Annotated in this window: 58 protein-coding genes and 1 tRNA gene (2 of these 59 running past the window's edge); 27 read left to right on the forward strand and 32 right to left on the reverse strand. The window is 65.5% G+C overall.

From position 1 onward, the window contains the following. The 3 genes in view from proS to rnr are tightly spaced (at most 47 nt apart) and all read left to right on the forward strand, a layout consistent with a single transcriptional unit that may run on beyond the window. Positions 1-528, forward strand: the 3' portion of a protein-coding gene (proS, locus tag GR702_RS08990; protein ID WP_160985554.1) for a proline--tRNA ligase. It extends 1032 nt beyond the left edge of the window; only the last 528 of its 1560 coding nucleotides appear in the window; its start codon lies off the left edge, out of view; the stop codon is at positions 526-528. Between the two features lie 40 nt (positions 529-568). Continuing rightward, the gene (locus GR702_RS08995) at positions 569-1897 is read left to right on the forward strand and encodes a M28 family metallopeptidase (RefSeq protein ID WP_202408159.1); all 1329 of its coding nucleotides are present in this window, start codon (positions 569-571) and stop codon (positions 1895-1897) included. A gap of 47 nt (positions 1898-1944) precedes the next feature. Then, complete coding sequence (gene rnr, locus GR702_RS09000) at positions 1945-4206, forward strand: ribonuclease R (RefSeq protein ID WP_202408160.1); 2262 nt, start codon at positions 1945-1947, stop codon at positions 4204-4206. A gap of 21 nt (positions 4207-4227) precedes the next feature. Here rnr and GR702_RS09005 read toward each other — a convergent pair whose 3' ends face one another. After that, entirely contained in the window at positions 4228-4683 is a 456-nt protein-coding gene (locus GR702_RS09005; protein WP_160985557.1) for a universal stress protein, read from the reverse strand. A gap of 170 nt (positions 4684-4853) precedes the next feature. On the opposite strand from GR702_RS09005, the gene GR702_RS09010 reads away from it, so the two are divergent. From GR702_RS09010 to lpdA, 4 genes are read left to right on the forward strand one after another with little or no spacing between them, the layout of a single operon-like run. Then, positions 4854-6194 carry a pyruvate dehydrogenase complex dihydrolipoamide acetyltransferase gene (locus GR702_RS09010; RefSeq protein WP_160985558.1) on the forward strand — a complete coding sequence of 447 codons (1341 nt, stop codon included), beginning with the start codon at positions 4854-4856 and terminating at the stop codon, positions 6192-6194. A gap of 1 nt (position 6195) precedes the next feature. Next, complete coding sequence (locus GR702_RS09015; protein WP_160985559.1) at positions 6196-6582, forward strand: acyl-CoA thioesterase; 387 nt, start codon at positions 6196-6198, stop codon at positions 6580-6582. A 5-nt stretch (positions 6583-6587) separates the two neighbouring features. Then, positions 6588-6965: an acyl-CoA thioesterase gene (locus GR702_RS09020; protein WP_160985560.1), complete on the forward strand. Its 378-nt coding sequence runs from the start codon at positions 6588-6590 to the stop codon at positions 6963-6965. Between the two features lie 4 nt (positions 6966-6969). After that, entirely contained in the window at positions 6970-8385 is a 1416-nt protein-coding gene (gene lpdA / locus GR702_RS09025; RefSeq protein WP_160985561.1) for a dihydrolipoyl dehydrogenase, read from the forward strand. Positions 8386-8469: 84 nt separating this feature from the next. On the opposite strand, the gene GR702_RS09030 is transcribed toward lpdA, so the two are convergent. Further along, positions 8470-8787 (reverse strand): PilZ domain-containing protein, encoded by a 318-nt coding sequence (locus GR702_RS09030; RefSeq protein ID WP_202408162.1) that lies wholly within the window; start codon positions 8785-8787, stop codon positions 8470-8472. A 329-nt stretch (positions 8788-9116) separates the two neighbouring features. Here GR702_RS09030 and acs point away from each other — a divergent pair, with 329 nt between their 5' ends. Next, a complete protein-coding gene (gene acs, locus GR702_RS09035; protein ID WP_160985562.1) occupies positions 9117-11066 on the forward strand; it encodes an acetate--CoA ligase in 1950 nt (649 codons plus the stop codon). A 61-nt stretch (positions 11067-11127) separates the two neighbouring features. Here the strand turns inward: acs and GR702_RS09040 are convergent, their stop codons facing one another. The 13 genes from GR702_RS09040 to GR702_RS09100 all read right to left on the reverse strand — a co-directional run bounded on the left by GR702_RS09040 (position 11128) and on the right by GR702_RS09100 (position 17604). Further along, positions 11128-11670, reverse strand: coding sequence for a hypothetical protein (locus GR702_RS09040; protein WP_160985563.1), 543 nt, complete (start codon positions 11668-11670; stop codon positions 11128-11130). 314 nt (positions 11671-11984) lie between these two features. Further along, entirely contained in the window at positions 11985-12188 is a 204-nt protein-coding gene (locus GR702_RS09045; protein ID WP_160985564.1) for a helix-turn-helix transcriptional regulator, read from the reverse strand. Then, positions 12181-13167: a hypothetical protein gene (locus tag GR702_RS09050; protein WP_160985565.1), complete on the reverse strand. Its 987-nt coding sequence runs from the start codon at positions 13165-13167 to the stop codon at positions 12181-12183. The genes GR702_RS09045 and GR702_RS09050 overlap by 8 nt, the downstream gene beginning before the upstream one ends. Beyond that, complete coding sequence (locus tag GR702_RS09055; protein ID WP_160985566.1) at positions 13164-13394, reverse strand: hypothetical protein; 231 nt, start codon at positions 13392-13394, stop codon at positions 13164-13166. Before GR702_RS09055 ends, GR702_RS09050 begins: the two co-directional genes overlap by 4 nt. After that, the gene (locus GR702_RS09060) at positions 13391-13708 is read right to left on the reverse strand and encodes a hypothetical protein (protein ID WP_160985567.1); all 318 of its coding nucleotides are present in this window, start codon (positions 13706-13708) and stop codon (positions 13391-13393) included. The genes GR702_RS09055 and GR702_RS09060 overlap by 4 nt, the downstream gene beginning before the upstream one ends. After that, on the reverse strand, positions 13705-14220 hold the full coding sequence (locus tag GR702_RS09065) for a hypothetical protein (protein ID WP_160985568.1): 516 nt from the start codon (positions 14218-14220) through the stop codon (positions 13705-13707). The genes GR702_RS09060 and GR702_RS09065 overlap by 4 nt, the downstream gene beginning before the upstream one ends. Before the next feature lie 112 nt (positions 14221-14332). Next, the gene (locus tag GR702_RS09070) at positions 14333-15490 is read right to left on the reverse strand and encodes a DUF6551 family protein (protein ID WP_160985569.1); all 1158 of its coding nucleotides are present in this window, start codon (positions 15488-15490) and stop codon (positions 14333-14335) included. Then, the gene (locus tag GR702_RS09075) at positions 15487-15735 is read right to left on the reverse strand and encodes a hypothetical protein (protein WP_160985570.1); all 249 of its coding nucleotides are present in this window, start codon (positions 15733-15735) and stop codon (positions 15487-15489) included. The genes GR702_RS09070 and GR702_RS09075 overlap by 4 nt, the downstream gene beginning before the upstream one ends. Then, the gene (locus tag GR702_RS09080; RefSeq protein WP_160985571.1) at positions 15735-15986 is read right to left on the reverse strand and encodes a hypothetical protein; all 252 of its coding nucleotides are present in this window, start codon (positions 15984-15986) and stop codon (positions 15735-15737) included. The genes GR702_RS09075 and GR702_RS09080 overlap by 1 nt, the downstream gene beginning before the upstream one ends. Further along, positions 15986-16297 carry a hypothetical protein gene (locus GR702_RS09085; protein ID WP_160985572.1) on the reverse strand — a complete coding sequence of 104 codons (312 nt, stop codon included), beginning with the start codon at positions 16295-16297 and terminating at the stop codon, positions 15986-15988. The genes GR702_RS09080 and GR702_RS09085 overlap by 1 nt, the downstream gene beginning before the upstream one ends. Further along, positions 16294-16824: a hypothetical protein gene (locus GR702_RS09090; RefSeq protein ID WP_160985573.1), complete on the reverse strand. Its 531-nt coding sequence runs from the start codon at positions 16822-16824 to the stop codon at positions 16294-16296. Before GR702_RS09090 ends, GR702_RS09085 begins: the two co-directional genes overlap by 4 nt. An 8-nt stretch (positions 16825-16832) precedes the next feature. Further along, positions 16833-17357 (reverse strand): integrase arm-type DNA-binding domain-containing protein, encoded by a 525-nt coding sequence (locus GR702_RS09095; protein WP_160985574.1) that lies wholly within the window; start codon positions 17355-17357, stop codon positions 16833-16835. A gap of 157 nt (positions 17358-17514) precedes the next feature. Continuing rightward, a tRNA-Ser gene (locus GR702_RS09100) sits at positions 17515-17604 on the reverse strand. 158 nt (positions 17605-17762) lie between these two features. On the opposite strand from GR702_RS09100, the gene GR702_RS09105 reads away from it, so the two are divergent. From GR702_RS09105 to mazG, 10 genes are all read left to right on the forward strand, one after another. Then, positions 17763-18797: a lytic murein transglycosylase gene (locus GR702_RS09105; RefSeq protein WP_160985575.1), complete on the forward strand. Its 1035-nt coding sequence runs from the start codon at positions 17763-17765 to the stop codon at positions 18795-18797. Next, on the forward strand, positions 18781-19704 hold the full coding sequence (locus tag GR702_RS09110; RefSeq protein ID WP_160985576.1) for an SPOR domain-containing protein: 924 nt from the start codon (positions 18781-18783) through the stop codon (positions 19702-19704). Before GR702_RS09105 ends, GR702_RS09110 begins: the two co-directional genes overlap by 17 nt. Positions 19705-19762: 58 nt before the next feature. Next, the gene (locus GR702_RS09115; RefSeq protein ID WP_160985577.1) at positions 19763-20926 is read left to right on the forward strand and encodes a D-alanyl-D-alanine carboxypeptidase family protein; all 1164 of its coding nucleotides are present in this window, start codon (positions 19763-19765) and stop codon (positions 20924-20926) included. Continuing rightward, positions 20923-21564, forward strand: a complete 642-nt coding sequence (gene tmk / locus GR702_RS09120) for a dTMP kinase (RefSeq protein WP_160985578.1) — start codon at positions 20923-20925, stop codon at positions 21562-21564. Before GR702_RS09115 ends, tmk begins: the two co-directional genes overlap by 4 nt. Beyond that, positions 21561-22535, forward strand: a complete 975-nt coding sequence (locus GR702_RS09125; protein ID WP_160985579.1) for an AAA family ATPase — start codon at positions 21561-21563, stop codon at positions 22533-22535. The genes tmk and GR702_RS09125 overlap by 4 nt, the downstream gene beginning before the upstream one ends. 88 nt (positions 22536-22623) lie before the next feature. Further along, the gene (gene metG, locus GR702_RS09130) at positions 22624-24183 is read left to right on the forward strand and encodes a methionine--tRNA ligase (protein WP_160985580.1); all 1560 of its coding nucleotides are present in this window, start codon (positions 22624-22626) and stop codon (positions 24181-24183) included. Continuing rightward, positions 24183-24974, forward strand: a complete 792-nt coding sequence (locus GR702_RS09135; RefSeq protein ID WP_160985581.1) for a TatD family hydrolase — start codon at positions 24183-24185, stop codon at positions 24972-24974. The genes metG and GR702_RS09135 overlap by 1 nt, the downstream gene beginning before the upstream one ends. Then, on the forward strand, positions 24971-25753 hold the full coding sequence (locus GR702_RS09140; protein WP_160985582.1) for an MBL fold metallo-hydrolase: 783 nt from the start codon (positions 24971-24973) through the stop codon (positions 25751-25753). Before GR702_RS09135 ends, GR702_RS09140 begins: the two co-directional genes overlap by 4 nt. Continuing rightward, positions 25750-25935, forward strand: coding sequence for a hypothetical protein (locus tag GR702_RS09145; protein ID WP_160985583.1), 186 nt, complete (start codon positions 25750-25752; stop codon positions 25933-25935). Before GR702_RS09140 ends, GR702_RS09145 begins: the two co-directional genes overlap by 4 nt. A 54-nt stretch (positions 25936-25989) precedes the next feature. After that, the gene (mazG, locus tag GR702_RS09150; protein ID WP_160985665.1) at positions 25990-26766 is read left to right on the forward strand and encodes a nucleoside triphosphate pyrophosphohydrolase; all 777 of its coding nucleotides are present in this window, start codon (positions 25990-25992) and stop codon (positions 26764-26766) included. Between the two features lie 7 nt (positions 26767-26773). Here the strand turns inward: mazG and hflX are convergent, their stop codons facing one another. From hflX to dusB, 7 genes are all read right to left on the reverse strand, one after another. Next, positions 26774-28207 carry a GTPase HflX gene (gene hflX / locus GR702_RS09155; protein ID WP_202408164.1) on the reverse strand — a complete coding sequence of 478 codons (1434 nt, stop codon included), beginning with the start codon at positions 28205-28207 and terminating at the stop codon, positions 26774-26776. Positions 28208-28238: 31 nt separating this feature from the next. Then, on the reverse strand, positions 28239-28820 hold the full coding sequence (gene hfq, locus GR702_RS09160; RefSeq protein WP_160985584.1) for an RNA chaperone Hfq: 582 nt from the start codon (positions 28818-28820) through the stop codon (positions 28239-28241). Positions 28821-28963: 143 nt separating this feature from the next. Then, positions 28964-30379, reverse strand: a complete 1416-nt coding sequence (gene ntrX / locus GR702_RS09165) for a nitrogen assimilation response regulator NtrX (protein ID WP_160985585.1) — start codon at positions 30377-30379, stop codon at positions 28964-28966. A 59-nt stretch (positions 30380-30438) separates the two neighbouring features. Next, on the reverse strand, positions 30439-32613 hold the full coding sequence (locus GR702_RS09170) for a sensor histidine kinase (protein ID WP_160985667.1): 2175 nt from the start codon (positions 32611-32613) through the stop codon (positions 30439-30441). Between the two features lie 123 nt (positions 32614-32736). Beyond that, positions 32737-34170 carry a sigma-54-dependent transcriptional regulator gene (locus GR702_RS09175; protein WP_160985586.1) on the reverse strand — a complete coding sequence of 478 codons (1434 nt, stop codon included), beginning with the start codon at positions 34168-34170 and terminating at the stop codon, positions 32737-32739. After that, the gene (locus GR702_RS09180; protein ID WP_160985587.1) at positions 34167-35288 is read right to left on the reverse strand and encodes a two-component system sensor histidine kinase NtrB; all 1122 of its coding nucleotides are present in this window, start codon (positions 35286-35288) and stop codon (positions 34167-34169) included. The genes GR702_RS09175 and GR702_RS09180 overlap by 4 nt, the downstream gene beginning before the upstream one ends. Then, positions 35285-36337, reverse strand: coding sequence for a tRNA dihydrouridine synthase DusB (dusB, locus tag GR702_RS09185; RefSeq protein ID WP_160985588.1), 1053 nt, complete (start codon positions 36335-36337; stop codon positions 35285-35287). Before dusB ends, GR702_RS09180 begins: the two co-directional genes overlap by 4 nt. An 80-nt stretch (positions 36338-36417) precedes the next feature. Here dusB and GR702_RS09190 point away from each other — a divergent pair, with 80 nt between their 5' ends. The 3 genes from GR702_RS09190 to GR702_RS09200 are packed head-to-tail and all read left to right on the forward strand — an operon-like array spanning position 36418 to position 38691. Next, positions 36418-37596: a bifunctional 2-C-methyl-D-erythritol 4-phosphate cytidylyltransferase/2-C-methyl-D-erythritol 2,4-cyclodiphosphate synthase gene (locus tag GR702_RS09190; RefSeq protein ID WP_160985589.1), complete on the forward strand. Its 1179-nt coding sequence runs from the start codon at positions 36418-36420 to the stop codon at positions 37594-37596. A 25-nt stretch (positions 37597-37621) separates the two neighbouring features. Further along, positions 37622-38164, forward strand: coding sequence for a hypothetical protein (locus GR702_RS09195; RefSeq protein ID WP_160985590.1), 543 nt, complete (start codon positions 37622-37624; stop codon positions 38162-38164). 17 nt (positions 38165-38181) lie between these two features. Then, the gene (locus tag GR702_RS09200) at positions 38182-38691 is read left to right on the forward strand and encodes a CinA family protein (protein WP_160985591.1); all 510 of its coding nucleotides are present in this window, start codon (positions 38182-38184) and stop codon (positions 38689-38691) included. Positions 38692-38788: 97 nt separating this feature from the next. Here GR702_RS09200 and GR702_RS09205 read toward each other — a convergent pair whose 3' ends face one another. Both GR702_RS09205 and lipA read right to left on the reverse strand, forming a co-directional pair. After that, the gene (locus GR702_RS09205) at positions 38789-39235 is read right to left on the reverse strand and encodes a type II toxin-antitoxin system RatA family toxin (protein WP_160985592.1); all 447 of its coding nucleotides are present in this window, start codon (positions 39233-39235) and stop codon (positions 38789-38791) included. Between the two features lie 3 nt (positions 39236-39238). Beyond that, a complete protein-coding gene (gene lipA / locus GR702_RS09210; protein WP_160985593.1) occupies positions 39239-40195 on the reverse strand; it encodes a lipoyl synthase in 957 nt (318 codons plus the stop codon). A 95-nt stretch (positions 40196-40290) separates the two neighbouring features. On the opposite strand from lipA, the gene GR702_RS09215 reads away from it, so the two are divergent. After that, on the forward strand, positions 40291-40944 hold the full coding sequence (locus tag GR702_RS09215; RefSeq protein WP_160985594.1) for a carbonic anhydrase: 654 nt from the start codon (positions 40291-40293) through the stop codon (positions 40942-40944). 110 nt (positions 40945-41054) lie between these two features. Here GR702_RS09215 and GR702_RS09220 read toward each other — a convergent pair whose 3' ends face one another. Then, complete coding sequence (locus GR702_RS09220) at positions 41055-42416, reverse strand: hypothetical protein (RefSeq protein WP_160985595.1); 1362 nt, start codon at positions 42414-42416, stop codon at positions 41055-41057. 307 nt (positions 42417-42723) lie between these two features. Here GR702_RS09220 and gyrA point away from each other — a divergent pair, with 307 nt between their 5' ends. Both gyrA and GR702_RS09230 read left to right on the forward strand, forming a co-directional pair. Then, positions 42724-45561: a DNA gyrase subunit A gene (gene gyrA, locus GR702_RS09225; RefSeq protein WP_337192559.1), complete on the forward strand. Its 2838-nt coding sequence runs from the start codon at positions 42724-42726 to the stop codon at positions 45559-45561. After that, positions 45558-45899: a DUF952 domain-containing protein gene (locus GR702_RS09230; RefSeq protein ID WP_160985596.1), complete on the forward strand. Its 342-nt coding sequence runs from the start codon at positions 45558-45560 to the stop codon at positions 45897-45899. Before gyrA ends, GR702_RS09230 begins: the two co-directional genes overlap by 4 nt. 462 nt (positions 45900-46361) lie before the next feature. On the opposite strand, the gene GR702_RS09235 is transcribed toward GR702_RS09230, so the two are convergent. Next, the gene (locus GR702_RS09235) at positions 46362-47027 is read right to left on the reverse strand and encodes a hypothetical protein (RefSeq protein WP_160985597.1); all 666 of its coding nucleotides are present in this window, start codon (positions 47025-47027) and stop codon (positions 46362-46364) included. Between the two features lie 122 nt (positions 47028-47149). Here GR702_RS09235 and trmFO point away from each other — a divergent pair, with 122 nt between their 5' ends. Beyond that, positions 47150-48490 (forward strand): methylenetetrahydrofolate--tRNA-(uracil(54)-C(5))-methyltransferase (FADH(2)-oxidizing) TrmFO, encoded by a 1341-nt coding sequence (trmFO, locus tag GR702_RS09240; RefSeq protein WP_160985598.1) that lies wholly within the window; start codon positions 47150-47152, stop codon positions 48488-48490. 31 nt (positions 48491-48521) lie between these two features. Here the strand turns inward: trmFO and GR702_RS09245 are convergent, their stop codons facing one another. From GR702_RS09245 to GR702_RS09265, 5 genes are all read right to left on the reverse strand, one after another. Then, positions 48522-48947, reverse strand: a complete 426-nt coding sequence (locus GR702_RS09245) for an EF-hand domain-containing protein (protein WP_237449634.1) — start codon at positions 48945-48947, stop codon at positions 48522-48524. Between the two features lie 92 nt (positions 48948-49039). Next, the gene (locus GR702_RS09250; RefSeq protein ID WP_160985599.1) at positions 49040-49732 is read right to left on the reverse strand and encodes a hypothetical protein; all 693 of its coding nucleotides are present in this window, start codon (positions 49730-49732) and stop codon (positions 49040-49042) included. Between the two features lie 154 nt (positions 49733-49886). Beyond that, positions 49887-51302, reverse strand: a complete 1416-nt coding sequence (locus GR702_RS09255) for a pyruvate dehydrogenase complex E1 component subunit beta (protein ID WP_160985600.1) — start codon at positions 51300-51302, stop codon at positions 49887-49889. A gap of 1 nt (position 51303) precedes the next feature. Next, positions 51304-52380: a pyruvate dehydrogenase (acetyl-transferring) E1 component subunit alpha gene (pdhA, locus tag GR702_RS09260; protein WP_160985601.1), complete on the reverse strand. Its 1077-nt coding sequence runs from the start codon at positions 52378-52380 to the stop codon at positions 51304-51306. A 175-nt stretch (positions 52381-52555) separates the two neighbouring features. Next, the gene (locus tag GR702_RS09265) at positions 52556-52867 is read right to left on the reverse strand and encodes an FtsB family cell division protein (protein ID WP_160985602.1); all 312 of its coding nucleotides are present in this window, start codon (positions 52865-52867) and stop codon (positions 52556-52558) included. 213 nt (positions 52868-53080) lie between these two features. On the opposite strand from GR702_RS09265, the gene GR702_RS09270 reads away from it, so the two are divergent. Beyond that, positions 53081-54958 (forward strand): ABC-F family ATP-binding cassette domain-containing protein, encoded by a 1878-nt coding sequence (locus GR702_RS09270; protein WP_160985603.1) that lies wholly within the window; start codon positions 53081-53083, stop codon positions 54956-54958. Further along, positions 54955-55416, forward strand: a complete 462-nt coding sequence (locus GR702_RS09275; RefSeq protein WP_160985604.1) for a GreA/GreB family elongation factor — start codon at positions 54955-54957, stop codon at positions 55414-55416. The genes GR702_RS09270 and GR702_RS09275 overlap by 4 nt, the downstream gene beginning before the upstream one ends. A 134-nt stretch (positions 55417-55550) precedes the next feature. Here the strand turns inward: GR702_RS09275 and GR702_RS09280 are convergent, their stop codons facing one another. Then, positions 55551-55711 carry the end of a DEAD/DEAH box helicase gene (locus tag GR702_RS09280; protein ID WP_160985605.1) on the reverse strand. The gene runs 1636 nt beyond the window's last position, so 161 of the gene's 1797 nt are visible here — the last part of the coding sequence; its start codon lies beyond the right edge, outside the window — the gene reads right to left on this strand; it ends in the stop codon at positions 55551-55553.

The following is a 55711-nucleotide window of genomic DNA, read 5'->3' on the forward strand; positions in this document are numbered from 1 at the left end:
GGCGAGCCCGTGCGGGTGCTGCTGGACAAGCGCCCCGGCAAGGCTACGCAGAAGCGTTGGGCATGGGTCAAGAAGGGTGTTCCCCTCATCCTCGAGATCGGTGGGCGCGATGCTGCTGCCGGGCAAGTCTCGATGCTGCGCCGTGACCGGCTGTGGAACGATGCCGCCAAGGCTAACTTCGTGGCGATGTCGAAAGAGGATTTCGTCGCGCGGGCTGCCGGAGAAATCGAGGATTTCCAGGCCTCGCTCCATGCAGAGGCACAGGCGCGCCGCGACGCCAACATTTCTTCCGCATCCAGCTTCGAGGAGCTTGCGGTGTTCTTCTCCGAAGACAAGCGCTACCCGGGCTGGGTCGCAGTCGAGTGGGCGCGCCCGACCGGAGACGAACTCGAGGCAGTCGTCCAGAAGCTCAAGACCCTCAAGCTGACCATGCGCAACACTCCGCTCGAAGGCGAAGAGGCGCAGGGAACCTGCATCTTCACCGGCCGCCCGGCGGTGGAGAGGATTTACATCGCTCGTTCGTACTGAGGGCTTGCCACGCCCCGCGCCGGGACTGCACAAAGGCTTGATGATGCGCCTTTCCACTACCTGCCTCGCCCTTTTCCTCGCAACCGGCGCGAGTGCTGCGCCGCCACCCGGAGAAGTGTCGCAGGAACGACTGCGCGCCGACGTTGCGCGTCTCGTGTCGTTCGGCACCCGTCACACGCTGTCCTCCGCCACCGATCCTAAGCGCGGCATCGGGGCGGCGCGTGCCTGGGCACGGCAGGAGTTCGAAAAAACGTCGAGAGCCTGCGGCGGGTGCCTGGAGATTTCCACTCCCGAGACGAAGGTGACGGGCAAGCGCATTCCGCAGCCCGCCAGGATCGTCGATGTCGTGGCGGTCCAGCGCGGTACCGAGCGGCCGAATGAAGTGGTGATCGTCGAAGCCCATATCGACAGCCGGGTGAGCGACGTCATGGACGCGACCAGCGATGCTCCCGGCGCGAACGACGACGGCTCCGGCGTAGCGCTGGTTCTGGAGGCGGCCCGCGTCCTTTCCCGGCAGAAGTTCCCGACGACGATCGTCTACGCGATCGTGTCCGGCGAAGAGCAGGGCCTCTACGGTGGAAAACTGCTCGCCGACCATGCAGCCAGGCAGGGCTGGGTGGTTAAAGCGGTGCTGAACAACGACATTGTCGGCAACTCGCGCGGGCCGGACGGCCTGGTTGACGACACCCATGTCCGCGTCTTTTCCGAAGGGCCCCGAGCGGATGCGACGGATGCGCTTCGTGCCCGGCAGCGGTCTTTCGGCGGCGAGAACGACAGCCCCAGCCGCAATCTCTCCCGCTACATCGCAGGGCTTGCGACAGACGTCCAACCCGGCCTTGCCGTCCGGCAGGTCTGGCGAAGCGACCGCACTGGCCGCGGCGGTGACCACATCCCCTTTGCGGATCTCGGCTATCCCGCCATCCGCTTCTCGGTCGCGGTCGAGAACTACGAGCAGCAGCACCAGGACCTGCGAACCGCCGATGGCATCGTCTATGGCGACACCATCGATTTCATGGACTTCCCTTATCTGGCGAAAGTGACGCGTCTGAACATAGCGGCGTTGTCGTCGCTCGCCCGCGCACCCTTGCCACCGACGCCCACTGCCGACTCGGCCGTAAAGACCTGGACTGATGTCAGCTGGAAGCCGGTCGCAGGTGCCACGCGGTACCGGGTGTGGAAGCGGCGTACCGACGCGGCGGCGTGGGAGACGCAGCCGATCGAGACGACGCCCGAAACTTCCGTCCGCCTTGACGGACTGCGGGGCGACGACTGGCTGATCGGCGTCAGCGCCGAGGCTTCCGGCGCATCCAGTCCGATCGCATCTGCCGTTCCCGGAGGCGCGTTTGCCCCGATTGCGGGGGAAGATTGAGCGCAAACGTATTGTAAAACCGGCTCTGCCGCCCCATGCCGGAAAGCATGGCTAACAAGAACCGGCCCGCCCCCGGCTTGCCCACGCGCAAGCAGATCCTCGACTTCATCCAGAGCGCGTCCGAACCGGTCGGCAAGCGGGAGATTTCCCGCGAGTTCGGCCTGAAGGGCAATGAGAAGATCCAGCTCAAGGCCTTGCTCAAGGACATGGCCGAGGAAGGGCTGATCGACGGCAAGCGGACAGCCTTTCACAAGATGGGCGGATTGCCGCGCGTCACCGTTCTGCGCGTCGTCGATGTGGACGAGGGCGAGGCCATCGCCGTCCCCGATACCTGGCAGCCGGACGACGCGACCCCGCCGCCGCGCATCCGCCTGATCGAGAAGGGCCAGCGTGGGTCTGCGCTGCGGAAAGGGGACCGCGTCCTCTCGCGCACGGAAGAGAGCGAAAGCGGATGGCGCGCCTATCCGATGAAGAAGCTGGAACTGCGCTCCGAGCAGATCCTCGGCGTGGTGGAGATGGACGAGGCAGGCAAGCCCTGGCTCGCTCCGGTGGACAAGCGCATCCGCAGTTCCTCGCCCATCTCCGACCTCAACGGCTCCAAGGCGGGCGAGCTTGTGCTGGGCGAGCCGATCGGGCGCTCCGCCCGTCCGTCGGTCAAGGTCACCGAAGTTCTGGGCGAGCCGCTTGCGCCGCGGGCGTTCAGCCTCATCGCCATCCACAAGCACGGGATCCCGAACCACTTCTCGCAGGATACGCTGGACGAGGCGCAGCTTGCGGCAAAGCTGCCGCTGAGCGCTGAGCACCGGGAGGACCTGCGCCATCTTCCAATCGTTGCGATCGATCCTTCCGATGCCCGGGATCATGACGACGCGATCTGGGCACAGCCTGACGAGGAGGGAGGCTTCGACGCCCTTGTCGCCATCGCCGACGTCTCCTTCTACGTGCGCCCGGGTGGCACGATCGACCGCGAAGCCAGACGGCGCGGGAACTCGGTCTACTTCCCCGACCGGGTCGTGCCCATGCTGCCTGAAGTCCTCAGCGCCGATGTCTGCTCGCTTCGTTCGGGCGAGGACCGTGCGGCGATGGCATGCCACATGAAGATCGATGCGCAGGGCCGGGTGACCGAATGGCGGTTCACCCGGGCTCTCGTGCGCATCCACGAAGTCATCGCCTACGAAGAGGCGCAGGCGCGCGTGGACGAGGATCGCGCAGAACAGCATCTCTTGAACCTCTGGGCGGCCTGGCGTGCGCTCGCGGCCGCCCGCAACGCGCGCGATCCGCTGGAGCTTGAGCTTCCGGAGCGCCGGGTCAAGCTCGACGAGCAGGGACGGATTACCGAGATCGCTATCCGGGAACGGCTCGATGCCCATCGCGTGGTCGAGGATTTCATGATCGCCGCCAACGTCGCCGCAGCACGCGCACTCGAGGCGAAAGTCGCACCCGTCGTGTACCGTGTGCACGAAACGCCGAGCCGAGAGAAGCTGATCGCTCTCAAGGACTACCTCGCGACGTTCGGGAAGAAGCTTGCACTCGGCCAGGTGATCACGCCGGGCCTGTTCAACCGCATGCTCAAGGACATAGCGGATGAAACCGAGAAGGCGCTGATAATGGAAGCGGTCCTGCGAAGCCAGACGCAGGCCTACTATGGACCCACCAATGCAGGACACTTCGGCCTGGCGCTCGGGTCTTACGCTCATTTCACCTCGCCGATCCGGCGCTATGCCGACCTTCTGGTTCACCGCGCGCTGGTCGACGCATACGGCCTCGAACAGCCGAAACCAAAGGGTGCCATCCCCGCGTCGTCGGGCCTGTCCGAACGTGATCGCGAGGACCTTGGTCGCATAAGCGAGGCGATCAGCGGTTCCGAGCGGCGGGCGATGGAAGCCGAGCGCGAGACGATTGATCGTTATGTTGCAGCGTGGCTGGCAAGCCGGGTGGGAGAGGTGTTCGACTGCCGCATCACCGGCGTGCAGAAGTTCGGCTTCTTCGCGACCATCGTCAGCCTGGGGGGCGACGGGCTGGTGCCGGTCTCCACCCTTGGAGACGAGCGTTTCGGCTACGACGAGCGCGCCAGAGTGCTGGTGGGCGAGCAGACCGGTACGACCTATGCCGTCGGCCAAGTTCTCCGGCTCCGGCTTGCGGAGGCGAACCCACTGACGGGCGCGCTCAAGTTCGAGCTGGAGGAAGGCGCCGGCCGGATCGAGCCGCGAGGGCGACCGCGGCAGGCTCTTGGCAAGCGCGGCGATCATCTTGTCGGCAAGCGGGGTCGACCGGCGAACATCCGCCACAAGGGCAAGGGTAAGCGATAGACTTCGGAGCTGCCGCGAAGGCTAGCTCAGCCGTTCGATCGCTTCCGCATCGAGCCCGCCCGGCACGACGAAGACGGGGCAGGTCATGTGGGCCATGCCGGCGCCGGTGAAGTGCGCAACCAAGGGTCCGGGGCCGCCTTCGCGTGCCGCGCCGAGAACCAGCGCCGAGACTTCGGGATGCTCCTCGAGGTACTTGCGCACCACCTTGATGTCTTCGCCCACGCGCACGGAGATGACCGGCATCTTCGCTCCTTGAGACAGGAGATTGCCTGCGGCCGCCGTCACGAGGGTTTCGGCTCTCGCGCGCGCCTCTTCCTCAATCGTGGCCTGCACGCCGGCAAAGGCGTTGAACGGTTGAGGCGGAACGAGCGCGAGAAGGTGCAACGCTCCCTCTGTCTTGGCCGCGCGGCGCGCCGCGAACTGAAGCGCGATCAGCGCTTCGTCGCTTTCGTCGACAATTACCAGGTAGACGCGCATTGGCCGTTCCTCTCCGTCGGGCTTATCGATACGCGAAAGCTGCGGCGCAAGCCACTACCGTTGCGAAAAAAGAAACTGCGAGGCGCTTGTGCGCAAGCGTCAACTTGTCCAAGGAAGGGCCAAATATCTTTTCCGACCTCCCCCGGACAACAAGGAACGCGATAGTTTCCATGCCCATCGAGATCAAGATGCCCGCCCTGTCCCCCACGATGGAAGAGGGCAAGCTGGCCAAATGGCTGGTCAAGGAAGGCGACACCGTCTCGTCCGGCGACATCATGGCCGAGATCGAGACAGACAAGGCGACCATGGAGTTCGAAGCGGTCGACGAAGGGACGATCGGCAAGATCACCGTTCCCGAAGGAACCGAGGGTGTGAAGGTGGGAACGGTAATCGCCATCCTTGCAGGCGAGGATGAAGACGCCTCTTCGATAGAAGCTTCGCCCAAGGCAGAAGAAGCTCCCGCCAAGCCTGCGGCTCAGGACACGCCCAAGGCAGAGGCCAAGGCCGAAGCGCCGGCTTCTGCGCCTGCTCCTGCTCCGGCGGCCGAACCCAAGGCTAAGGTAGCGCAGCAGGAAGGCCGCGTCGTCGCCTCTCCGCTGGCCCGGCGCATCGCGTCCACCAAGGGTGTCGATCTTGAAGGCCTGACGGGCACCGGCCCGAACGGACGCATCGTCAAGGCGGACGTGGAAGCCGCGCAGCCCGGCACCGCCAAGGCGAAGGCGGCGGCACCTGCAGCCACTGCGGACGGCGCAGTGTCGGCAGCCAAGCCCGAGACGGTGGAGATGGCCGCGGAAACCCGTGCTCTCCTCGACGATCGCATCCCGCACACGGTCGACAAGCTTTCGGGCATGCGCAAGACCATCGCGCGCCGCCTCACGCAGTCGATGCAGGAAGCGCCCCACATCTATCTCACCGTGGACGTGCGCCTCGACAAGCTGATGGCGATGCGTGCCGAACTCAATGCGGCTCTCGAGAAGCAGGGCGTCAAGGTTTCGGTCAACGACATGCTGATCAAGGCGCTTGGCCTTGCTCTGGTAGATGTGCCGGAATGCAACGTGACATTCGCCGGAAGCGAACTGATCAGGTATTCGCGCGCCGACGTCTCCGTCGCGGTATCGATCCCGAACGGCCTCATCACCCCGATCGTCCAAGACGCCAACGGCAAGTCGTTCTCGGCGATCGCCAAGGCCACCAAGGATCTTGGGAAGCGCGCCAAGGAAGGCAAGCTCAAGCCGGAGGAATACCAGGGCGGCACCGCCTCGATCTCCAACATGGGCATGATGAGCATCAAGCAGTTCACCGCCGTGATCAACCCGCCCCAGTCGACCATCCTCGCCATTGGTGCAGGCGACAAGCGTCCGTGGGTCATGCCAGACGGGCAGCTGGGAGTAGCGACGATCATGACCGCGACCGGCAGCTTCGATCACCGTGCCGTTGACGGCGCCGACGGCGCACGCCTGATGGCCGCGTTCCGCGAGTACGTCGAGAACCCGCTCGGCATGGTCGCCTGAGATGGATCCCGAGGCCGGTGATCTGGTCATCCGCGTCACCGCGATGCCAACCGACCTCAATCCCTATGGCGGCGTCTTCGGTGGCTGGTTGATGAGCCAGCTCGCACTTGGCGCCGCCTCTCTGGTAACCCGCCGCACCGGCCACAAGGCCGTTGTCGTCGGCGCGACCGACTTCACTTTCCCCGGTGTCATGGTCGTTGGCGACGAGCTTAACGTCTATGCGCAGATCGCCCGCGTCGGCCGCACCTCGCTTACGGTGGCAACGCGGGGCTTCGGTCGTGCACGGGCGAGCGAGGCGCAGGTGGAAGTCGCAGCAGGGACGTTCACCTTCGTCACTCTCGACGAGAACGACCGCCCCCGGCGCGCCGTGGCAGAGATTGCAAGTTGAATAGAATGATACAGGATTATGAACCCGTCATCCGGGTCACCGCCATGCCGGCGGATGCGAATGCCTATGGCGACATCTTCGGCGGCTGGCTGCTGAGCCACATGGACCAGGGCGCCGGCCTCATCGCCGCGCGGCATTCGCGCGGCCGGGCGGTGACCATCGCCCTCGACGGCATGAAGTTCCACAAGCCGGTGAAGGTTGGCGACGAAGTCAGCGTCTACGGCGAGTTGCTCAAGGTCGGCCGCACCTCGATGGTGATCCGCATCGAGGCCTTCCGGCGTGACCGCTTTGCGGAAGATCAGGTGAAAGTGACCGAGGCGGTCTTCACCTTCGTGGCGATCGACGATGCGGGCAAGCCCCGCGCAATCGAACAGGAGAGTTGATTCAGTGGCTGATACTTATGACGTCATCGTTCTCGGTTCCGGCCCCGGCGGCTACGTCGCGGCGATCCGCAGCGCGCAGCTTGGCCTGAAGACCGCCATCGTCGAGCGCGAACTGCTCGGTGGCATCTGCCTCAATTGGGGCTGCATCCCGACCAAGGCGCTCCTGCGCTCGGCCGAGGTGCTCCACCACATGAAGCATGCCAAGGACTATGGTCTGGCGGCGGACAACATCACCGCCGATCTCGACGCGATCGTGAAGCGTTCGCGCGGGGTGGCCAAGCAGCTCAATCAGGGCGTGACGCACCTGATGAAGAAGAACAAGATCACCGTTCACATGGGCACCGGCAAGCTCGTCGCCCCCGGCAAGCTAGAAGTGGCCGGCGAGAAGGGCACGGAGACGCTTTCCGCCAAGCACATCATCATCGCCACGGGTGCACGCGCCCGCGAGCTCCCAGGCGCCAAGTCGGACGGCAACCGCATCTGGACCTACCGTCATGCGATGACGCCCAAGGAAATGCCCAGCAAGCTCCTGGTTCTGGGCTCGGGCGCCATCGGCATCGAGTTCGCAAGCTTCTACAACGACATGGGCGTCGACGTAACAGTCGTGGAGATGATGGACCGCATCGTTCCGGTCGAGGACAAGGACGTCTCCGCGTTCCTTGAAAAGGCGCTGACGAAGCAGGGCATGAAAATCCTCACCGGTGCCAAGGCAAGCGACGTCAAGGCTTCCGACAAGGGGGTCACCGTCAAGATCACTCCCAAGGGCGGCAAGGAAGAGACGCAGGAATTCAGCCACGTCATCGTCGCCATCGGCATTGTCCCCAACGTCGAGAATATCGGCCTGGAAGAACTCAAGATCGAGCCGGACGAGAAGTTCTTCGTCAAGGTGGACGACTATGGCCGCACCAACGTGCCGGGCGTGTGGGCTATCGGCGACTGCGTGAAGGGCCCCTGGCTGGCGCACAAGGCAAGCCACGAAGGCGTCACGACTGCCGAAACGATCGCCAAGGAACTTGGCAACAAGGACGTCCATCCGCACCCCCTCGATCGCAACAACATCCCGGGCTGCACTTACTGCCACCCGCAGATCGCATCGGTGGGCATGACCGAGGCAAAGGCCAAGGAGGCCGGGTACGACGTCAAGACCGGAACCTTCCCGTTCATCGGCAACGGCAAGGCGATCGCGCTTGGCGAGCCGGAAGGCTTCGTGAAGACCGTGTTTGACGCGAAGACCGGCGAACTGCTGGGCGCGCACATGATCGGCGCCGAAGTGACCGAGATGATCCAGGGTTACGTCGTGGGCAAGACCTTGGAAACCACCGAGATCGAGCTGATGAACACCGTGTTCCCGCATCCGACGATCTCGGAAACGATGCACGAGGCAACGCTCGCGGCATACGGGCGGGCGCTGCACATTTAGGCTCGGCCATCGCGATATTTAGGGAAGAGGGGCAGTCGCAAGGCTGCCCCTTTTTCGTGCGCTGCCGGATTAGAGAGCGTTCGGCTAACCCGCCGCGCGGACAATATGTTCGAACACTGCAATGTGGAGGGGAGCATCGAATTCGCATCCCACCGCACCGTTGCGGATCCAGCATATGCGCGCGCTGAGGAGCTGAAGTCCGGGTATGCGGATGCGCAGCGGCAGTTCCTGGCGAGCCTGCAGAAGGCATCCTATGCGAAAGCCACCCGGTGACAGATCCTCCAGAAGCGCGATCCTCCAGGGGCGCGTGCCCTGTCGCACCTCGCAGCGGATGTCCACGCCCACCCGGGCGGAGCGCGGTAGATGCTCACCAGGAAGTGGCACGATCGTGTCGATGGACAATGGTCTCTCCTCGGAGGAGGAGACGATTGCCCTCCGAGTGGTTACCGGATCGTTAACCGGCACTCACCTCACAACGCGATCGCGGCATGATCGTCGCGACTTTCTATCAATGTGGCCCTGTGGCATCCACCCAGTACGGCGGGATCGGACAGATGGTCGAGCACGGCCCGGCCGACGCCTTTTCCACATGATCGCGAAAGACGACGGGTCCGGCTATTCTCGAGCCGAACAACCTGCCTTGATCCAGATCACGAGGACCGCCATCTTTCAATCAAGATGGATGCCGGTGGTCCTGCGATGCAGTGATCCCCAAGAAGAGGAGACCGACCATGGCAGAGGCCGTATATCCCGTCAGCGCCGAGTGGGCCCGCGACGCCCTCATTGACGAAGGCCGGTACCGGGAGATGTACGAACGATCCGTCAGCGATCCGGAATCCTTCTGGCGAGAAGAAGCGCAGCGAGTGGACTGGATGCGACCCTTTACCGTGGTCAAGCAGACCAGTTTCCACGAGGATGACTTCGGGATCTCTTGGTTCACCGACGGCACGCTCAACCTCTCGGCCAACTGCCTTGACCGCCATCTCGCCGCGCGGGGCGAGGAGATCGCCATCCTCTGGGAGGCGGACGATCCGAGCACGCCGGAACGCCGCATCACCTACCGCCAACTTCACGAACAGGTCTGCCGCTTCGCCAATCTGCTCAAGTCCAAGGGCGTGCGAAAGGGGGAGCGGGTGACGATCTACCTGCCCATGGTGCCGGAAGCGGCCGTCGCCATGCTGGCTTGCGCGAGGATCGGTGCGATCCATTCCATCGTTTTCGCCGGATTCTCACCCGAGGCACTCGCCGGGCGGATCACCGACTGCGACAGCCGCATCGTCCTCACTGCGGATGAGGGCCTGCGCGGGGGCAAGAAGATCCCTCTCAAAACCAACGTGGACGAGGCGCTGAAGGAATGCGCCTGCGTGGACACGGTCATCGTGCTCGCCCACACCGGGGCCGACGTGCACATGGAGGATGGACGCGACTGCGACTGGGCGTCGGCTGCGGAAGGGCAGAGCGCGGAGTGCGAGCCTGCAGAGATGAACGCGGAGGATCCGCTGTTCATCCTCTACACCTCCGGCTCCACGGGCAAGCCGAAGGGCGTGCTCCACACGACCGGCGGCTATGCGGTGTGGGCATCGATGACGCATGAGTACGTGTTCGACTATAAGCCGGGCCAGATCTTCTGGTGCGCCGCCGACGTGGGCTGGGTCACCGGGCACTCCTATGTGGTCTACGGCCCGCTGATGAACGGCGCCACCACCGTGATGTTCGAAGGCGTGCCGAACCACCCCGATCCAAGCCGCTTCTGGCAGATCGTGGACAAGTTCGGCGTGGAGATATTCTATGCCGCCCCCACAGCCTTGCGTTCGCTCATGCGCGAAGGGGACGAGTGGGTGCGCAAGACGAGCCGCAAGTCGCTCCGGCTCCTTGGCTCCGTCGGCGAGCCCATCAACCCCGAGGCATGGGGCTGGTATCACGAGGTCGTTGGAGAAGGCCGATGCCCGATCGTGGATACCTGGTGGCAGACGGAGACCGGAGGCGTGATGATCAGCCCACTACCCGGCGCCACCGCTCTCAAGCCCGGATCGGCGACAAGGCCGATGTTCGGCGTGCAGCCCCGGCTTCTCGACAGCGACGGCAGGGAGATCGACGGGGCCGGCGATGGCTGCCTCGTCATCACGGATAGCTGGCCGGGGCAGATGCGCACCGTCTGGGGCGATCACGAGCGATTTTTCCAGACGTACTTCAGCACATTCAAGGGCGCATACTTCACGGGCGATGGATGCCGGCGCGACGAGGACGGCTACTACTGGATCACGGGTCGGATCGACGATGTCATCAACGTTTCAGGTCACCGCCTCGGCACTGCCGAAGTGGAAAGCGCCCTTGTCGCCCATGCCAAGGTGGCCGAGGCCGCCGTCGTGGGTATGCCGCATGACATCAAGGGGCAGGGCATCTACGCGTTCGTCACCACGAACGCCGAAGTTGAACCGGATGAGGACCTGCGCAAGGCGCTTGTAGCCTGGGTTCGCCATGAGATCGGCCCCATAGCGACGCCGGACGTCATCCAGTTCACACCCGCGCTTCCGAAGACCCGTTCCGGCAAGATCATGCGCAGGATCCTGCGCAAGATCGGGGAGAACGATGTCTCGAACCTGGGGGACACGTCCACCCTTGCCGATCCCTCGGTGGTCGACAGCCTGATCGCGAACAGACCGCAACCCGCCACCACCTGAAACCAGACGTTCGCTGCAAAGCTGCCTCGGGCCGGTGACAAGCCGGCCCGGGGCGGCCAGCTCATGGCGCGGGCAGCACGGCCACGCCAGGATTGAGCTCGGCGATGTGATCGAGATAGTTCCTGGGCTTGCGCATCAGCTTTGGCGGGAAGTCGGCCTTCAGCCCCGACATCTGCGCCACGACCCCGACAAAGGTGACGCAATTGCGCTTGTCGATGTTCCACTGGTACGTGGGGTCGTGCCACCAGGTCTGAACTTCCTTGACGATCTTGTGATAGGTTTCGTCACTGACCGGCACACTGAAGTGATAGTTCGCCCGCTGGATGTAGTCTGGTTTTTCGATCAGCATCGTTTGCGGCACGGACCGGAACAAGAAGCTGGGATCGCTCGTCTTCGCAGAAAACCCATAGTTCTCCTCGATAGTGCGTCCGTCCGAATCGAGCGTGCCTTTGAGAGTGACGAAGGCGTGCACGGAGCGCAGACGGGTGAACGAGGTCTGGACGCTATAGAAGGAGACGTAAACCTTGGCGGAAGCCGGCTCTGCCAGGACGCCGACGATCATCACCACGAAAACGGCAAGACTACGCAAGTTGCGCCGAACCACAGGCGGCCCTCCAAAGCTGCACCGATCGGCTTTGCAGCCTATCGCAGCATCGCGCCGGAGTCATCCATTTCGGATCCACTTCTTGAGCCCGGTGACAAGCCGTTCTGTAGCGTCACCAAGGCGACAACTGCGATCCAGCTATGAAGGTGTGCTTGGCGGACAGGGTGCCCGCCGCAAGACAGGGCAAAAATGGCTAAATTCTGCCGTTTCTATGATCCTGCCGAATGCCAATACCCCGACTTTTACCCCATGGCCATAAATGGTGGAGTGTAAGGCGGCACGCGGGAATCGCGAATCAACCGCCCACTTGGATATCACGCGGCCGACCTCCACCCCATGGGATCCGATACCCAAGCGTCGATGTCGCTTTCATACCAAGCGACAAGGCCAGGGCTGATTTGGAGAGAAGGGGGGAACGTGCCCGCCTTCATGCGATTGTAGATCGTGGTTCGCGCCAAGCCAGTTCGCGCCTTGACGTCCGCCAAGCGGAGCAGGTTGTCGCGTCTGCGGTCAACCATTGTGGCCTCCTACTACTTTGTAATGCTTGTCGACGAAGCCCTCGCGCGCGCCACGAACCATGCAGGCGTTTACCCACGTCATCCGGTCAGGCCCGAGACGCCGAACATGGCCGCGGCGAAGATGGGAGCGCTGTCCGGTCCCGCCCTCAGCGCTATCGGCACCGACCTCCTGCCCGGCGATCTTGAGGACATGAAAGTCCTTCAGCGGGGTCTTGCTGGCCTTGATCCGTGCCCTGTTTAAACGCCATCCTTGCGAGCGCTTCTCGGTCGATACGTTTGTGCAGGCGAGCGCGACACACAGGTCGCTGTAGGCGTTGAACTCGTCCATCAGATCCGCGACCAGCATCTCCTGCATCGTGCTCGCGCCGTGCTCGGCGATGCCTCGCGCGATGCCCTCGGGCATGAGGGGCAGCAAACCGCGCACCTCCAACCGCGGAGCTTCCGCCTGCTTGTTATTGATCCGGCCTGAGGCCAGCATCTGCCGGCCGTGCTCACTCATTGGCGCACGGATGTACGCGGCGTCATAGGGGATCATCGCTGCCGCGCCGGTCGGCAGCCACATCTTGACGTGGTCGAAGTAACAGATGCTCGCCACCACCACGCCTTCGCCTGGTGCCGGTCCGCCGGTATCGGCGAAACCGCTGGGCATCTTCCCGTCCCACTCCCACGCCAGCGCAATCCGGCGAGAGGAGGCGGTGGCCTCGTATACCGACGATGGCGACCATTCGTTCTGGAAGCTGCGGTATTCAAGCGCCACGACGGGGAAGGGAGGATGGAAGCACTCGGGCGCGACCTGCGGGCGCACCTTGGAGCGATCCAGAAGCGTACCGCTGTCGGGCATGACGAACACCTCGGCGCGGCGCAGCAGGTCGATGATGAAGGATATGCCCGCCCTATCGCCAGGTCCCAGGCCGGTGCTGTCCAGCGAGCTCATCAGATCCTTGATGGCCTTCGTGGTGTAGTTGAGCGGCTGGGTCATTCGGGGCAATCCTTTTCGCTCGCAGCAACCCGCGCGTAGTGATCCTCCGCTGCCTCGAGCTGGGCACGCGCGAACTCCATCGGGGTCAGGTCTTTCAGCGCGACGATATGGGCGGCCTGGGCGAGCAGCCCGCTCGCTTCAGCCGAGTCGGGGACGATCCCGAAAGCGATGTCGGCAAGGGACCGCGCGAGTTCGTCGAGACGGGCTTCGCGAGCTTCGTTGGTCATTGAAGGGTGACCTTTCCGGTGCCTTTACCAGGGCGCATCTCCTCCCACTGCGCTCCAGCGAGATGGAAGAGGCGGGTCAGATGCCCGTGCGGATCATCCATGCGCCCCTCACTTAACCGCTTCGCCATATACGTCAGGATGCCGATCAGACCGCCGTTCACAACGGCGGCCAGGACGATCGGGTCGGGCACGTCGGTCATTTGCTTGGCATGCGCCGCACTGCCCTGCAGGAGTTCCTCGACGGAGGTACTGAACAACTCAGCAAGCTGCTGCATCAGATGTACTGCGGCGTCGGAATCGTCCCGTCCTGTCACGCTGCGTTTCCTTTCCAAGGTTCGCCGCCGTGTTCCAGCTGCTCAATCCGGTAGAGGAGGAGGTCTATCGCCGCCGAAGAGACGGTGATCTGGCCGCCGCGCTGCTCACATCCAGCAAGCTTGAGGTGTTCCATTGCGCTGTGCAGCCAGTCCTCAGGCGTTCCCATGGACGCCGCCAGTTCGTTGAGCGTCGCCCCCTTGCGAAGGGTCGCGAAACGATCGGAGTAACCCGGCGTCAGGACGAGGTTGTCCTCATCATAGTCGATCTCGATCACTCGCTTCCCGGCGGTCTCCGCTGCCAAAAGGTTGGCGTGGTGAAACTCGGCTGCGGCAAGGTCGCGCAACATCGCGACGACGCGGCCCATGCTGGCGTCGCCAATATCGGCGAAGCCGGCAGCGTCGGCGCTAGTGCGCCACTCCGCCTTGGTCGTGAACTTCGGCTGGCCACTCTGCCACTGGCAGAACTCAAGAATGCGTTCGTCGGACGGACGGCTGAAATTGGTAACGGTCATGGTTCTTTCCTTGCGAGTTTGCGCAGGGCGCGGAGGTCGCGCGCGATGCTGTGGAGGGGCCAGCCGATCCAGATCAGGGCGACCAGCGTGATGGAAATGATTGCGTCTTCGCTCATGAGCTGATCACCGGCACTTCCTCGTAGGCCATCAGTAGGGCGTCCCGGATTGCGGTGGCGCGGGTGTCGCCGCCCTTCAGACCGGTGACGAAGCTGCCCCATTCCTCAGCCGAGTAGCGGAGCAGCGCCTGAAACATGCGGTCGGGATCGAAGCCCTCGGGCGGTGACGTCAGCATTTTGACGATGCCCAGGAAGATCGAACCGGAGTGGACAACCTTCTGGCCGGGGAAGGCCTCGGCGATGTTCGTCAGCGCTGCCGAGACGATCTGCTCACCGTGCTTGCGCAAGGTGCTGGCGATTGATGCCGTGAAGGCGATCTCGCCCGGCTTCCAGGCGGAGGATGAGGTGTTCCGGGTGATCGTCAGGCCAGCCTCGGTGACCAGCCGGTTGATCTCCAGTGCGTCCTCGTCCGCAGCGGCAAGCGCCGCGTGGAAGTCGTCCAGCCGGTTCATCGGCTTGCGCGCCCGGTTGGCGCTGATGAACATCCGCGCCTCCTCCTCGGGGCTCGAGTAGTTGAACACGCAGCAAGGCATGTGCGGGATGTCGCCGCGCATCTTTGCTGCAACGGTGCGATGCTGTCCGTCGATCACCGACAATGTGCCGTCCGGCCGCCGCGAGACGACGAGCGGCGCGCACAGGCGCCAGTCGAAGTTCGCAGCGATCGACGCGATCAGCCGGCGCGAGGCGTCGTTGTCCGTCGAGCGCTGGTAGACGGCGTCGATGCTCAGGCGGTCGACCTTGATCCACTCGATCGTCGGCGGGTCGCCCAGCGGCTCGGGATAGGCCCGCTTACGCTCGGTCGGCTTGACCTTCCCGGCGGCGCGGCCTCGTGCGGCCGGCGTCTTCGCTGCGCAGGCCTTGTCGACGTTCTTGCCCGGACCGACCGGCGCCGGAACTGCGCGGTCCATCTCCTCGAGTTCGGCGATCAGCTCGTCCGCTTCGCCCAGGATCCGGGTATAGGCGATGTCGCGGTGGAGGATCACGGCGTGGCCTACGTGGACCTTCGCCACAACGTCAGCCTTTCCTACCTTAGACCGGATTTCGAACGATCCGTTGGGCTCGCGCGGCTGTGCGACGTGCGGGATGAGCCAATCAGGAATTCCGTTCGGCCCCCGGTTGATCCAGTGACGGCTGTTGGTGCCGAAGCGCGTCATGATGATTTCCTTCGTGCGGATTGCGCCGCCTGCATCTTCGCAGCGATGCGATCGACCTTCTCGACAGCCTCGGCGAAGTTCTCGGCCCAGCGCTGGTCGCGACTACCCTTGGGCACCTTGCCGAGCATGGCGCGCTCGCGGACCCACCAGTCGAGCATGATCTTGAGACGCAGCGTCTCGCGATTGTCGCTCGGCAACAGGGGCTCGCGGACACGGTGCAGCGGGAATGGGATCACTTGACCCATCATGCCCTCCCGATCGACGCGGAGCCGCAAGAGCGGGCCAGCTGCGCTTCCCACCACGCAAGGCGGGCAGGGGCGACGGCGCACTCCATGAAACAGGGGTCGCAGCCGTGTTGGCACTGGGCCTCCCGAAGAGTGGTGTCGCGGCCGGCGGGTGCCGGGTAAGGCCGCGCCGCGATCCGCCGTGAGAACTTGTCGACCATCGCCATGGCGTGGAGAGCGTCGATCCCTGCGGCCTGAGATGCAGTCGCCATTACGCTGCCCTCCTGCGCTTGGGGTGGAGCGAAGCGGCGATGATGATCCGCACCGCGGCTGGAAGACCCGGCGTGTCGAGCAGTTCGGCCAGAAGCACGGTTGCGCACTGCTCATCCTCGCAGCCGATCTCGGGATGGAACCAAGGCTGGAGAGAGCGGTCGGTTCCGATGGTGACAGCGCCGCCAATGCGCTGCCATGCGAGCAGCCAGGCTTCGGCCAGCAACGGCGGGGCCGGGGGGCATTGAACCCCGCCGTTGCTGACACTCCCGCCCGGGGGGACGGCGGGAATGCTGAAAGGTTCGAAGGTCATGCCGACACCTGTGCGGCTGGCGCAGGTGCGACGAGCAGAAGGTCAGCGCGGTGCTCGGAGATGTAAGCGGCGATCGACTGCCAGCGCCGAGCGTGGTCGAAGGTCAGGATCTGCTGAAGACGGCGTTCCTCGCGGCGCAGACGATCGTCGTCATTGTCGATGAAGCCGAAGCTTAGCGACTTGGAGCCATCGGCTTTGAGAATGACAGCCACCGGCATACCGATGGTGTCGGCACGTTCCAGCCAGCCGCGCGGGTCGAAATCGATGTTGCCCGTTGCGAGCAGGCAGGCGCCGAGGTCGCACTGATCAAGGTCGTCGTAGACGGCACCATAGTAGGCATCGGTGATGGTGCTGTCGCTGTCGATCTCTGACAGATCAATGTCATGAAAGCTGCCGGTAGGACTGCGCATGACCTCACGACCCTTGGTATGTCCCGCATGCCAGAGCAGGTTTACATATGACTTGACGATGAAGTCGCCTGGCGTGGCGCAGGGGATCCCGAACACCGCCAGGACGGCCTTGAGCACTTGGCTGCTTAGCGCGTCTTCGTCACCGATGCGGGGATCTGCCAGATCGTTCTCGGCCTGCGCCGTCCAGCATTAAGGACCGCCGGGGCGTCGATAGCGACCAGTGCGCGCGAGCCAAGGGCAGGGAAGACGTCGCGCTCTAGGCTGGTGAGAACGTCGGCGGCATGCACCGGCGTCCACCGTGGCGACTGCAGGGCGAACCACGCGCGCGCTGCTGTCTCAAAGGTCACTAGCTTGGCGTCTTCCGCGCGCTGACGCTCCTTCTCTTCCTGAGCCCGCTTGCGAGCGCCCGACGGGTCGACGTGCTCGCGAATCTGCCGCCTGGCCGCGTCTCGCTTGTCACGGGCCTCGGAGAGCTTGACCTCGGGGTACGGCCCGAAGGTCAGCAGCTTCTCTTTGCCATGCATGCGGAATTTCATGCGCCAGGATTTCACCCCGGTTGTCGCGACGTAGAGATAGAGCCCGCCCGAGTCCGCCATCTTGTACGGCTTGTCGCGCTTGGCCGCGTTCTTCACTTCCTTGTCTGTCAGCACGATACCCCGACCTCCGAAATCGATACCCCGCAATATGCCACCAGTACCCCGAGGCTGGGGCGGAACAAATCGGGATTCATCGGGACGAGCCGTACACGACAAGCGCGCGGAAATCAGCCCCTATCGGGATGATTTCGGATCATTGAGGATGGGTAATTGGCGGACAGGGTGGGATTCGAACCCACGGTGAGCTTGCACCCACGGCGGTTTTCAAGACCGCTGCCTTAAACCACTCGGCCACCTGTCCGCTCTGATGGGCGCATACCGCAATGTGGCGCGGGCGCAAGAGGGGCAATGCGGATCTGCGGTCTCGGAGGCAGGCGGAGCGATGCGTGCGATGGCTGTCCACGACGAAGGACCCGCGCCCATTTGCAACCTGGGTGCTTTATGCGAAGTTCCCTTGTAATGACTTTCCGATCCTTCCTGCGTTCGCTGCGTTTCCCCTCCATCGCCCTTGTCCTGGCTGCGGCTCCATTGCCGGCGATGCAGGCGTGCGCTCAATCGGAGACGTTCCCCTCCTATCTCCAGCAGGTCGCCTCGCGTGCACGGGCGCAGGGGGTCAGCGAAGGTACGATCGCCAGCGTTCTTGCGGGGCTTACGCCAAACGAGCGGGTGATCGCACTGGACACCGCGCAGCCCGGGCGCCAGTCAGCGCCGCCTCCGCTCGCGCCTTATATCTCGCAGCATGTCGGCGCCTCGATCATCCAGCGCGGACAGTCCCGCTATGCGTCATTGTCCTCGATCTCCGCGCAGATCGAGCGGCGCTATGGCGTGCCTGCGCCGATCCTGTTCGCAATCTGGGGGCACGAGACCAACTACGGCAGCTACACCGGTGACTTCGACCTCGCGCGCTCGCTCGCCACGCTGGCTTGGGAAGGGCGCAGACGCGAACTCTTCGAAGGCGAGCTGATCGCTCTCATGAAGATGGTGGATCGCGGAGTTCCGCGCTCGCAGCTGAAAGGCAGCTGGGCAGGGGCTTTCGGTTACCCGCAATTCCTGCCCAGCGTCTACCTGCGGCTCGCTGTCGATGGCGACGGCGACGGACGCAGCGACATCTTCAACAGTTCGGCCGATACGATTGCCTCCATCGCCAACTATTTCCGCGATGCTGGCTGGCGTCCGGGGCAGCCTTGGGGAGTGCGCGCCAGTGTGCCGGCCGGCTTTAACGTGGATGCCTATGCCACCAAGCTTGCCGCGCCCACATGCGACAGGGTTCATGCCCGCCACTCCCAGTGGAAGACGGTGAGCCAGTGGCGCGCTCTCGGCGTCACTCCGCAGCGCCAAATCGGCGAGAACGTCCAAGCCTCGCTGTTCCAGCCGGATGGCCCCGGCACGCCGGCCTGGCTGTTAACCGGTAATTATCGGGTGATCCTCCAGTACAACTGCTCGAACTACTACGCCATGTCCGTGGGGTTGCTTGCAGATGAGATTTCCCGTTAACCACTCGCTGCCGCTGGCTGCGCTGATCCTGACAGCCGCAGGGAGCGCCTTTGCGGCTGAACGGAGTGCGGATCCGCCCATTGCGGCTTCGGGGCCTGCCGCGGACTACCCGGTCGTGGTCGGAGAGCCTTTCACGGTTGACGGGCAGGTATGGACCCCGGTCGATCAGCTGAACTACGACGCGGTCGGGCAGGCGATCGTCGGGGATGGCTCGGGCATCACCGGTGCCCACAAGACCCTGCCGCTACCCTGCTACGTCGAGGTCACGGCGCTGGACAGCGGACGCACCATCCTTGTGCGATTGGAACGGCGCGGCCCCATGACCAACGCCGCCATCGTCGAGCTATCGCCTGACGCCGCCTCGCAGTTGAACCTGGCTGCCACGGGCGGGCCCATTCGCATCCGCCGCGTCAATCCTCCGGAAGCTGAGCGCGCGCTGCTGCGACAGGGCGGCCGCGCTCCCGAGCGCATGGAAACACCCGAGGGCCTGCTGAAGGTGCTGCGGCGCAAGTTGGCCGACCAGTCGCCCCTTTTGCCCGCGCCTGCGGCCGGTACGGTTACGACGACCCCGCCGCCGGCCCGCAATCCCTCGACGAGCACACCTGCGCCTGCGATGCCGACTGTGCCTGACGCGCCGCCTGCTGCTGCTTCCACGAAGCCGGCGCCCGAGGCGGCGCGCCCGCGCGCTTCGGAAACACGCGGCAAGTGGGTGGTTCAGGTCGCCGCTTTTTCCTCCCAGGCTTCGGCTCGCAAGGTAGCGGGTCAGCTGGGTGGCGGCGTCTCACAGGCGGGCCGCTTCTGGCGGGTCCGGCTGGGCCCATACACGAACCGTGCACAAGCCGCTCCGGCGCTGGAGAAGGCCCGGCGCGCGGGCTATAGCGACGCACGAATCCAGAGCGCGGAGTGATGTGAAGGTCTTCCGCGCCAAGCCAGGCGGCGCATCGGCGCGCGGGAGAATACGGGTCTTGAAGTCCTTTTCGCATTTCGTGAAGCTTGCGTTGCTCGTTACATTGCCGGTGAGCGCCGCCGGTGCCGCCGCGCCCCGTCCGACACCTCCGGCGCAACTGGCGCCGATCCCGGTGAGCCTGCTTGTCGACCTTGGATCGGGACAGGTGCTCGAGGAACGGCATCCGGACACGCCGTTCCTGCCGGCGTCGGTCACCAAGGTGATGACCGCCTACGTCGCCTTCGAGGAGATCGGTGCGGGCCGCCTCAACCTCGATCGCACATTCGCCGAACGGCCGGAGACCGAGCGCGAATGGTTCGCCAAGGGCACCAACATGTACATCACGACCAAGGACAGGCCGACCGCCCGCGACCTGCTCCACGGCATCATGACGGCCTCCGCCAACGATGCCGCCGTCGTGCTCGCAGAGGGGCACGCGGGCAGTGTGGAGGCATGGGCCGCCAGGATGAACGATGCGGCCCGGCGCCTTGGAATGTCGCGCAGCCACTTCAACACCCCCAATGGGTGGATGGATGGAGGAAACACCTACGTTACCGCCAGCGATCTGGTGAAGCTCGCGGATGCGATGATCACGCGCTATCCGGACCTCTACCGCGAGTTCTCCGGCCACAAGCGCTGGTTCTGGCGTGACGTGGCGATGCGCAGCCACGATCCCACGGTTGGGGTGGTGCCCGGCGCTGATGGCATAAAGACCGGGTATACCCGCGAGGCGGGCTACAACTTCCTCGGCACGGCAGAGCGCGGTGGCCGCAGGCTCGTCATGGTCCTGGCCGGCTCTCCGCTTCCCCGCGTCCGGGACGACGCGGCGAAGGCGCTGCTGGAGTGGGGATTTGCCGCGTGGGACACGCGCCACCTCTTCGATCAGGGCCAGACCATTGCTCAGGCTCAGGTGCAGGGGGGCGACGCCCGCGTCCTGCCGCTGGTGGCGAACCGCGAGGTTCATGCCACCATCCCGCAGGGCAGCCGTCCCGACGTGAAGCTTTCGGTGCACTATCGCGGCCCCATCGCCGCCCCCGTACGCAAGGGAGAGCAGGTCGGAGAACTGGAGATCCGCGTAGCCGGCCTCGCACCGGGACGGGTTCCTTTGTATGCCGGCCGTGACGTAGGCGTCGCCGGTCCGTTCGACCGTCTGTGGAACGGTCTGGCCGATCTCTTCACATGACTGCCGGACGGTTCATAGCGCTGGAAGGCGGGGAGGGGGCGGGCAAGTCCACGCAGGCGCGTCTCCTTGCCGAGGCATTGCGTGAGCGCGGCCTTGACGTCGTCATCACGCGTGAACCCGGCGGAACCCCGGGCGCGGAAGCAATCCGATCGCTGCTTCTGCACGGAGTGGAAGGCGATGAGGGCGTGAGCTGGAATCCTTGCGCCGAGGCACTCCTGTTCGCCGCCGCACGCTCCGATCACGTGCACCGCCTTATCCGTCCCGCGCTGGCCACAGGAGCCTGGGTGGTCTGCGATCGATACCTCGATTCGAGCCGGGCCTATCAGGGCGGTGGCGGCGGCCTGTCCGAAGACGACATCACCGTTCTTCACCGGATCGGCAGCGATGGCCTCCTTCCCGATCTCACACTCCTTGTGGAAGTCACGCCCGAGATCGCGGTGGAGCGCTTGGCCCGCCGTGACGTGGACGGAACGGACCGCATCGGTAGCCGCGATTCCGCTTACCACGCCCGCGTCGCGCGCGCGTTCTCCGCTTTCGCCGAGGCGGAGCCGGCCCGCTTCGCCCGCATCGACGGCAATGGCGATCCTGCGGCCACGCACGCTCTTGTGCTCGCCGCGCTCGAGCCCCTGCTGCCGTGAGTTCCACTTCTCCCGTCGTCGGCCAGGATGCCGCATGGCGAGAGTGGCTGGCCGCCATCGCCTCCGAACGGATGCATCACGCCTGGCTGCTCAGCGGAGCCAAGGGGGTTGGCAAACGCGCTTTTGCTCGCGCAGCCGCCTGCGAACTCGTGCGCCAGCCCGGCTCCGCTATCCCGGACGTGAGCGCCCACCCCGACATCACCATCCTCGAGCATCTTCCCGCCAACGACGATGAGGCCAAGAAGAAGGCCGAGGGCAAGCCGTACCAGACCCGGCGCAACATTACCGTGGATCAGGTACGCGAGATGATCCGGCGCCTCGCCACCAAGCCTACTCTGGGCGAGCGGCGGGCCATCGTGATCGATCCTGCGGACGACATGGAAAAGGGCGCGGTCAACGCGCTGCTCAAGGCGCTCGAGGAGCCGCCGGCCGGCACCTATTTCCTTCTCGTCACTCACCAGCCCGGGCGATTGCTGCCGACGATCCGATCGCGTTGCCGCATCCTTCGCTTCGCCCCGCTGGAAGCGGCCGCGCTCGACCAGATCATTCGCCGCGACGCGCCGCACGCCGATGCCGCCGCGAGGGAGGCCGCCATCACGGCGGCGCAAGGATCGCCCGGCATCGCGCTCGATTTTGTGGAGCACGACCTTGGCGGCCTTCACGCGCTGATGATGCGGATCCTGCGGGAAGGTGACGCCCGCTTTCACCTGCGCGGCGCTCTTGCGGACGAAATGGGCGCGCGGCCTGCACGCGATCGGCAGGTGGCGGCGCTGGAACTGGCCCGGTCGGTGCTGGTCCAGGAACTGCGCTCCGCCCCGCGAGCCAGGCAGGCAAAGATCATCGAGGCACATGAAGTCCTGACCAGGCTCTCGGTGCAGGCAACGACCTACAATTTCGATGCAGGCCTCCTCATAATGGAAATTGGCGGGTTGCTGGCCTCGGCCGCGATGCCTAGAGAAGCTGCACGCTAGTTCCTTTTCGCGTCGGTGCGCAGCTGCGCTCGACATGAGAATGAACCTTAGCTTTTAACATTAAACTATACGGAAAGCGCGACGCCGCATGGGCGAGCCCTATTACATCACGACCGCCATCAGCTATCCCAACGGCAAGCCGCACATCGGCCACGCTTACGAGGCGATCGCTGCCGATGTCATCGCACGCTTCAAGAAAGCCGAGGGGTTCGACGTACGGTTTCAGACCGGCACGGATGAGCATGGCCTCAAGATGGCGCAGAAAGCGCGTGACCTTGGCGTCACACCGGCAGATCTGGCGACAGAAATGTCCGGCCATTTTATGCAGATGTGCGACAAGCTTGATGTCGGATATGATGTTTTCATCCGCACAACCGAGCCCCGGCATCACGAAGCCACGCAGGAGCTGTGGCGGCGGATGGAAGCGGCGGGCGATCTTTACCTCGATCGCTACGAAGGCTGGTACTCCGTTCGCGACGAGGCCTATTACGACGAGAGCGAACTCCAGGCAGGAGAGCAGGGCGAGAAGCTGTCGCCCCAGGGGACGGCGGTCGAGTGGACCGTCGAGGAATCCTGGTTCTTTCGTCTGTCCAAGTACCAGGACAAGCTGCTCGCACTCTATGCGAGCGGAGACTTCATTCGTCCGGAAAGCCGCAGGAACGAAATCCAGCGCTTCGTCGAAGGCGGCCTGAGGGACCTTTCGGTTTCCCGCACCAGCTTCGACTGGGGGATCAAGGTCCCCGGGTCCGACAACCACGTCATGTACGTGTGGGTCGATGCGCTCACCAATTACATCACCGGTCTCGGCTTCCCTGACGAGCAGGGCGATTACGCCAGGTTCTGGCCGGCAGACCTTCACCTTATCGGCAAGGACATCGTGCGGTTTCACACCGTTTACTGGCCGGCCTTCCTGATGAGCGCGGGCCTTGACCTTCCAAAGCAGGTTTTTGGGCACGGTTTCCTGCTGAACCGCGGGCAAAAAGAATCGAAGTCGCTCGGAAACGTGACTGACCCGATCCAGCTTGCCGAGACGTTCGGTGTCGATGCCGTACGCTACTTCCTCCTGCGCGAAGTGGCATTCGGGCAGGACGGTTCGTGGTCGCCCGAAGCCATCGTGACGCGTGCCAATGCCGAACTGGCGAACAGCTTCGGCAACCTTGCCCAGCGCAGTCTTTCCATGATCTTCAAGAACATGGACGGCGAGATCAAGCCGGACCTGCCTGTGAACGAAGCTGACCAGGCGCTCCTCGATGCAGTACGGCAAGGCTTCGACGCCATGCGCGCCGCTTTCGACCAGCTGTCGTTCAGCGACGGTCTGGAGGCGTGGATGCGCGCTGTGTTCGCCTGCAATCAGTATGTCGACGAGCAGGCTCCCTGGGCGCTGCGTAAGTCGGACCCGGCGCGGATGGAAGCCGTGCTCATGATCCTGTTCCGGGTCGTGCGCGATCTTGCCATCGCCGTGCGCCCGGTGGTCCCATCATCGATCGATGCGCTGCTGGACCAGATGGGCCAGAGCGCTTCCGCCCGGACCTATGCCGCGCTCGACGACCCGGAGTGGTTCACCACGCTGTCCGCTTCGGGGTACAAGGTGGACAAGCCCGTGGGCGTATTCCCGCGCCTGGAGTTGCCCGAGGTGGCGGAGGCCTGATGCTGATCGATTCCCACTGCCACCTCGAGTACGAGGGCCTCGTCGAGGATCAGCGCGGGGTGCTTGCCCGAGCTCGAGAGGCGGGGATCGGCGGCTTCCTGAACATTTCGACGCGGCGGTCCGAATGGGACCGGGTCGTCGCCACCGCCTCACGCGAGGCAGACGTATGGGCGTCGGTCGGCATCCACCCCCACGAGGCCGACCAGCACGCCGACCTCGGGGAGGGGGCACTGCTGGAAGCGGCGGCACATCCCCGCGTCATCGGTATCGGCGAGACCGGGCTCGACTATTACTACGACAAGTCCGACCGCGCCGTACAGCAGGACCTGTTCCGCACCCACATCGCAGTCGCGCGCCAAACCGGCCTTCCGATCATCATCCACACTCGCGATGCCGAAGAAGATACCGCTCGCATCCTTGAAGACGAAATGGGGAAGGGTACCTTCCCGGCGCTCATCCACTGCTTCACTGCCAGTGCCGAGTTCGGGCGTAAGGTGCTCGACCTGGGTCTGACGATCAGCATTTCGGGTATCGTCACTTTCAAGAACGCCAGTGACTTACAGGAGGTTGTAAGGGCGATCCCTGAAGATCGGCTGCTGGTCGAGACGGACTCGCCGTTCCTTGCGCCTGTGCCGCATCGAGGGCGCAAGTGCGAACCTGCCTTTGCCGCCGACACCGCACGCTTTGTTGCGGACCTGCGCGGCATCTCGCCGGAAAAGCTTGCCGAGGCGACCACGCGCAACTTCTTCAGGCTTTTCCGCAAGGCCAGCCTTGAGGGGGTCGCGTCATGAAAGTGACGATCCTTGGAAGCGGTACGTCCACGGGTGTTCCGCGGCTCGGCGGCGAGGACGGGAAGGCCGACTGGGGCCTGTGCGATCCCGAGGAACCGCGCAATTGCCGGACGCGCGTCGCCATTCTGCTCGAGAGCGAGGCAGGCTCACGCATTCTCGTCGACACGCCTACGGACCTGCGCAGCCAGTTGCTGGCGAACGACATCCATCGGCTCGACGCCGTGTTCTGGACGCACGATCACGCCGATCACTGCCACGGCATCGATGATCTGAGGCCGCTCAGGTATGGCCGCGCCGGTCCGATCCCGGGGTTTGCCGCCTCTGAAACGGTAAGGCGCATGCGCCAGCGCTTCGGTTACGTCTTTGCCGGGCAGCACGGCTATCCGACGCTGGTGTCGCTGGACAATCTCGACGTCGTGCGTCTGTGCGAGGGCTTCCGGGTGGATCACACGCAGATGCCGCATGGGCCGGCCCAGTCCACTGGTTTTCGTTTCGAATCAGACGGCAAATCAATCGGTTACGCGACCGACTTCAGCGAAATCACACGCGGGATGATCGATCTGTTCTACGGCTGCGATGTCCTGATCGTCGATTGCCTCAGGCGCGAGCCGCATCCTACGCATGCGCATCTGGCCATGTCGCTTGAGCTTGCAGACGTATGCCGTTCGGGAACGACGGTTCTCACGCATCTCGATAAGAGCATGGACTACGCAACGCTAAGCGCTTCGGTGCCGGAGAATGTCCTGGTGGCATACGATGGCATGGTGGTGGCGCCATGAACCAGACCGGCATGATCGTCTCGATCGTCGCAATCGCAGGTTGCCTGGTTCTGGCATTGCGCAACTCCGAGATCCGTTCATTGCAGCGCGGCCGAGCACTTCGGCTCATGGCGATTTGGGCGGCGATCATCATCGGACTGGTGCTGTTGCTTCAGACTGTGAACGCCGGAGTTGGGAGCTGAAATGCCCCGCTCAAGCAAGCCTATCCTTTACATAATCTCGATTATCGAACCATGATGCAGAACCTTGAGAACAGCCCGATCCGCCGCCTTTTGTCGATCATGGCGCGCTTGCGCGATCCGCAGACTGGTTGTGAATGGGACCGTGAGCAGACATTCGCGACGATCGCGCCGTACACGATCGAGGAAGCTTACGAAGTCGCCGAGGCGATCGCGCAGAACGACCTTGGCGCCTTGAAGGATGAACTGGGCGACCTGCTGCTCCAAGTCGTCTTTCACGCGCGGATGGCCGAGGAAGCCGGACATTTCGACTTCGAGGATGTCGCCTCGGCGATCTCGCACAAGCTGGAGCGCCGGCACCCGCATATCTTTGGCGACGATGCATCGGGTACGGCACAGGTGGATCGCTGGGAGCAGATCAAGGCCAGCGAGCGGGCGGCGAAAGGCGCGACGAGCGCCATCGATGGCGTCGCCGGTTCCCTGCCGGCCTTGATGCGCGCGGAAAAGCTGCAGAAGCGAGCCGCCCGCGTCGGGTTCGACTGGCCCGATCCCAGCGGAGCCGCCGACAAGGTTCAAGAGGAGATGACGGAGCTTGCCGAGGCGAACGCCGCCGACAAGCTGGAGGAAGCGGGCGACCTGCTGTTCGCCGCCGTCAACCTCGTACGCCTGAACGGCATTGCGCCCGAGGACGCTCTACGCGCCGCGAACGCCAAGTTCGAGCGCCGCTTCCGCGGCATGGAGCGCCTTGCGGCCGCCGACGGCGCAAAGTTCGATACTTTGCCGTTGGACGAGCAGGAAAGCTACTGGCAGGCAGTCAAGCGACTCGAGGGCTGACCACCCATCAAAGAGCGGTGAAGCGCCCAAGCTCCCGCGGCGACAGCCGGACCTGCAGCCGCAACTGAGGTCCGTCCGGCCCCTCACCGGCGTCTTCTTCCGCCATCACTTCCCCGCGCGCGTGCAGGAAGGCCAAGCGCTGTCCATCGGCCGCCGGGATGACGAAGCTGTAGACCTTCGCGTCCTGAGTGAGCATGCGGCTTGCGGTCACCAGAAGGTCGTCACACCCTTCCCCCGTCAGCGCGGATACCGCGACGATGGTTTCGCCATCGCCGTGAGCGCTTTCGCGATGCGCGATAGCCTCGCGAAGGCCCGCGGCCTGTTCGGGTTCCAGCAGGTCCCATTTGTTCCAGACTTCGATGATCGGAATCTGGTGAGAAGCCCCCTGCTCGGCCCTTTCCTCCGCGTCCTCCTGCGCCCAACCGGCTGCTCGCTCCTCGCGCGCGGCCTGCCGCAAGGCGCGGGCGTCGAGCTGCGGCTCCAGCACGCCGAGGTCGGCAAGGACATCGAGAACCTGGCGCTTCTGCGCCTCGGTATCGGGATTGGCGATATCGCGCACGTGCACGATGACATCAGCCGCCGTGACTTCCTCCAGCGTCGCCCGGAAAGCGGCGACAAGCTGCGTGGGAAGGTCGGAGATGAAGCCCACGGTGTCGGACAGGATCGCCTTTTCCAAAGCGGGCAGCCGGATCGCGCGCATCGTGGGGTCGAGCGTCGCAAAGAGTAGATCTTCCGCCATCACGCCCGCGCCCGTCAGGCGGTTGAAAAGCGTGGACTTGCCCGCGTTGGTGTAGCCGACGAGCGCGACGATCGGCCACGGAGCCTTTTCGCGGCGGTCACGGTGGAGGCCGCGAGTGCGGCGCACCTGCTCCAGCTCGCGCCGGATCTTCGCCATTCGGTCGCGGATCATGCGGCGGTCGGCCTCGATCTGCGTTTCGCCCGGCCCGCCGAGAAAGCCGAAGCCGCCGCGCTGACGCTCAAGGTGAGTCCAGCTGCGCACAAGGCGCCCGGCCTGGTAGTCCAGATGGGCGAGTTCGACCTGCAGGCGGCCCTCGGCCGTCGCGGCACGTTCGCCGAAGATCTCTAAGATGAGGCCAGTGCGGTCGATGACCTTGCGCTTCAGCTTTTCCTCGAGATTGCGCTGCTGGATCGCCGTGAGCGAACCATCGACGATCACAAGTTCCGCCTCGTTCAGGTTCGCGGCGACGGAGATGTTCTGGATCTGGCCTTCGCCGAACAGCGTGCCGGCGCGCGGCTCGCGTATGACGATGGCCATCGCCTCGACCACTTCGAGGCCGATGGCGAGCGCAAGGCCCCGCGCTTCCGCGAGGCGCGCATCGGCGTCGAGATCGGGAACCTGGCCCTTGGGTCCGCGCATCTGCGGGTAGACGACGAGGGCCCGCGCGCCGCGCGTGACCTCGCCCTTGAGTTCGTCGTTCAAATCAGTTCAGCTTCAATCCGGAGTCGCGACGTCAATCGTCTGCTTCCTCATGCGCCTGAAGGTCCACTGGAGTCACGGGCTGAATCGTCGAAACCGCGTGCTTGTAGGCGAGCTGGACGTAGCCCTCGCGCTCCAGCAGCATGCAGAACAGGTCGTATGCGGCGACACGGCCCTGCAGCATCACGCCATTGATGAGGAACATCGTGACCTGGACACCGGCGTTGCGGATGCTGGACAGGAAGACATCCTGCAGGACGCGCGTCTTCTTCGCCGTTTCGGAGCCGCTGGAGAACTGGCGTGCATCCACCGGAGTGGAAGGCATGATGGTCGAGATCGCGTGCTTGTAGACGAGCTGCGACTGGCCGTCGCGGCGAAGCAGGATCGAGAAGTTATCGAACCAGGTGACGATGCCCTGCAGCTTGACGCCCTTGACCAGGAACATGGTGACCGGGGTCTTGTTCTTGCGCAGCAGGTTCAGGAACTGGTCCTGCAGGTTCTGCCCCTTGCCGGCGGACGGCGTCGGCGCAGGCGTGGCGGCCACGGCGGTTTCCTCAGGCTCGGGTGCCGGCGGCGGCGTGGGTTTGGGCCGTGCGGTGAGAGTACGACCAGCCATGTAATTCTCCGTGTTTTTGGCGGCCGCTTATGCGGTCCGCGATCTGGCGCCGGATCATCCGATGCCGTTATGGACTCGAAACCTACTCATTTGCTGCAATGCAGTAAACCGTGTTTTTGTGTTGAAAATGTTACAGTCGCTCCTCACGCGGGGCCCTGCACCGCATCCTCTCCTTCCACCTCGTCGTCGCGGCGCTCGGACATGCCGAGGAGCTTGAGCTTGCGGTGAAGGGCGGAGCGTTCCATCCCGATGAAGGCCGCAGTCTTCGAAATATTGCCGGAAAACCGGCGTATCTGGACACGCAGGTACTCTCGCTCGAAGCTTTCGCGCGCTTCGCGGAGCGGCGCGCTCATCATCACCGGCGCGCCCACTTCCCCCCCTCCCCGGCTGTTGAAGATCTCGGGCGGAAGCATGTCGGCCTCGATCCGGGCGAGCTTGTCTCGCGGGGCCATGATCACGGTCCGCTCGACGACATTGCGCAACTGGCGCACGTTCCCGGGCCATTCATAGGCCTGCAGAGCGGTCATCGCCTCTCCGCTCACCTGCGGCGGCGTGACGCCCAATTCGCTGGCGTAACGAGCGAAGAAATGGTCGACGAGCGCGGGCACGTCGTCGCGGCGCTCCCTCAGTGCCGGGATCGAGACTGGAACCACATTCAGCCGGTAGAAGAGGTCTTCGCGGAAGCGGCGCTCTGCGATTTCCTTTTCCAAATCGCGCGAGGTAGAGGACACCACGCGCACATCCACGCGGATCTGCCTGGTGCCGCCGACCCGGACGAAGGCCTGGTCGGTCAGCACGCGCAGGATGCGGGCCTGCGTCGAAAGCGGCATGTCCGCCACTTCATCGAAGTATAGCGTGCCGCCATCGGCGGTTTCAAGCAGCCCGGGCCGGATGAGAGCGCCATCGGCTTCTTCGCCGAACAGTTCCTGTTCGAACCGCTCGGGCGTGATGCGCGCGGAGTTGACGCTGACGAAAGCGCTGTCGGCGCGCGGACTCCATGCGTGAAGCAGCCGGGCCGCCACTTCCTTGCCGGAGCCCGCAGGCCCGGTGATGAGGAGACGGCTGCCGGTGTTGGCGATGCGCTTCAGCGTGGCACGGACCTGGTTGATTGCGCCGCTGGACCCGGTGAATTCCTCGGGCCCGGCAAAGGCCTGCCCTTGCTTCAGCTGTGCGTTCTCGCGCCGGAGCCGCTCGGTCTCGGTCGCACGGCCGACGAGGTGAAGCAGCTTTTCAGCCTCGAACGGCTTCTCGATGAAGTCCACCGCGCCGCGGCTGATAGCGGCAACCGCAGTGTCGATATTGCCGTGGCCGGAGAAGATGATGACCGGAAGTTCCGGTTCACGCGCCTTGATCGCGTCGAGAACCTCCAGGCCGTCCATTGGGCTGCCGTGGAGCCACACATCCAGCAACACCAAGGAGGGTCGCCGCGCATCGACTGCGGCGAGAGCGCTCTCGCTGTCGCCTGCAGTGCGGCATTCATAGCCTTCGTCGCTCAGCACGCCGGCGACCAGTTCGCGGATGTCGCGTTCGTCGTCGACGATCAGGATTTCGAGTGCCATCAGCGTTTCTTCTTCGTTTCAGGAAAATGCGGTCGGTAGGCCGTTTCGGCGGATCGGGTTCAATGCACCGCCTCCGCCTTGCGGCCGTGTTCGTGGGCGAGCGGATCGTGAGCGAACCGCATCGTCACTGTGGTGCCGCCACCTTGAGCGGGCGTGAACGTCATCTCGCCGCCGTGCTCCTCGATGATCTTGTTGACGATCGCGAGCCCAAGGCCGGTGCCTTTTTCACGCGTGGTCACGTATGGTTCGATGATGCGTTCGCGGTCCTGCGGCAGGCCGATGCCGTTGTCTGTGATGCGCACGAGGATCGAACGCTCGTCGTCGGCGACTTCGACCTTGATGGCACCGCGATAGTCCTCGCCGCCATCTTTCGCTTTCGCTTCCGTAGCTTCGACGGCGTTCTTGAGAACGTTCGTCATGGCTTGGCCGAACTGATGTCGATCGCAGTCGATCATTCCGATGTGGCGCTGGCTGCTGAACGAGAAGTCGATGTCGGGTCGTGCGACCTCCTGCAGGAACAGGGCCTGGCGGGTCAGCGCCACCGGATCCTCGGCCCGGAACACAGGCTTGGGCAGGCGCGCGAAGGACGAGAACTCGTCCACCATCTTGCGCAGGTCCCCTACCTGCCGGATGATCGTGCGAGTCAGGTCCTCGAAAAGTTCGGGATTGTCGGTGATCTGCTTGCGGTAGCGGCGGCTAAGGCGCTCCGTCGCCAACTGGATCGGCGTGAGCGGGTTCTTGATCTCGTGGGCGATGCGCCGCGCGACATCGGACCAGGCCGCCGTACGCTGGTCCAGCAACTGGCGAGTGATGTCCTCGAACGTGATGACAAAGCCCGTCGCATCGCGGCTCGTCTTCACCGCCAGCGTCAGGAGATCGCCGCCGCGGTTGTACTGGACGATGCCGTCCGCCGAGCCTTTCTCCAGTAGGGCCGCGATCGCCGGAGCGAGTTCGGCGATCGCCATGCCCTCGGGCACTTCGCCGCTGCGGTCGGTGAGCAGCTTCTGCGCCGTGCTGTTCATGAGCAGGATGCGCCCTTCGCCATCGAGCGAGATGATGCCGGACGTTACCGATTCGAGGACGGCCTCGATGAACAGGCGCCGCTCGTGCAACTGGCGGTTGGCGCCCAGAAGAGCCTGGGTCTGCTTTTCGATCTGGCCGGTCATGCGATTGAAGGCGCGGTTGAGCAGGCCGATCTCGTCGGCGCCGGTACGCCCCTCGATCCGCAGCGAGTAGTTGCCGGCGCCCACCCGGCGAGCAGCGTCCACCAGTTCATACAGAGGCGCCACCTGCCGGTCCGCGAACCGTAGCGCGAACCATACGGCGAGGCCTACGAGCGCAAGTGAGGCGACGAACAGCGCCACGTTGAACCGCAACTGCAGCACCCGCGCCCTGCTTGTCAGGACTTCGTAGGCCTGCACGATGTTCTCCGCTCGCTCGCCCTGGCTGAGCGAGAGCAGATCGGAACTGCGGATGACGAGGAGGTAGACGCCGGAACTGCGCTCGATCGGAGTGGCCGCGACGATGCGGTTGTCCTTGGCATTGACCACGTAGGGCTCGCCCTTGTCGAGGCGAGCCAGCACGTCCTGGCCGATGCGGTTGTTCTCTGCCTCGCCATCGGGATTGACGACGATCGGCGTGCGCTGGTTGCCCTTCCCGTCGATCTGGATCAGCGCGGCGACGCTCAGATTGCGGCGCAGCACCTGGTCCCCGAGGAATGCCTGGAACTCGCGGCTCGCAACGGGATATGCGGTAAGAGCGTCGCGCGAATCCTGTGCCATCGCGACCGATTCGTATCCCACATCGCGCAAAGTCTGCTCGTAGTAGCCGCGTGCGAGCTTGTTCGCGTTTTCCAGAAGCCCCCTCGAACTGTCGGAAAACCAGAACTCCACGCCCGACTGGAACAGCCACGAGGCGAACACCACAACGAGCAGCGTGGGGACGGCCGAGATCAGCGAGAAGATGAACACGAGGCGGACGTGCATCGAACTGGTGCCGCCAGTGTCGGCCGCGCGCCGCAGCGCCATGCGGCGGCCGAGCAACACCAGTATAGCCATGGCCGGCACCAGCGTGCCGACAAGGAGGCTGGCCGTGAGGTTCGAGGGCAGAAGTTCGCGGCGGTCACCGCCATTGTTCAGCGCGACCCAGGTGGCCGTCGTCATGGCAAGGAAGGCCACGATCGAGAGGACTTCGATCACCGCAAAGAAGTTGGCCCGGCGCGCAGCAACCTGCATCCGCCGCCACCAGCGTGGCCAGCCACGCCTGCGCCCGCGCTCCTGGACTGAAACTTCCATCATCGTTGCAACCTTACAACAGCACTGTGGCCCGGCTGCAAGAGGGAATCCACGAAGGTAGAATTACGGTCGACGAGCGAAGTCCTCCGGGTCGAGCGCGAGTTCGCCTAGACGCTTGCGCAAGGTGTTGCGGTTGATGCCCAGCGCCTGCGCCGCGCGAAGCTGATTCCCCGCCGTCTCCCGCAGGACCTCGGCAAAGAGCGGACGCTCGAAAGCGGCCATGGCGCTGTCGTAGATCGTGCCGCTCGCGGGGCGGGTGGCGGCAAGCCACTGCGCGACGGCAGCGGCGATGTCGTTCCGTCCGCCACCGTCCGCGTCGTGACTTGCACCTTCGCCGCCATCGGCGGGTTCCTGCGCCAGCAGCGGCATCACCGCATCGGCATCGATCAGGTCTTCGCGCGCCAGCAGGGCCAGCCGGTAGATGAAATTCTTGAGCTCACGCACATTGCCACGCCAGGGCTGGCGGCTCAGCAGTTCGGCTGCATCGGGCGTCAGCATGCGGCGCGGCAAACCCTCGGTCGCGGCGTGCTGCAGGAAGTGCCGGGCAAGCAGATCGATGTCGTCGCGGCGATCGCGCAGCGGCGGCATGTGGATGGGCACGACGTTCAGGCGATAATACAGGTCTTCGCGGAACCGCCCGGCAGATATCTCTGGCTCGAGGTCCTTGTTGGTGGCAGCGACGATCCGCGTATCGAGCCTTATCTCCTCGCGTCCGCCGACGCGGCGCACCGTGCCGGACTGCAGCGCGCGCAGCAGCCGCGTCTGCGCCTGCATCGGCATGTCGCCGATCTCGTCGAGGAACAGCGTGCCCCCCGCCGCCTGCTCGAACTTGCCGACGTGACGCGTTACCGCCCCGGTGAACGCGCCCTTCTCATGCCCGAACAGCTCGCTTTCGATCAGTTCGGCCGGGATCGCAGCCGTGTTCACGGCGATGAAAGGCCCGGTCCGCCGGTTGCCGAGCTGGTGGATCGCCTCGGCCACCAGTTCCTTGCCGGTGCCCGATTCTCCAAGGATCAGCACCGTGAGGTCGTTGCGCAGAACCCGGGTGATCATGCGGAAGACCGACTGCATCGCCGGGCTGCGCCCCACCAGGGGCAGGCCCTCGGCCACGGGCTCCTCTTCGAGCGCCTGCCCCTGCGAGGCTCCGGCCGCCTGGCGCACGGTGCGGGCCAGTTCGTCGATATCGAAAGGCTTGGGGAAGTACTCGAAGGCTCCGGTATCGGTCGCCCGCACGGCCGTATCGAGCGTGTTCTGGGCCGACAGGATGACAATCGGCATCTGCGCATGCCGTGCCCGTACCCGCTCGATGGTCTCGATGCCGTCCCCGTCGGGCAGCATCACGTCGGTGACGAGAGCGGCAAACCCGCGCTCCGCCAGCTGGCGATCGCGCTCCGCAAGCGTCTGGCAGTGGACGACGCGGAAGCCCTCGTCCTCCAGCGCGGCGGTGATGACGATGGCAATGGACATGTCGTCCTCCACCAGCAGGACGTCCCTCATGCCGTTTTCCTTCGCGGACGGGAGCGCGGCTCACGCGCGAGCGGCAGGTGTATGCGAAAGTGCGTCAGGCCGGCCTCCTCGTTGCGCTCGTGCGTGATGCGCCCGTTCATGTCGCGCACCAGCTTGCGCACGAGCGGCAGGCCAAGCCCCTGCCCCGACTTCTTGGTGGTGACGAATGGCTCGAAGATGTGATCGCGCATGGCGGGATCGATCCCGGGCCCGTTGTCGCTCACGCGGACTTCTATGGGCAAACGCAGCGGGGCGCTGGCATCGCCGGTCTGAAGCTGCAGGCCGCTGGCGAAGCGCGTGCGGATGACGACGCGTGGCTCATCGGCATCCTGGCAGGCCTCGACCGCATTGGAGAGCAGGTTGATCATGACCTGCACCAGCCCGTCCGCGCTGCCCAGCACCGGCGGGAGCGAGGGGTCGAACTCCTCGACCAGCCGGAAGCGCGAGGTTCCTTGGGCGTTCGCGGCATCCAGCACGTCTATAGCGCGGCGCGCGGCCTCGTGAAGATTGCAGGGCCCGACGGGAGGAGCGGTGCGCCCGCTCAGCTTCTGCATACGCTCGATGAGTCCGGCGATGCGGTCCACCTCCCCGGTGATGAGGTCGGTCAGGGCGCGGTCCCGCTCCTCCACCCGGCGGGCGAGCAGCTGCGCCGCGCCGCGTATCCCCGCCAGCGGGTTCTTGATCTCGTGCGCCATGATCTCGGGACCGCGCAGGACGGCATTGTCCGGCCCGCCCGAGTCGTCCCCCAGTGCATCGGCGGCGCTGTTGTCGTGGATCGTCAGCAGCTGCCAGCCCGGGGTGTCCGCCACGGGAGCCACGTTGATATCGATCCGCCGCGCACCCTTGCCCCTGAGCTGTACGACGATCTCACGCGCGGATACCGGCGTTTCATAGTCCGCAAGACGATCGGCCAGCCGCCGGTCGGAGATGGAGACCACGTCACGAAGCTCGCAACCGACAAGGCGACGGGCGGACTGGCCGAAGAACTGCTCGGCGGCCGGGTTCAGCGATGCGATCGTCAGGCCGGGCTCCAGCAGGACCACCGCCTGCGGCAGGCTCGCAAGCAGCCGCTGGGCTTCGGGAATGCCGGTGCCGGCCGAAAGGCTCATGCGGCCTGGAGATTCGTGCGGGGCTGCTCGTGCGCGAACTCGCCGCCTTCCCGATAGGGGGCATAGAACTCAGCAAGTTCCCGAAGAACTTCATCGGGATCGGCGATGAAGTTCACCTTGTTCCTGAACTCGGCAGAACCGCGCACGCCGCGAATGTACCAGCCCAGGTGCTTGCGTGCCATCTTCACGCCGGTGTCGCGGCCGTAGTGGCTGAGCATGTCCTCGTAGTGGGCGCGCATGATCTCGTACTGCTCGGCAAAGGTCGGATCGCCCGCCACCGGTGCGCCGCGCCACCACTGCATGACCTGGGAGAGAAACCAGGGCCGGCCATAAGCGCCGCGGCCGATCATAAGCCCGTCGGCGCCCGATTGCTCGAGCGCGCTGGCGGCGTCATCGATCGAGCATATGTCGCCGTTGACGATGACCGGGATGGACACGGCGTCCTTCACCTTGCGAACGAAAGCCCAGTCCGCCTCGCCCTTGTACATCTGGTTGCGGGTGCGGCCGTGGACCGTGATCATCCGCGCGCCCAGATCCTCGGCGATCCGGGCGAGTTCAGGGGCGTTGAGGCTGTCGTGGCACCAGCCCATGCGCATCTTCACCGTAACGGGCACCTTGACAGCCTTCACCGTCGCCTCGATCAGCTTCGTCGCCAGCGGAACCTGCCGCATGAGCGCGGACCCGGCATCGCCATTGACGACCTTGCGGACCGGGCATCCCATGTTGATGTCGATGATCGCCGCGCCCCGGTCTTCCACCAGCTTCGCCGCTTCCGCCATCTGGTCCGGCTCGCAGCCGACGAGCTGCATCGAGACCGGGTCTTCCATCGCATCCCACATCGCCTTCTGCAACGACACGCGTGTCTCGCGGATGGCGGCCGGGCTGGCGATCATTTCGGTGACGTTGAGGCCCGACCCGAAGCCCCGGACCATCTTGCGGAACGGCAGGTCGGACACCCCGGTCATCGGCGCGAGCACGACCGGGCAGTCGATCGTGACCGGGCCGACCTGAATGGGCTTGAGTGCCGGGGGATTGGGCAATGATGTCATGATCTGCGCAGTGCTGCCTAAAAAACAGGCAGCGCATAGTGGATTGCCCTGCGCCAGGCAAGCCATTACCGGCGTGAGCAATGTCGCAAGAGGTCTCACACATTCGCCCCGGCGGGTCCGAAACGCGCGGGGCCATCGCCGCGCTGGTGGTCGCCGCAGGTCAGGGCCTGCGCGCGGGGCAGCCCCTTCCCAAGCAGTTCGCGCGCTGGCGTGGGAAGCCCGTGGTGCGCCACTCGGTCGCGGCGTTCGCGGCTGCCGGTTGCAACCCTATCCTGGTGATGATTCCGGAAGGGGCAGAGGCCGCCGCGCAAGAGGCTCTCGCCGGAATCGAGGGGGTGCGATTGGCAACCGGCGGCGCCACCCGCCAGCAATCCGTTGCGCAGGGGCTGGAAGTGCTGGCCGGGTTCGCGCCCGGCGCCGTGCTGATCCACGACGCTGCCCGGCCCATCGTTCCCGGCCATGTCCTCGAGCGCCTGCTCGAAGCGCTCCAACGCCGGTCGGGCGCGATACCCGTCCTGCCCGTGGTGGACAGCCTGACCCATGCGGGGCCTGACGATCTCATGGGCTCGCCCGCAGCCCGTGAGAAGCTGCGCCGCGTGCAGACGCCGCAGGCCTTCCGTTTCGATGCTATTCTCGCGGCTCACCGCGCATGGCAAGGCACTCTGGACGCGGGCGACGATGCGCAGGTCGCCAGTGCCTCGGGGATGGAGATCGCGCTGGTCGAAGGGGACGAGACCTTGCACAAGTTGACTTATGCTTCCGACTTCGCGGCCTCCCTGCCGCTCGTGCGCGTGGGTACGGGCTACGACGTCCACCGGCTCGAAGAAGGCGAGGAGCTTTGGCTCTGCGGTATCCGCATCGAGCATACGCACGGCCTTTCGGGCCACAGCGATGCCGACGTGGCCATTCACGCGCTCGTCGACGCCATGCTCGGCGCAATCGGCGCGGGCGACATCGGGCAGCACTTCCCGCCGAGCGAGGCCCGCTGGAAAGGTGCCGCTTCAGACCGGTTCCTCGCCCACGCCGGCAGCCTCGTGGCGGAAGCGGGCTACGCCTTGGGGAATGCCGACGTGACGATCATCTGCGAGGCGCCGAAGATCGGTCCGCACCGGGAGGCGATGCGCGCACGCCTGGCCGAAATCCTGGGCGTTGACATCACTTCGATCAGCGTCAAGGCAACGACGACCGAGAAGCTGGGTTTCACCGGCAGGCGCGAAGGTATCGCAGCCCAGGCCGCAGTAAGCCTGACACGCGTCTGAACGCCGGACGGACAAGGAACATCTGATGCACGCATTCGCCCGGACGCTTGCCCTTGCGGCCGCTTTCGCTCCCGCCCTCGCCGCGCCGAGTGTCGCTTTCGCAGCAGAGCCCGCCTGTCTCACCAAGAAGGAGGCTACCGCCCTGATCGCCTATGCCCTGCCGCAGGCGATCAACGGCACGACCCGGCGCTGCGCCGCTTCCCTTCCGGCCAATTCGTTCCTGCGCCGCGAAGGTGCGCAGCTCGCCGCGCGCTACGCCGGTCAGAAGAACAGGTACTGGCCGCAGGCCCGTCCGGCGTTCATGAAGACGCTCGGCACCCAGGGCGACGGAGCGGCGAAGATGATCGCGGGCCTTCCGGACGAGACCGTTCGCCAGATGGCAGACGCATTCGTCGAGGGCTTCGTCGCCCAGCGCATCGCGCTCAAGTCGTGCAACAAGCTGGACCTTGCGATCGACCTGCTTTCGCCGCTGCCGCCGGAGAACACCGCAGGCCTGATCGCGCTGACGCTCGACGTCGCGGGCGCCGCCGATCCCAAGCTCGGCAAAGTCACGCTCTGCCGCGACTGATACCGGAAAGGACACCCATGGACAGCAATCCGTTCTTCCCTGCCGATCTCGTCGCCCTTGCCCAGAGGGTGATCGACGAGAACAGGGCGCAGGGCCGCACGGTCGCGGTGGCGGAGAGCTGCACGGGCGGTCTCGTCAGCGCCGCGCTGACCGAGATTCCCGGCTCCTCGGCCGTGCTCGACCGAGGGTTCGTCACTTATTCGAACGAGGCGAAGATGGAGATGCTGGACGTCCATGCCGACATCATCGATTCGTTCGGCGCCGTCTCCCCGGCAACCGCCTGGGCCATGGCGCAGGGCGCGATCCGGAAGAGCCGGGCGGACGTGGCGGTGGCGATCAGCGGCATAGCGGGGCCCGACGGCGGCACCGAGATGAAGCCGGTGGGCACCGTAGTGTTCGCCTGCGCGTTCCGGGGCGACGAGAACGTCAACGCCGAGCAGAAGCTGCTGGAAGGCGGCACTCGGGCCGCGATCCGCCATCAGGCGGCGATCGTCGCGCTCGAACTCCTGCTGCCGCCAACGCCGTGAGAGGGCGATGACCGAAGGCTGGGTGTCCGAAAGCTGAGGCCGCGGCCCGGCGCATCACGGCGCTGGCTCTGCCTGCTACCGCATCAATGGGCAGCCCTCAGCCCGCTTGCGGCAAGCCGTAGAGTTCCGAGGCACGCGTCTCGAAGGCGGTGACCATCTTGCGGAAGGCCTTGTCGAAGTACTGGCCGGCCAGCTTCTCGAACAGGGCGTTGCGGAACGTGAAGCGCACGTCGAACTCGATGTCGCAGCTGTTCTCGTCCACGGGATGAAAGGTCCAGCGGTTGTCGAGGTCGCGCATCGGCCCGTCGACGTAGTGGACCCGGATCTCGCGCGGGCGCTCCTTCTCCACGCGCGACGTGAACTTTTCACGCAGCGCCTTGAAGCCCACCAGCATGTCGGCGATCATCTCGTGCCCGTCGTCGGACTTCACCCGCGTCGCCACGACCCAGGGAAGGAACTCCTGGTAGCGGCCGACATCGGCAACGAGGTCGAACATCTGCTCGGCGCTGTAGGGCATGCGCCGCGTCTCATGAATGCCGGGCATGGATCAGGCTCCGGCACCGGCGAGCGCCGCCGCCTTGGCGAGCTTGGCATCGCGCGCTGCCTTCATCTCGGCGAAATCGGCCCCCGCGTGGTAGCTGGAGCGCGTAAGCGGCGAGGATGCGACCTGCAGGAACCCCTTGGCGCGCGCAATCGCCCCATAGGCCTTGAACGCCTGCGGGGTCACGAACTCCTTGACCTCGGCGTGCTTGGGCGTCGGGCGCAGGTACTGCCCCATGGTCAGGAAATCGATGTCGGCGCAGCGCATGTCGTCCATCACCTGGTGGACCTCAAGGCGTTCCTCGCCCAGGCCCAGCATGACGCCCGACTTGGTGAAGATCGAGGGGTCGTGCCGCTTCACCTCCTCGAGAAGACGCAGCGAGGCGTAGTAGCGCGCGCCGGGGCGGATGGTGGGATAGAGCCGGGGCACCGTCTCGAGATTGTGGTTGTAGACGTCGGGCCGCGCCATGACGATGGCCTCCACCGCACGCTCCATCTTGTTGCGGAAGTCAGGCGTCAGGATCTCGATCGTGGTCGAAGGCGTGGCCGCGCGAAGGGCCTCGATCACCTTGACGAACTGCGAGGCGCCCCCGTCGGGAAGGTCGTCGCGGTCGACCGAAGTGATGACGATGTGCTCCAGCCCCGTTTTCAGCGCCAGTTCCGCCACGTTCTGCGGCTCCATCGGATCCACCCGCCCGGGCATACCCGTCTTGACGTTGCAGAACGCACAGGCGCGCGTGCAGGTATCGCCCAGGATCATCACCGTCGCGTGCTTCTTCGTCCAGCACTCCCCGATGTTCGGGCAGGCGGCCTCCTCGCACACGGTGTTGAGCTTGAGGTCGCGCATGAGCTGGCGAGTCTCGCCATAGCCCTTGCTGGTCGGAGCCTTAACGCGGATCCAGTCGGGCTTGCGCTGGCGCTGCGGGGCGTCTTCGGGGGTCGGCACGGAGGAGAGATCGTTCATGACGCCCAGATAGTCGTATGTGCCCGAGCTTGCCAGCAGGAATATCCGGCGTAAGGGAAAGGAGACCTTCGTCGCAACGTAAAGGAAAGCCCCCCATGACTTCCACGGACGACCCTGTGCTCGACACCCTCATCGATGGTTACCGCCGCTTCCGCACCACCGGCTGGAGCTCCAATCGCGAACGCTGGGACCAGCTTGGCAAGGGCCAGTCGCCCGAGGTCATGGTCATCGCCTGTTCCGACAGCCGCGTCGATCCCAGCCAGATCTTCGACGTCGATCCCGGCACCATATTCGTCGTGCGCAACGTCGCCGCGCTGGTCCCCCCGTTCGAGACCACGCCCGGACACCACGGCGTCTCGGCTGCGCTGGAGTTCGCGGTGCAGGTGCTCAAGGTGAAGGAAGTGGTCGTCATGGGGCACGGCCTGTGCGGCGGCTGCAAGGCCGCGCTCACGCAGGACCTCAAGGACGCCGAGGTCGGCCAGGGCGGCTTCGTCGCGGACTGGATCTCGATGCTGGACGAGGCGCGGATCCCCGTGGCCGAGACGCTGGGCACCACCGGCCGCGACGCCGAGCGTGCGATGGAGCAGGCCGCCGTCAAGGTCAGCCTCGAGAACCTGATGACCTTCCCCTGCGTCCAGAGCAAGGTGGGCAAGGGCCAGCTTCGCCTGCGCGGCGCGTTCTTCGCGATTTCGGACGGCGTGCTTCACCTGCTCGACAGCGAGACGGGTGAGTTCGCGCCGATCTCCTGAGCGGGAGGCCTCTTGCCGGTCCCGGGCGTCGACCCGCCAGGAGCGGAAGCTGAAACGAGAAAGGGCGACGGTTTCCCGTCGCCCTTTCTTTTTGTCCGTTTAGCCCTGGATCAGTTCGTCGCGGCCGGTGCGGCCGGCGCCGTACCCGAAGGCGACGCCTTGCCCTTGGCATAGGCCGACCACAGCTTGGCCACCGGCTGGCGAGGCCCGGTCACCTTGGCGAAATTGGTCTGCGCATCCGCATACTTGCCGGTGAGTGCCTGGGACATGCCGAGACGCAGGGCTACCTTGTTGGTATCGACGCCGGGCATGGTGAGCGCCTTGGCATAGAAGGTCTCGGCCTTGGCCGGCTCGTCGTAGCTCAGGAACACGTCGCCCGCGCTCACTACGGTGGCGGCGGTGGCACCCGGCTTGTTCGCGTCGCGCTCGGTAGCGGGAAGCGAGGCCTTGTCCGCCGCGATGCGGCCCTGCGCATTGGTCAGGTCCGCACCCACTTCGGCCCGGGTCAGCTTGCCCTTGGCGATGCCGTCGTTCATGACCTTGACCGCTTCGCCCGGGAACGCGCGCGGGTCCACGGCGTCGAGGTATTCGTAGTAGTCACGCTTCTCGGTCATCGAGTTGGTGGCGTACTTGAGGCGGATGAGGTCCAGGTCCTGCTCGCGGGGCAGGTTGGCAAGCTGCGCCACGACGGAGATCGCGGTGCCCCAGGTCGCCGGGTAGTACTGGCCGAGCAGCGCTGCATATTCGGTCGACGGGCCAAGCTGCTTGGCAGTGTAGGTCTGCTGCAGCACGTTGCGCAGCGAGGTTTCCGACGGCGCGATGCCCTTGGCCTGCGCGGCGGCGACTTCGTCCTTGGACATCTGCAGCGCGGCGTCGGGGTTGTTCGACTTCTTGTAGGAGTCGGCAAGCACTGCGTCGAGCTGGCCCGTGGAATCCACGTAGCCTGCGTCCTTCGCGGCCTTCAGGTACTTCGCCGAAGCGGCATAGTCCTGCATCTGGTAGGCGGTGATGCCGGCGCTGTAGTTGGTCTGACCCACGGCCGCTGCCGGAAGCTTGCCGCTGTCCAGCTGCATCTGCGTGCCGCGCAGGGTGAGCGCGCGGTCCTGCGAGATGATGCCATAGTTGCGCATCCACTGCGCCACGGCCATCTTGTCGTCCGCCGTCGTCGCGACCGCGGCAGCGCTATCGAGCGCGGCCTTGCCGTTGCCGCCCACGGCCGCATCGAATGCCGCCTTGGCCGGCGCCAGGTCGGCGGGCTGGGCGTTCGGCGGTACCTTGGCGGTGGCTTCGGACATCGCCTTCTCGATCGGCCCGGCGACCTTCACGAACTCGGGCGAGAAGTTGGAAGCCGGAGCCTTATCCTTCTTCTTCGCCGCCATGGCGGGCGCAGCTGCGCCGACGGCGCCCAGCGCAAGCCCGCTGGAAAGCGCGACGGCAAGGGCGACACGGGATACAAGGAACTTGCGAGCCATCCAGGCTAACTCCTCTCGAGACAAAACAAATCCTGCCCGAAAGCAGGATCGCAAGAATGGGCCGGGCAGGTTTGGCGTCCATTTCGGCCCTTGGCAACCTCGCCTGCGAAATAGGCGCGCGCCAGTGAACGGTGTTTGAACGCAATTCGTCGCACCCGCCGCCGGTTCCCGAGCATATGTGTGGAAAACGAAGCCCCCCTTCCCTGCATCTGCGCGGTTCCGGTGGCATTCGGCCTGCGCATGTCCTAGGGCGGTCCATCAATCCATCCACCGCAACCCTTCCTCAGTAATCGGGCGATAGAACCGCGTGAGCGACGAGACCGACATCAACCAGACCAGCGGCCCCGAGGGCGAGTACCCCCGCGTCGACATCGTCGACGAGATGAAGACGAGCTATCTCGACTACGCGATGAGCGTGATCGTGAGCCGCGCTCTGCCGGACGTGCGCGACGGCCTCAAGCCGGTGCACCGCCGCATTCTCTTCGCCAGCCAGGAAGGCGGCTTCGTCGCGGGGCGCCCCTACCGCAAGTCGGCCAAGATCGTCGGCGACGTCATGGGCAACTACCACCCGCACGGCGACAGCGCGATCTACGACGCGCTTGCGCGCCTGACGCAGGACTGGTCGATGCGCCTGCCGCTGATCGACGGCCAGGGCAACTTCGGTTCGATGGACCCCGATCCGCCGGCCTCGATGCGTTACACCGAGGCCCGCCTCGCCCGCGTGGCGAACGCTCTGCTCGACGACCTCGACAAGGACACCGTCGACTTCGCCGACAACTACGACGGTTCGCGCCGCGAGCCCACAGTGCTTCCCGCCCGCTTCCCCAACCTGCTCGTCAACGGCGCAGGCGGCATCGCGGTCGGCATGGCGACGAACATCCCGCCTCACAACCTGGGCGAAGTGATCGACGGCTGCTTCGCACTGATGGACAATCCGGCCATCACCTCGGAAGAGCTGTTCCAGATCATCCCGGGGCCCGATTTCCCGACCGCGCCGCTGATCCTGGGCCAGGGCGGCGCGCGCAATGCGGCGCTCACGGGCCGCGGCTCGATCATCATGCGCTGCCGCAGCCACGTCGAGGAAGCGCGCGGCGCAAGCCGGGGCGCCCGCTCCATCGTGCTGACGAGCATCCCCTACCAGGTGGGCAAGTCCAACCTGGTCGAGAAGATCGCCGAGGCCGCCAAGGACAAGCGGATCGAAGGCGTTGCCGACATCCGCGACGAATCCAGCCGCGAAGGCGTGCGGGTGGTCGTCGACCTCAAGCGCGACGCCTCGCCGGAGGTCGTGCTCAACCAGATTTGGCGCAGCACGCCCGCGCAGTCGAACTTCGCCGCGAACATGCTGGCGATCCGTGGCGGCCGCCCCGAGATCATGTCGCTGCGCGACATCCTGCAGGCCTTCATCCAGTTCCGCGAGCAGGTCATCACCCGCCGCACCAAGTTCGAGCTGAACAAGGCGCGCGAGCGGGCGCACATCTTGCTGGGCCTCGTCGTCGCCGTGTCCAACATGGACGAGGTGGTGAAGATCATCCGCGGTGCTTCGAACCCCGCCGATGCGCGCGCCAAGCTGCTCGCAAAGGAATGGCCGATCGGAGACATCGCGCCCTACATCCGCCTTGTCGAAGCGATCGAGCCTGACGCCGAGCAGCAGGGCGGCACCTATCGCCTGTCCGAAGCGCAGGTGAAGGCGATCCTGGACCTGCGCCTCCATCGCCTCACCGCGCTGGGCCGCGATGAGATCGGCGACGAGCTCAAGCAGCTTGCCGTCGCGATCGAGGAATACCTCTCGATCCTCGCCGACCGCACGAAGCTCTTCGCCGTCATGCGCGAGGAACTGCAGGCCGTGCGCGACGCCTATGCCACCCCGCGCCTGTCCGAGATCACCGCCGCATTCGACGGGATCGAGGACGAGGACCTGATCGAGCGCGAGGACATGGTGGTGACCGTCACCATGGACGGCTACATCAAGCGCACGGCTCTCTCTACTTTCCGTGCCCAGGCCCGTGGCGGCAAGGGCCGCGCCGGCATGGCGACGAAGGAAGAGGATGCCGTGACGACGATGTTCGTCACTTCCACCCATAACCCGGTGCTGTTCTTCTCCACCGCCGGCAAGGTCTATCGCCTCAAGGTCTACAAGCTGCCCGAAGGCGGGCCGACCACGCGCGGCCGCCCGATCGTCAACCTGCTGCCCGCGCTCGACAAGGACGAGACGATCCAGACCGTGCTTGCCCTGCCCGAGGACGAGGCGGAATGGAGCAAGCTCTCGGTCGTCTTCGCGACTGCCCGGGGCAACGTGCGCCGCAATTCGATGGACGCCTTTGCGAACATCCCGAGCAACGGCAAGTTCGCCATGCGCTTCGACGAAGGCAGCGACGACCGCCTGATCGGCGTGGCGCTGCTGGAAGCCAGCGACGACGTTCTCCTCGCCACCCGGCAGGGCAAGGCGATCCGCTTCGCCGGTGACGACGTGCGCGAGTTCACCAGCCGCACCTCCACCGGCGTTCGCGGCATGACGCTCAAGGGCGACGACGAGGTGATCTCCCTCTCGATCCTGCACCGCGTCGGAACCGATGCGGACGAGCGCGAGCAGTACCTGCGCTTCGCTCCGTGGAAGGGCGAGAAGGACGGCGAGCCGACGCTCGATGCGGATCGCATGACCGAGCTTACCGCACGCGAGCAGTTCATCCTCACTGTCTGCGCCAACGGCTATGGCAAGCTTTCCTCTGCCTACGAGTACCGGCGCACCGGACGCGGCGGCCAGGGCATCACCAATATCGACAACATCGGCCGCAACGGCCCGGTCGTCGCCAGCTTCCCGGCGACCCGCGCGCAGCAGCTGATGCTCGTTACCGACCAGGCCAAGCTGATCCGCCTGCCGCTTTCCTCGCTGCGGGTGATCGGTCGCGGTTCGGCAGGCGTGCGCCTCTTCACCGTCTCGGGCGACGAGCATGTCGTCAGCGCCGTCCGTCTTGACGAGGAGGCCGAGAGCGAAACCGTCGCGCCGGTGCTTGGGGAAACCACGGAGGCAGTCGTCGCGGACGTTGCCGATGTGGACGTGGCCGATGTCGCGGACGTGATCGACCTTGCGGACGGTCCCGAGGACGAGGACGGCGAAGACGACGGCGACGGGCGCGGGGCGGAATGACGGCGACCGTCGCCTACAAGATCCTCACCGGCGCGCAGCTGGCGCAGCTGCTCGCCGATGGGACGTTCGCCGGGGCGCCGGTGGATATCGCGGATGGCTATATCCACCTCTCCACCGCCGGGCAGGTGCGCGGCACGCTGGACAAGCACTTCGCGGCGCAGGACGACCTGCACCTTGCCGCGGTGGATCTGGCCGCGCTGGGCGATGCGATCCGATGGGAAGTCTCGCGCGGCGGTGCGCTGTTTCCGCACATCTATGCGCAGTTGCCCCTGTCCGCCGTCATCGCGCACGCGCCGGTCTCGCGGTACGCCGGCGGCGAGCCCGTGCTTCCTGCCTGAGGGCGGAATCCGGCGCATCTTGACAGATATAACCAATTAGGTTATAATCCGCGCCATCGATTACGATCGATCAAGCGGCGGAACGGAAAGAAGCGCGTAGCTGACGCTTCCTCCCGCTTCTTTTCGCAAGCGGTCGGCGCCCGGCAGCAGCACCGGTGATTGCCGCAAGAGGATGCGTGGACGAAGATGAGGGTATGCCCTCAGGGAAGACGGCCTGGACGCGAGCCCTGCCCGTCACCCCCACGCACCGCACGGGCCGAGCCCGGGAGAGCAAGGCCGCTCCCGGGCCGTTCGCAAACGAGAGCCGACCGGCAGCGCCCGCGTGATGCCCGCGAGCAACAATACCAGCGTCGACCGCTTTTCCGTCCGCTGAACTTTCCTCTCCCGGCGTTATCCCGCACTCGCCAGCGGGCGATCAGGCTTGTCCGAAGATGGCGGCAGTAGCCGAGGCTGAGGCCCGGATCATGTAAAGTCGTCCCGCATCCGCAGCTCACCGGTGACGCCCGTGGCCAGCACCAGGTTGCCGATGTAGAACAGCGGCCACGCCGCGAGCGAGAGGATCGGTGCAGGAGCACCCGCCAGCGCGCCCAGCGCCGCTATGCCCAGCACGTTGCCGGCCCCGATCAGCGCCGCGCCAAGCCCTACGCGGGAGCGCGCGAAAGTGCTGATCCATGCGGCCGCCGCCATGCCGCCCAGCGCCAGCCCCAGAAACAGCGGCACGCCCACGCCCGCCCGGTCCGCCGCGAAGAAGCAGAGCAGCGGCGTGCCCAGCGTCAGCGCCAGTGCCGCCGCGCGCCTGTCCGCGTCCATCACCGGCCGCCGGTGGGCCAGGAACAGGCCAAGGCCCACGAGATAGCCCACCAGCAGCAGGTTCAGCGCAATCAGCGGCATCGTCTCCAGCAGCCCGGCGCCCAGCCCTTCCAACACCAGCATCCCCGCAAGCGAGCGCGTGTCGCTTCCCCGGTGGCGCAGCGCGGCGTAGATCGCCAGCAGCACCAGCGCTCCGCCTCTCAACACCATCAGGTAGAGCCCCGGCGTCTGCCCGCCCTGCAGCAGCAGCCATGCCAACGCGCAGGCCATGCTCGCCAGTAGCCAGGGGCGGCGTTCGATCAGCGCACGCTTGGGCATCGTCTTCGTCGGTCCTTCTCGTCCACGCGCAGGGCCATAACCCGGAAGGGCCATGGCAGATGCGCGCCCCCATTTCCACCGGCCCCTTTTCCGCGCGGCGCATTGGCGCTAGGCGCTGCGCCATGACTTACGACGTCCACATCATCGGTGGCGGCCTCGCCGGCAGCGAAGCCGCCTGGCAGCTTGCCCGTCGCGGCTTCAAGGTCCGCCTTTCCGAAATGCGCGGAACGGGCGAGCGCAGCCCCGCCCACCAGACCGACGGCCTTGCCGAGATGGTCTGCTCGAACTCCTTCCGCTCGGACGACGACGAGAAGAACGCCGTGGGCCTGCTCCACCACGAGATGCGCCGGTGCGATTCGGTGATCATGGCCGCCGCCGCCGCCGCGCAGGTTCCCGCCGGATCCGCGCTCGCCGTGGACCGCGACGTGTTCTCGGCCGAAGTCGAAGCGCGCCTTGCCGCCCTTCCCGGCCTCGACATCGTGCGCGAGCGGGTGGACACGCTGCCCGATGCAGGCATGACGATCGTCGCCACAGGCCCCCTGACGGCGGAGGCGCTCGCCGGCTCGATCGCGCAGGCCACGGGCGCAGACAGCCTCGCCTTCTTCGATGCGATCGCGCCCATCGTCTACCACGACACGATCGACATGGACGTGTGCTGGAAGGCCTCGCGCTGGGACAAGCCTTCGAAGCTTGGAGGCGAGGCGAAGGACTACATCAACTGCCCGATGGACCGCGATCAGTACCTCGCTTTCCATCGCGGCCTTGTCGAGGGTGAGAAGACCTCGTTCAAGGAGTGGGAGGCGAACACCCCCTACTTCGACGGCTGCATGCCGATCGAGGTCATGGCCGAGCGCGGTGTCGATACCCTGCGGTTCGGGCCGATGAAGCCGGTCGGCCTAGACAATCCCAGGACCGGGCGCTGGCCCTACGCGGTGGTGCAGCTGCGCCAGGACAACAAGCTCGGCACCTTGTGGAACATGGTGGGCTTCCAGACCAAGCTGAAGCATGCCGCGCAGGTAGAGCTTTTCCGCACCATCCCCGGCCTCGAAAAGGCGGAGTTCGCGCGTCTGGGCGGGCTGCACCGCAACACGTTCCTCAATTCGCCCATCCTGCTCGACAGGCAGCTGCGCCTTAAGACCGCGCCCCACGTGCGCTTTGCCGGGCAGATCACCGGCTGCGAAGGCTATGTGGAAAGCGCGGCGGTGGGGATGCTTGCGGGCCTGATGGCCGGCGCGGAACTGGCAGGACGCGAATGGCAGGCGCCGCCCGCCACCACCGCGCTCGGCGCCTTGCTCTCGCACATCACCGGCGATGCCGAGGCGGACAGCTACCAGCCGATGAACGTCAACTTCGGCCTGTTCCCGCCGCTGCACGACGTGAAGAAGAAGCAGCGCAAGGAAGCCTACACCGCCCGCGCGAAGGACGAGATCGTGCCCTGGCTTTCCGGCCTCGTCCCTGCCTGACGGCCACGACGCCGCCTGAACGCGCGACCGATCAGCACTTGCACTTCGCCCGGGGCTTTGGCGGCGGCGCGGTCCGGCGGAACTCGTCAGGGGTCAGGTACTGATCGGCGTCCTGATCGGCCTGCGCGAACTTGTCCACCGTCGCCACTGCCCACTCCTCGAATGTGAGGAGGTTGTTGCCGTCCTTGTCGAGCGCGCGGAATCCTTCGGAGCGGGTGGAAAGCATCTCGTTGCGCGAGATCCGCCCGTCGCGGTCGCGGTCGTACCGGAAGAAGCGGCGCTGCTCCCGCGAGAGTGCCGTGGCCTCCGGCGGCGCAGGACCGGTGGCATCGCCGGGATCGGCGCTCGGCACCAGGGCCGGTGGCGCTTGAGCGGCTTGCGGGGGCGGGGCGCCTGCTTCCACTTCGGCGCGGCCCTGCATCCAGAACAGGCCAAGGCCCACCATGGCGAGCGGCAAGGCCGCCGAGCAGGAAGCGGTTGGTCACGATACCGGTCATGAGCCGGGACGCTAGCCGCCGGTCGGCGCCGGCGGAAATTACATCGCTGTAATCAGAGCCCCAGAAGCCCGAGGCGCATTGCCTTCAGGAGCGCCGCTGGCGATGTCGCCGCATCCTCGCCCTTCTCCAGCCTGCGCGTGGCGAGACCATGAAGCACCAGCAGCGGACGCAAGGGACGCGATACCCGGGCGCGACCGGCACGGTGCGCCAGGGCCAGCATGCGCGCGGTCTCCCGCTCGTTTTCATGGCCAAGGCGCATGGCAAGGTCGGCAAGCGCCCACGAGCGGCCAAGCTGCTGCGCCGCGCCAAGATCGCGCCTGAGGCCGAGCGCCTGGGCGAGCGTGGCGAAAGCGGCGGCACGCCCCTCGGCCATGGCTTCGAGGGCGGACGGGGCCAGCGGCGCGGCGCCCGTCAGTTCCTCCCATCCGTTCACGAGGCTGACGAGCCCGCCGTGGTGCCCTTCCCAGCTCTTCAGGGCGACGAGAAGCGGCTCGCCATCGGGCCACTTGGAAGCCGGCTGCGAGAGCGATTCGCGCCACCATGACAGGCGAAGCTGCGCCATCATCGGCTCGCGCGAATTGCGCAGTAGCCCCGCGAGGCGCGCATCGAGCGCGAAAAGCGCGAGCGTCTGCATGCGCGCGGACCTTGGCGCATAGGCAAGGGCAAGGCGCGAGACGGTCGGCAGGGTCTGGAGGAGGGTGTCCTCGGTAGTCTGCCGCGCATCGGGGAGAGGGGTTTCACTCACGCCGCCTCCCTAGAGCGGGCGCGGGGCGGGAGCAATCGCGAGGTTGCCGACGCTGCTTGACTGAATCGCAAAAAAGGCGGCCCTGCCCATCGACAGGTCCGCCTCCAGAGGGGACGAGCAGGGACGGCGCTCGGCACCGCTCCTGCCCATTCGATCAGCGATAGGTGACCTTCTTCACGGCCTCGACGATGCGGCCGGCATCGATGAGCGCGAGCTTCTCGAGGTTGGCCGCGTAAGGCAGCGGCACGTCCTCGTTGCAGACGCGAACCACCGGCGCATCGAGGTTGTCGAAACCTTCCTCCATGCAGATCGCCGAGATTTCCGACGCGATCGAGCACACCGGGAAGCCTTCTTCCGCGACGACGAGGCGGTTGGTCTTGGCAAGGCTCGCCAGGACCGCTTCCTTGTCGAGCGGGCGCAGGGTACGAAGGTCGATCACTTCGGCGTCGATGCCCTCGCCTGCCAGCGTTTCCGCGGCTTCCAGAGCGAGGCCGACGCCGATCGAGTAGGACACGATGGTCACGTCCTTGCCCTCGCGCATGATGCGCGCCTTGCCGATCGGCAGGACATGGTCGTCAAGCTCGGGCAGCTCGAAGGTGCGGCCATAGACCAGTTCGTTCTCGAGGAACACGACCGGGTCTTCCGAACGGATCGCCGCCTTGAGCAGGCCCTTGGCGTCGGACGCATCATAAGGCGCGATGACGACGAGGCCCGGGACGTTTGCATACCAGGGGCCGTAGTTCTGCGAGTGCTGCGCACCCACGCGCGAGGCAGCGCCGTTGGGACCGCGGAACACGATCGGGCAGCGCATCTGGCCGCCGGACATGTAGTTGGTCTTGGCGGCCGAGTTGATGATGTGGTCAATCGCCTGCATGGCGAAGTTGAACGTCATGAACTCGATCACGGGGCGCAGGCCGCCCATGGCAGCGCCCGTGCCGATGCCGGCGAAGCCGTACTCGGTGATCGGGGTGTCGATCACGCGGGTCGGGCCGAACTCTGCCAGCAGGCCTTGCGTGACCTTGTAGGCGCCCTGGTATTCGGCGACTTCCTCGCCCATCACGAAGACGCGCGGATCACGGCGCATTTCCTCGGCCATGGCGTCGCGAAGCGCATCGCGCACGGTCGAGGTCTTCATGTTGGTGCCGTGGGGCACCTCGGGATCGCGCGCGGTCTTGATCTCGCTGGCGAGGTTGGCGGTGCCGCTTTCGGCAGGCTTCTTGTCCTCGGCCGGCTTCTCGCCCTGCTCCGGACCTTCCTTGACCTGCTCGGGCGCTTCCTTGCCCTGGTCGGCCGAGGCGGCCGGCGCCTCGCTCGCGGAGGCGTCTTCGCCCTCGCCCGCCAGGATGGCGATCACGGTGCCGACCTTCACGCCTTCGGTGCCCTCGGCGACGAGGAGCTTGCCGACAGTGCCTTCATCGATGGACTCGAACTCCATCGTCGCCTTGTCGGTCTCGATCTCGGCGAGGATGTCGCCCGAAGCCACGGTGTCGCCTTCCTTCACCAGCCAGCGCGCCAGCTTGCCCTCTTCCATGGTGGGCGAGAGAGCCGGCATCTTCAGTTCGATCGCCATCTCAGTAGCTCTCCACCAGTACGTCGGTATACAGTTCGGTCGGGTTGGGTTCGGGCGAGCTCTCGGCGAAGTCGGCCGAGACGGCCACCTGCGCGCGCACGCGCTTGTCGATTTCCTTGAGGCTTTCCTCGGTCACGCCCATTTCCATGAGTTCCGCCTTGGCATGCTCGATGGGATCGCGCTTGTCTCGAACGCCCTGCACTTCCTCGCGGCTGCGGTACTTCGCGGGGTCGGACATCGAGTGGCCGCGGTAGCGGTATGTGTTGAGCTCCATGAGCACGGGGCCGTTGCCGCCGCGCACATGCTCGAGCGCGATCTCGGCGGCCTTGCGGACCTCGAGCAGGTCCATGCCGTCTACCTGCATGCCGGGGATGCGGAAACCGGTGCCGCGACGGTGGAAGTGCGTCTCGGCCGACGAGCGGCTGACCGCGGTGCCCATCGCGTACTGGTTGTTCTCGATCACGAAGATGATCGGCAGCTTCCACAGCGACGCCATGTTGAAGCTCTCGTAGACCTGGCCCTGGTTGGCCGCGCCGTCGCCGAAGTAGGCCATCGCGACGCCGCCGTCCTCGCGGTACTTGTGCGCGAAGGCGAGGCCCGCGCCAAGCGAGACCTGCGCGCCGACGATGCCGTGCCCGCCGTAGAAGCGATGCTCCACGGAGAACATGTGCATCGAGCCGCCCTTGCCCTTCGAGATACCGGCTTCGCGGCCGGTAAGCTCGGCCATGATGACCTTGGGGTCGATGCCGTAGGCCAGCATGTGGCCGTGGTCGCGATACCCGGTGATCACCGAATCTTTCGCGCTGTCGAGCGCGGACTGCAGCCCGACCGCCACGGCTTCCTGGCCGATGTAGAGGTGGCAGAACCCGCCGATGAGGCCGAGGCCGTAAAGCTGGCCGGCCTTTTCCTCGAAGCGGCGGATGAGCAGCATCTGCTCGTAGAGGTGAAGGAGTTCTTCCTTGTTGGCCGTGTATCGGCGATCTGCCTCGAGAGCCTCCTGGAGGCTGTGCAGGGCGAAATTCTCGTCTGCGACGGCGGCAGTCTCGGCTACCGGGGCGTCATTCTTGGCTTTGGGCAACGGGTTGCTCCCCCATCGTTGATGCGATCGTTTCGGAGCAGCGGTATAGGGAGGCCGGTCGCAAAGCAAAAGCGTCGAGGCTCGAAATCCGGCCTCGATTGTGGACTATTTTGCAACGACGTTTGCAGAAACCGGCATCGAGCCCTCTCTCCTGAGAAGAGCAACGCAGAAGCCGTCAGGGCAGTTGCATCACCATTTCGTCGGGGCGGGCGACGTTCAGGTGGCTGCGCACGAGTTCGCCTGCGAGGTCCGGATCCATCCGGCTCTGGTCAAGCAGGGCGACGCGGTTCTTGAGCCGGGCACGCTCGGCCTGAAGTTCGGCGAGCTTGGCGCGGCGTTGCTCCAGCAGGTGCTGGTTCTCGCCCCAGGCGAGCAGGCCGCTGGGCCCGGCAACGCAGTAGAGGCCCATCAGCAGCAGCACGGCCAGGGCAATACCCTGGACGAGACGCTCCCTTGCAATGTTGGCTTCCTGTCGCACCGTTCGCATGGCCCCATAGAATCACAGGTGATTCGCGGTATCAAGGAAAAATGCTAACGAAAAACCGCCATTTGCGACAGGTCGCGCCCAAGCCGCCCGTCGCGATGCTGTGGGCTTAGGTGTTGATAACTTAGCGGCGCCGTCAAGTGTTCACGAGACGACATTCAGGCATGGTCGTATCGTGGTTTCGGTTTGCCGCTCGTGCTGCTAGGCGCTGCGGCCATGTTGACCCTACGTGACATCACCGTACGCCTTGGCGGGCGCACCATCATCGACAGCGCAAGCGCGACCCTGCCGCAGAATGGCAAGATCGGCCTCATCGGCCGCAACGGCGCCGGCAAGTCGACGCTGGTTAAGACGATCATCGGCGAGCTGGAGCCGGACGGCGGCTCTGTCGAGATGCCGCGCCGCGCACGGCTCGGCTATATCGCGCAGGAAGCACCGAGCGGCAAGAAGACGCCTTTCGACGCCGTGGTCGAGGCGGACACCGAGCGCACCGCCCTTCTCGCGGAAGCGGAGACCTGCACCGACCCCGATCGTCTGGGAGACGTGCACGAGCGGCTCATCGCGATCGACGCGTACACCGCCCCTGCCCGCGCCGCGCGCATCCTCGTCGGCCTCGGCTTCGACGAGGAGATGCAGGGCCGGCCGCTCGACAGTTACTCGGGCGGCTGGAAGATGCGTGTCGCGCTGGCCTCGCTGCTCTTTTCCGAACCCGACGTCATGCTGCTCGACGAGCCTTCGAACCACCTCGACCTCGAAGCGACGCTGTGGCTGGAGAACTTCCTCAAGAGCTATCCCAAGACGCTGCTCGTGATCAGCCACGAGCGCGACCTGCTCAACACGGTGGTGGACAACATCCTCCACCTGCAGGGCGGCAAGCTGACGCTTTACCCCGGCGACTACGACAGCTTCGAGCGGCTTCGCGCCGAACGCGCCGCCCAGGCCGCCGCGGCGCAGGCCAGCCAGGACGCGCAGAGGAAGAAGCTGGCGGACTACGTCGCCCGCAATTCCGCCCGCGCTTCGACGGCGAAGCAGGCCCAGTCTCGCGCCAAGATGCTGGCGAAGATGCAGCCGATCGCCGCGATGATCGAGGACCCCTCGCTCAGCTTCGACTTCCCTAGTCCCGATGAACTGCGCCCGCCGCTCGTCACGCTCGACCTTGCGGCGGTCGGCTACGAGGCGGAGAAGCCGATCCTGCGGCGGCTCAACCTGCGCATCGATCCCGAGGACCGGATCGCGCTGCTGGGCCGCAACGGCAACGGCAAGACCACGCTGGCGCGCCTGTTGGCCCGTCAGCTCGATCCCATGGAAGGCGCGATCAACTTCTCGCCCAAGATCCGCATCGGTTACTTCACGCAGTACCAGGTGGAAGAGCTGCCCTCCGATTCGACCCCGCTCGAACTGATGACGCGGGCGATGGAGGGCAAGCCGCCGGTGCAGGTGCGCGGGCAGCTGGGCCGTTTCGGCTTCTCGGGCAACCGGGCCACGGCGGAGACGAAGACGCTGTCCGGCGGCGAGCGGGCGCGCCTTGCGCTGGCCCTCGTGACGCGCGATGCGCCGCACATGCTCATCCTGGACGAGCCGACCAACCACCTCGACGTCGATGCGCGCGAGGCGCTGGTGCAGGCGCTGAACGATTTCCAGGGCGCGGTGATCCTCGTCAGCCACGACCGGCACATGGTGGAACTCGCCGCCGATCGCCTCGTCCTCGTCGATGGCGGGATGGCTGCGGACTACGAAGGGTCGATGGAGGATTACATCGACTTCGTTCTCGGCCGCAACCAGCCCAGGGCGGATGCCGGCGGCAAGGTCTCCGGTCCCGCGAAGAAGTCCGGCGCCGTCGCGCGCGAGGAGCTGAAGGCGCTGCGCAAGAAGGTCACCGAGGCCGAGACACGCATGAAGCGGCTGCAGACGCAGATCGATGCCCTCGCCGCGGCGCTTGCCGAACCGGGCGGCGCCAAGGGCGACCTCAAGGGTCTGTCCATCGGCGAACTCGGCAAGCGGCACGGCGCCGCCGCCGCCGAAATGGAACGGGCGGAGGAAAGCTGGCTCGAAGTTCACGAGGAACTGGAAACGCTGATGGGACGCGGCAGTTGAGCGTCGCCTTCCGCCGCGACGGGGACGAGGAGCATTTAGAGCCCAAGTTCGAAGTGCCGATCCCGCCCGGTCTAAACCTGGTGACCGGAGCCGGCCTGGACCTGATCCGCACCCGGATCGCGGAGATGGAGGACGCGGTCGGCTCGGCCGGGGACGAGACGGCGCTCAATGCCGCGAAGCGTGACCTGCGCTACTGGCGGGCGCGCCTTGCTTCGGCGCAGCTGCAGCCGCCCGCCAGCGGGAGCAAGGCGATGTTCGGCAGCTGCGTTCGCTTCGAACTGGGCGGCAAGGTGCGGACGGTCGCCATCGTCGGCCATGACGAGGCTGAGCCGGCGCAGGGACGTCTCGCCTTTACGGCGCCGCTCGCCCGGGCCCTGCTTGGCGCCGAGGCAGGCGACTTCGTCGACTTCAACGGCCGCGAAGAAGCGATCGAGTTGCTGGAGGTTTCGGCGGCATAATACTTGCCGCGGCTGCCGGTACAAACTTGTACGCCAAAGCCCGCCGCCCATCAGGAATGGTAGCGGGGTTCAGGGCCCGGACAGGTCCAGGCTGACGCCCCGCGCATGTCGCGCAGCGTCAGCCTGGAATTCGATCAGTCCCGGCCGCCCTTGCGCGGCTTCTTGTGGAACGGCTTGCCCGCGCCGCCGCCATGGGTCGGGCGTGCGCGATAAGGCGCCTCGCCCTCGCCGCGCGGCTGCGAATAGCCGCCGCCCTGGGCGCCCGGATGCGGCCTGCGGCCACGGCCCTGCGGTC

This window comes from Novosphingobium silvae (genome assembly GCF_009856825.1).
GTDB lineage: Bacteria > Pseudomonadota > Alphaproteobacteria > Sphingomonadales > Sphingomonadaceae > Novosphingobium > Novosphingobium silvae.

What these genes read in the sequence shown, in the direction of transcription:
- mazG (WP_160985665.1), top strand. Translation starts at nt 25,990, where the DNA reads ATGCAGAACCTTGAGAACAGCCCGATCCGCCGCCTTTTGTCGATCATG.
- GR702_RS09175 (WP_160985586.1), bottom strand. Translation starts at nt 34,170, where the DNA reads ATGAGGGACGTCCTGCTGGTGGAGGACGACATGTCCATTGCCATCGTC.
- GR702_RS09200 (WP_160985591.1), top strand. Translation starts at nt 38,182, where the DNA reads ATGGACAGCAATCCGTTCTTCCCTGCCGATCTCGTCGCCCTTGCCCAG.
- GR702_RS09215 (WP_160985594.1), top strand. Translation starts at nt 40,291, where the DNA reads ATGACTTCCACGGACGACCCTGTGCTCGACACCCTCATCGATGGTTAC.
- metG (WP_160985580.1), top strand. Translation starts at nt 22,624, where the DNA reads ATGGGCGAGCCCTATTACATCACGACCGCCATCAGCTATCCCAACGGC.
- GR702_RS09205 (WP_160985592.1), bottom strand. Translation starts at nt 39,235, where the DNA reads ATGCCCGGCATTCATGAGACGCGGCGCATGCCCTACAGCGCCGAGCAG.
- GR702_RS09005 (WP_160985557.1), bottom strand. Translation starts at nt 4,683, where the DNA reads ATGCGCGTCTACCTGGTAATTGTCGACGAAAGCGACGAAGCGCTGATC.
- lipA (WP_160985593.1), bottom strand. Translation starts at nt 40,195, where the DNA reads ATGAACGATCTCTCCTCCGTGCCGACCCCCGAAGACGCCCCGCAGCGC.
- hfq (WP_160985584.1), bottom strand. Translation starts at nt 28,820, where the DNA reads ATGGCTGGTCGTACTCTCACCGCACGGCCCAAACCCACGCCGCCGCCG.
- GR702_RS09230 (WP_160985596.1), top strand. Translation starts at nt 45,558, where the DNA reads ATGACGGCGACCGTCGCCTACAAGATCCTCACCGGCGCGCAGCTGGCG.
- GR702_RS09255 (WP_160985600.1), bottom strand. Translation starts at nt 51,302, where the DNA reads ATGGCGATCGAACTGAAGATGCCGGCTCTCTCGCCCACCATGGAAGAG.
- GR702_RS09085 (WP_160985572.1), bottom strand. Translation starts at nt 16,297, where the DNA reads ATGACCTTCGAACCTTTCAGCATTCCCGCCGTCCCCCCGGGCGGGAGT.
- ntrX (WP_160985585.1), bottom strand. Translation starts at nt 30,379, where the DNA reads ATGGCACTCGAAATCCTGATCGTCGACGACGAACGCGACATCCGCGAA.
- acs (WP_160985562.1), top strand. Translation starts at nt 9,117, where the DNA reads ATGGCAGAGGCCGTATATCCCGTCAGCGCCGAGTGGGCCCGCGACGCC.
- GR702_RS09015 (WP_160985559.1), top strand. Translation starts at nt 6,196, where the DNA reads ATGGATCCCGAGGCCGGTGATCTGGTCATCCGCGTCACCGCGATGCCA.
- rnr (WP_202408160.1), top strand. Translation starts at nt 1,945, where the DNA reads ATGGCTAACAAGAACCGGCCCGCCCCCGGCTTGCCCACGCGCAAGCAG.
- GR702_RS09075 (WP_160985570.1), bottom strand. Translation starts at nt 15,735, where the DNA reads ATGGGTCAAGTGATCCCATTCCCGCTGCACCGTGTCCGCGAGCCCCTG.
- GR702_RS09265 (WP_160985602.1), bottom strand. Translation starts at nt 52,867, where the DNA reads ATGCGAACGGTGCGACAGGAAGCCAACATTGCAAGGGAGCGTCTCGTC.
- GR702_RS09070 (WP_160985569.1), bottom strand. Translation starts at nt 15,490, where the DNA reads ATGACGCGCTTCGGCACCAACAGCCGTCACTGGATCAACCGGGGGCCG.
- GR702_RS09045 (WP_160985564.1), bottom strand. Translation starts at nt 12,188, where the DNA reads ATGGTTGACCGCAGACGCGACAACCTGCTCCGCTTGGCGGACGTCAAG.
- GR702_RS09055 (WP_160985566.1), bottom strand. Translation starts at nt 13,394, where the DNA reads ATGACCAACGAAGCTCGCGAAGCCCGTCTCGACGAACTCGCGCGGTCC.
- GR702_RS08995 (WP_202408159.1), top strand. Translation starts at nt 569, where the DNA reads ATGATGCGCCTTTCCACTACCTGCCTCGCCCTTTTCCTCGCAACCGGC.
- GR702_RS09190 (WP_160985589.1), top strand. Translation starts at nt 36,418, where the DNA reads ATGTCGCAAGAGGTCTCACACATTCGCCCCGGCGGGTCCGAAACGCGC.
- GR702_RS09105 (WP_160985575.1), top strand. Translation starts at nt 17,763, where the DNA reads ATGACTTTCCGATCCTTCCTGCGTTCGCTGCGTTTCCCCTCCATCGCC.
- GR702_RS09110 (WP_160985576.1), top strand. Translation starts at nt 18,781, where the DNA reads ATGAGATTTCCCGTTAACCACTCGCTGCCGCTGGCTGCGCTGATCCTG.
- GR702_RS09195 (WP_160985590.1), top strand. Translation starts at nt 37,622, where the DNA reads ATGCACGCATTCGCCCGGACGCTTGCCCTTGCGGCCGCTTTCGCTCCC.
- GR702_RS09140 (WP_160985582.1), top strand. Translation starts at nt 24,971, where the DNA reads ATGAAAGTGACGATCCTTGGAAGCGGTACGTCCACGGGTGTTCCGCGG.
- GR702_RS09180 (WP_160985587.1), bottom strand. Translation starts at nt 35,288, where the DNA reads ATGAGCCTTTCGGCCGGCACCGGCATTCCCGAAGCCCAGCGGCTGCTT.
- GR702_RS09050 (WP_160985565.1), bottom strand. Translation starts at nt 13,167, where the DNA reads ATGACCCAGCCGCTCAACTACACCACGAAGGCCATCAAGGATCTGATG.
- GR702_RS09010 (WP_160985558.1), top strand. Translation starts at nt 4,854, where the DNA reads ATGCCCATCGAGATCAAGATGCCCGCCCTGTCCCCCACGATGGAAGAG.
- GR702_RS09220 (WP_160985595.1), bottom strand. Translation starts at nt 42,416, where the DNA reads ATGGCTCGCAAGTTCCTTGTATCCCGTGTCGCCCTTGCCGTCGCGCTT.
- tmk (WP_160985578.1), top strand. Translation starts at nt 20,923, where the DNA reads ATGACTGCCGGACGGTTCATAGCGCTGGAAGGCGGGGAGGGGGCGGGC.
- GR702_RS09145 (WP_160985583.1), top strand. Translation starts at nt 25,750, where the DNA reads ATGAACCAGACCGGCATGATCGTCTCGATCGTCGCAATCGCAGGTTGC.
- GR702_RS09270 (WP_160985603.1), top strand. Translation starts at nt 53,081, where the DNA reads ATGTTGACCCTACGTGACATCACCGTACGCCTTGGCGGGCGCACCATC.
- GR702_RS09135 (WP_160985581.1), top strand. Translation starts at nt 24,183, where the DNA reads ATGCTGATCGATTCCCACTGCCACCTCGAGTACGAGGGCCTCGTCGAG.
- GR702_RS09235 (WP_160985597.1), bottom strand. Translation starts at nt 47,027, where the DNA reads ATGCCCAAGCGTGCGCTGATCGAACGCCGCCCCTGGCTACTGGCGAGC.
- GR702_RS09170 (WP_160985667.1), bottom strand. Translation starts at nt 32,613, where the DNA reads ATGCAGGTTGCTGCGCGCCGGGCCAACTTCTTTGCGGTGATCGAAGTC.
- GR702_RS09080 (WP_160985571.1), bottom strand. Translation starts at nt 15,986, where the DNA reads ATGGCGACTGCATCTCAGGCCGCAGGGATCGACGCTCTCCACGCCATG.
- trmFO (WP_160985598.1), top strand. Translation starts at nt 47,150, where the DNA reads ATGACTTACGACGTCCACATCATCGGTGGCGGCCTCGCCGGCAGCGAA.
- dusB (WP_160985588.1), bottom strand. Translation starts at nt 36,337, where the DNA reads ATGACATCATTGCCCAATCCCCCGGCACTCAAGCCCATTCAGGTCGGC.
- GR702_RS09020 (WP_160985560.1), top strand. Translation starts at nt 6,588, where the DNA reads ATGATACAGGATTATGAACCCGTCATCCGGGTCACCGCCATGCCGGCG.
- GR702_RS09065 (WP_160985568.1), bottom strand. Translation starts at nt 14,220, where the DNA reads ATGACCGTTACCAATTTCAGCCGTCCGTCCGACGAACGCATTCTTGAG.